The following is a 57671-nucleotide window of genomic DNA, read 5'->3' as shown; positions in this document are numbered from 1 at the left end:
TACCGATAAGCTTTCCCTCTTCATTAACAACGGGCAGATGCCTAACATTTAATTCTCTCATCTTCTCCATAGCTGTAGTAATGAGATCATTCTCCTTCACCGTGACAGGATTCTCAGTCATAATACTCCATGCTGGAGCATCTCTTCTTATGTTCTTTGCAAAAGCATATACTATATCTCTTTCAGTGATTATACCTGTAGGCTTTCCCTCGCTATCAACCACGACAACGCTTCCAACACCTTTCTCGTACATCATAGCTGCTATTGTTGAGATCTGGGTGTTTTCATTAGCTGTTACAACCTCACGGATCATTATATCTGATACTCTTAGAGGAACTTCTCTTCTTCTAACAAGAGGCATTTTAAAACACCTAATTATATTTGTCTAGAGAGCTTAATATATTGAGAGGAGTATCATATTGAAAGAAGAACTCCTCAGAGGATACGGTATTGATATTCTATGGACTCCATGGAGGATGAGCTATATATCATCAGCTGATAAGATCTCAGAATGTATATTTTGCAAAGCTTTTGAAGAACCCGAGAAATATCATGTGGTGCTGAGAAGTGAAAGCTCTATAGCATTACTCAACGCATACCCTTATAACACTGCACATGTAATGATAGCCCCACGAAGACATGTCCCCGACATCATTTTTCTAGAAGATGATGAGATTCTAGATCTCGTGAGAATTCTCAAGAAGATAATCAAAGCCATAAGAAGAGAGTACAATCCTCAGGGGTTTAACATAGGAGTGAATATAGGTAGAATAGCTGGAGCTGGCATAGAATCACATCTTCACATACATGTGGTTCCTAGATGGAGTGGAGATACGAACTTTCTACCAATAATCTCAGGAGCTAAGACTATTCCAGAGGATCTTGAAACTACAAGAAGAAGAATAATGAAAGCTCTAGAAGAAGATAGAGAATAGAACTGGTTTTCAAGCCTCGGCTCTGATGCGTGTTTGTATAGGTCGGCTTACTTATATTATTTCTGATAATATTTAGAGTAGGTGTATGAGGTTGAAAACCTACATAGTATTATTGATAGTACTAGCGCTCTTCATAGCATCCGCATACGTTGGAACTCTCACACCAGCTGATTTCAAGAATAATCGCTACACATCCTTCTACGAACAGGCTAAGCAGATCCTGGGAAACGAGAGTTTCTCTCCATCAGATCTCAGAGAAATGCTCATGCTACCTATGAAGATCTTTACTAATAATCTTCTAGTAGCTGTGATAATATATGTTCTCTCCCCAACGATTATAGGATCTATCTTATTCTACATATATCAGGGGTTTATTATCGGAGCTATAATGACAGCTCCTCTACTAGATGCAAACATGTTAGAAACTCTTCAAAGTCTGGCGTACTGTAGATTCTCGGAGCAAGACCTTGTAGTTGTGAAGATAGCTCTATTACTGCCTCATGGTGTATTTGAGATACCTGGTATTGCTTTCAGTTTGATCGCCTCTATAGTTATATCTAAAGCGCTAATAGATCTTATTAGAAGAAAACTTGGTAGAACAGATCTAGAGATCAGCATGAGAAGTGTTATTTTAAGAAGCTTAAGATACATGCTATACTCAGCACTTCTACTGGTAATAGCTGCATTCATAGAAGTCTTTATAACTCCTCTCGTAGGAGGATTCATAGTAGGGCTTCTATGTCTCTTCAAAGCTTGAGAATTTCAGACACTACTCAGATATATCTTGAATGCCTTCCTCGGTTATTGCAAATACAGCCTCACCCTCAGGTAGATGAGGCGCGTCTACTACTCTTGCGATTCTCTTATTACCTCTGCTCTTCCTAAGCTGAACTCTAACACCTGGTGCGTGACCCAGAACATGTCCTCCTACAGCTACTGTTGGGTCTCCATAGAATACATCTGGTCTCGCCATAACCTGATTAGTTATAACTACGGCTATGTTAAATACCTCTGCTAGTGAGAGAAGCTGATGAAGATGTTTATTAAGCTTCTGCTGTCTTAGAGCTAGATTCTCTCTACCAGGATACTCTGCTCTGAAATGTCCTGTCACAGAATCTACTACAACGAGCTTTATATTCTTCTCGGGTATAAGCTCTCTTAGTTCATCTACTACAGCCATCTGATGATCGCTACTGACCACTCTTATATAGTATATGTTATTCATAACCTCGTCAGGATCCATGTTCTTAGCTCTTGCCATGGATTCGATTCTCTCCCACCTGAAAGTTCCCTCGGTATCCATATACACGGCGCCACCTTTCAAACCTCCCTTCTCTGGAGGTAATTGCACATTCACAGAAAGCTGATGGCATATCTGAGTATTATGAAGCAGGACTGGTGCTAAACCTCCAATGAAATTATGATATTTTGGAACTACTAGATCATATACATAGTCGTTGTAATCAACTTCTGAAACCCTCTTAACTCTTATCCAGCGGAATTTCAAAGCTGTGTCAGCTACTTCTATCAGTTTCTCTAACTTGTCGTAAGATCTCTTGAGAATATCATATGATTCTATGCTACTCTCTTCTGAGAATTTCTTCATATAATCCTCTAAAGATCTTCTGAGTTCTATAGCTAGAGATTTAAACTCTCTAACTAAATCTGAGGATACATACCTCCTCTTTTTAGGAGCTTCACGTAGTAGAAGCTTGATCCTAGCTAGAAATGTTATTACCTCATCAGCCTCCTTCTCACTCCTATGAGCTTCTACTATGTCTCTAACATCTGATAGCTCTTCAAAAATCTTTCTCACATATAGAAGCAGTTTAGCCGGGATTCTCTCAAACTTATTATCTTTAATTCTAGACCAAACACTTCTCTCTGAAGTTCTTCCTATACTGCTAAGAGTTTCAGCGTTCACATCAGATCTTCTGATCCTGAGATTGTACGCATCCTCTCCTAAACCTATTGCAGGCTTTATCTTAAATGTGATCCCCAGTCTTGTTAGGATATAAGATATGAATTCCGCAAGCTCCTCACCTCTAATAACAAGTCTGTATGATTTAGGAGTTGTAACAGTCTCACCACCTTCTACAAGCCCTAAGATCAGTATATATAGCATCTCTTCAGGCATTAGATAGAATTTCTCAAATCGAGGAGCTCTAGCATCTAGATCTATGAACTCTGATAGAAAGCTTCTCACACTTCCTAGGAGTATTGTTGTATAGTTACTCTCGATATCTTCTGTGGTGATAGGCTTCTCACCGGTCTTCCTAGTAATATATCTTATGATCCATTCTGCAATCTCTTTCCTCTGAATCCTCACATATGAAAGATCCTTAGATCCTGCCGCCAGAACCACTCCTAGAAAGTATAGATCCTCCTTAGATATACCGAAATCTCGAGGAGTTAGATCCATCGAGATCTTCTTCGGGGCAGCTATATACCATCCTCTAGAGATCTCTCCAGCAGGAATCCATTCTACTCCTCTTTCAGAAAGTGTGAGAAGTTTATGTTTCTTCGTCACCCTGATCACGCCACTCTCAAGTTCTATTTCTATGATCTTTCTAACTCTCTCTCTATATATGTAAGAAACCTCTGCTATTCTAAGATCCTTTCCATCAAATGATACAGTCTTAAGACCGGAAGTTCTTACTGCAGTTCCTTCATCGTGTTTCTCCTCTCCATAGATGCTCTTATACTTCTCATAGATCCTCTCGATAGGCATCAGATGAGGTGTGTCAGGATTCAGAAATAGAACGGGAGTATCTCTTGAAACACACTTTCCAGTACCATACTCTCCGTAGAATTCTGTGATCGTCTTAGTCTCCACGCCACCCCCCAGAAGCTGGTCTAGAGACTTGCTACCAGTGGTTATCCTTCCAATACTAAGTCTCTCCATCTTAACCTCCTTCGCTGTTTTAAATCTTATATCTAGAGCTTCTCTAGCTGTGGCTATGATTTTCTGGGCTGTTGGAAGCGGAACCCCTATAATAGTGCTGAGATCCTGAGCACTTAACACTACCAGGGATTCTATGGTTGTGAAGCCTGATTCTTTAAGTTTTTGAATAACTGATGGCGAGAGATCTAGATCTTCTATACTTTTAATCTTCCTACTTCTATCCTTATCTTCTGGCATCTTAACCTCCATTCTATATATAACCCTTAATAAAGTATTTTTATTTACTTATCTCCAAGATGCTAACTCTAAGAATAGTCAGACTGGTCTAGGTTCATCATATACTCAGACCGGATACTCCTCATCAGTATTGTACCCCGCCCGACCGACCTGCTTCATCTTCATCTATCAAAATGATATCTCCACAGGTGTGAGGAGGCGGGGTCCGTGACTAAATCCTGGCTATGTGGAATATATCTATTTCCATAAGAAGATCAGGAGAATAACCTGCGGTAGTTAGTCTCAAGAATCCTAGTGATATCCTCATAATTTAATCCTCGGATCTCAGCTAGCAACTTTACCGTGCTTAAGATCATTCTAGGAGAGAGTTGCATACCCTTATAGTTGTAGGGGCCGTCACTTTCAACTAGAAAACCTTCTAGATCTACTCTCTTAGCTACTTCCATGTGTTTTCCCTGAATTCTTAATGCTGGATTTATAGAGATCATATATCCGCTAGATCTGATTTCTTTGAGAAGATCTAGAGGTCCTGTATACCAGTGAAATAATGCTTTCTTCACATCATATCTCTGGAGTAGATTGAGAACCCTGCCCCAAGCACCTGGTGAGTGTATATTAAGAGTAACATCACTTCCTCTAATACTCTCTAAGATCTGTGTGAATAGCTGAAGCTGTTTGTTGAAAGAATGAGGAGTGAAAACTAGGTCAAGCCCTACCTCTCCGATACATTTTATCTTAAGTCTTCTCATAACTTCTAGAATTCTCTCAAGATCTCTCTCTTCATATCTCTCAGAATTCCACGGATGTATACCTATGCAAGGCGTGATTCTATCGCTAAATTTCTCCCAGATCTTCAGCGTTCTTATAGAACTCTCCAGATCATCTGATACAGCTGTTATAATAATATCATTCTCTCTAAGAAGATCCTCTATCTCTCTATCAGAATACTCATGAAGATGACAATGAGCATCATATAAGATCTCTACCACCCCTAGATCTTTATAGGACCAGCATCTGGAGCTCCCTGTCTCACACCCATTCCAGCTCTTCCTCTTAGAGCTTCTCCCCCTCTCATTAACAGCATGACAAGATTTTCCGCATGTTTTCTAGCTCTATCTAGAGCTATTTCATATAGCTTCTTCTCATCATCAGCTTCATCTTCATGTACTGTGACATCGATGATATGCTTATTAGTCATAAGCTGTGCCATTATAATACCGATACTGGAAGCCAGATAGCTAAGTTTATCAGTCTCACTCTTACCAACCCAACCTAATGTTATAACGCCTTCACACCCTTCTTCTTCGATGAGTTTCTTCGCTGCGATTGGTATATCTTTTATACCTGGCACTGTGTATCTTATAATTCTAGCATTAGGAATATGATCCTTAATAGTTTTGATAGCAATCTCAGCCATATTAACTCTAGCAAATGTTGTGTCTACAACTCCTATCTTTATCATAAAACACCCTCTTCTCTTAGAAGATCTCTTCCTTCAAGAAATATGATACCTCTCGAAGAAGCATACTTGATCGCATTATCCTTACTCATAGAATCACCTTCATCAAGCATCTCGGCAATAACCATGCTAGGTCTAAGCCCTGCTCTCCTAGCTACAATGAGACTCAGTTCTGTATGACCTCTTCTAATACTAGCACTTCTACCTATTAGTATAGGCACATGTCCTGGAGATACGAAATCTCTGTAGAAGATCTCCCTAGCTAGATCGCTTCTTCCGTTTTCGATAAGATCTACTATTTTATCAAGCTCTCGTATTGTAAGAGCTCTATCCCTATCAGATATACCAGTTCTAACCTTCACATGATTCACGTAGAGGGTGTAGGGAGGCATATCCCCATATCTAAGTCTCTTGTTGGCAAGCTCTCTATATAAAGGATGCTTCATGAGAATATCCGAGAGAAATTCAAGACCAAGCTCTCTAGCAACATGATCTGATGTGACATAACATATAAGTCCTCCAGCTTCTCTTCTAAGCTCGTAAATAGACCTATGATCTATAGAACCTGCGAAGAAAACCATGTCAGTCTCTTCTTCTCTCCCCTCAAGATCATATATAAGGACAGGTCTGCCTCTAATAAGATCCTCTCTAACTTTTTTCCAGTCAATCAACAGGTTTCATCCTTCTGAGTAATACTATTTTCTTTCCCAGCTCTTAAGCGTCTCAGCATGAGACCTAGCAGGATTAGAAGAACACCTATTAAAAGAATTAAAATAATATCGAATTGAATGAAGATCGTCAGAATACCTGAACTTGTACTCGTGGCATTAGCGAAGATAGGAGTTCCAGGACCGATAGGAGTTGTTGTGAAGCTGATGAGGATTATAATAGAAGCTCTACCCATCATATTCTGATAGATCCTCCTCTTCTACTCTTCTCTTAACACCATAAAGCTCGTCTCTATAAGCTTCTAAAAACATGTTATCTCTTCCCATAAATTCAGCAGCCGTAAGGATCTCGACATCATGTTTCTGAGCTTCCTCGGAAACTTCTTTTATTCTCTCTCTATACAGCTTATCTCTTAGAAGATGATGCTCAAGAATCATCTTCCTAGGCCTGGCTTCTCTGATTATTCTAATCAAATTCCTCTTCGAGATCTCAAGATCCTCATCACTCATTTTATAGCCTAGAAGATATGTCAGAGGACCATCTAAGAGAACGATCTCAGGCTTTAAACTTAAAATCCAATTCACATGTTGCTCGAGAGGTGCTCCTTCAATATCTGATGTGTATAGGAATGAGCTTTCTCCATCGCTTATGAATACCTGAACTACGTAGCCGAGCCTAGGATCTTTCCCATGCGGCTGAGCCTCAGAGAATATTATCCTAGTTGAGCCTATGCTGATACTTCTCCCTTCACATGTGTTCAGTTCTTTAACTCTATCTCTTATAAGCTTTAGAAAGATAGATGATCTGATCTTCTGAGAATAATTTATATTCTCAAGAGGATTTTTTATAAAAACCTTCTTGCCATCATATATGTCTAGAGGGATCCTCCTACCTCTATCATGATGATCATAGTGGTAGTGTGTGATGATGAGAATCTCAGCATCTCTAGCCATCTCATAGATCTCTTTAGAACTCTCATCAAGTCTTTTCAACTCTATTTCATGAGGTGGTAGACCGTATCTTCTGGGTGCCAGAGAAACTCCTGGATCTATGTGTATGAGAGCATCTCTAGTCTCTATAAAAGTGCTCATAGATCTAACTCCTAGGCTTTCAAACGCTATAAAACTAATTCTCAGATCCTCCACCTCTTAGATATTCATATAGATCTTTTCTATCACTAGGTTTCAGATTCTTAGAATCTATATAGTAGAAGCCTTGGCTGAGAAGCTCTCTCAGAGCTTCATCAGATATTCCTCCAGCTATTAAAACCCCTGCTACAGAACCTTCTCTATAATGATTTCTCATATACTCCACATATCTTCTAAGCTGATCTACCGCGGCTACTCCAGCTCTCTCGTTTTTAACCTCCACCACATATAGGATGTTTCTAGAATAGTTCTTAAACAAAAGATCAATTCTCCCATGCGGTGTGTGATACTCTCGGCTTATAAGTCTAGCCTCAGGATCTATTGGTAGAGAGCTTGAAGCAATCATGTTAACGAGATCTTTTTCAACACCTTTAACCTCAAAATATCTAGAATATCCGATCCTTGCAACCCCTACGTGGTAGAGTTTATCAAATCTTATCAGAACCTCCTCACGATATTTACTTCTATAGCATCTTATTAGAAGCTCATGATCTTGTGTATGTATGGTACATAAAGATCCTGGAGGCTGCCAGTTGAGAGGATCTCTTCCTACAGCTTCGTGAACCAGTAGAGTTCCATCAGGTTTTATAATGATCATTCTAACATCATATCCTGTCTCAGAACTAGCTCTACCCTTGTATATAACGCTACATCTTCCGATTATTATTACTACACTATTCCTCATGCTTTTTGCAATGATCTCTCTTACAGATTCTAGTTTTCTATGATCTATTGTTCTGTAGATTCCTTCTTCCTCGTCATACTCCATAGAATCTCCCTCACAATATCGATAGTATCTTTAAGACTGTATCCTAGTATGGTTGCGGAAGCAGCTTCCTTATGACCTCCATATTTCCCAGAAGATGTTCTAGATACTATCTCTTTGCATATGCTGAGAGCCTTATCACTTAGAGATCTGACTGTCACAACAATCTTTGAATCCTCTTCTCTCAATATTACCACGTCTTTATTAAACTTCTTACTAGCCTCGGTACATGCTATTCCAAATAATCCAGCATAGATCCTTGATTCTGCGGGCTGGAGATAGAATAATATGAAATCTCCTATAACCTCACCTCTGCTAGCGATCTTATCTAGTAAGTTGTCTACAAGCATTCTTCCAGCTTTAGCCTTGGATCTAAGTTCTTCGAGTTCTTCTATTCTTCCACCTCTAAGCATTGTATTAAGAAGATTTGTTAGAAAACCTATGTCGCTGGGGTCTCTTGATATTGCTAGTTTCAATAGATCTGCAAGGTTCTTTATGTCACTACCTCTAGTTTCACTACCTTCACAAGCATCCGCTATTTCCACAAGGTTTTCTTCATAGGGGTTTAACGTGATCTTAAGAGATTCCTTGATTAGCCTGGGCGTTGATGTAGATCTACTCCATAGAATATTTGCACCAAGGTCTCTGAGCTTATTAACCCATTGACCTGTTGTTGTGTGATGATCTATTATATGGATCTCTGAACCTTTTCCAATACTATTAGCTATAGCTGAGAAAACTTCTTCATCTATAGCTATATCAAGCAATATTATTTTCTCGCAAAAATCTCTGCAGAATCTCTTGATCTCTTTAGAAGCTCTCCAAGGCTGTGTGAATCCTATCATAATATTACTAGGATATAGATCTATGAGAAAATGACGTATATAGAGTGCAGCTGCTATAACACCATCACAATCTCCATGGCTTAAAACCAATACTTTCATTGCGAGAACCTTATATATTGTTCTTCTAAATGTTATTAGGTTTTTAAATACTAATAAGTCGGGTAGTATGATGAATAAGAGGATCTATCTTTCGGAACACATGCTAGGTGTATTTGTCTTAAGCGAGAATGGAGATATATTGTATAAGGTTTTCAGACCTCTCGACATAGATCAGCTTGCGGAAATTATTATCAGAAGAAGATCCGGTGAAGCTGATGAAGCTCTTATAAAGCTTCTCGATATTCTAAAGGAGAAGGAGCCTGATTCGGTAATAGTCATCGAAGAACCTGAGCTTGCTAGAATAATCTCTGAGAGGAATTTAAAGGTTGAGATATCAACTGTTTCAAAGCCTTTGATCATGCTGAGATCCGAGGTTGAGAAGATATATCTATCAGAAGGCTTGTTTAAGAGCTTAGAAGAGTTACGTGGATTCATGCATAGAGTATCTATAGAGGCTACCAGAAGAGAGCTTAGAAGTGTTGTTGGTAGAAGAGATCTTCTCGCGATTCAGAGTATAAGAGCGGTGGATGATATAGATAAAACCCTGAATCTATTCTCAGCAAGACTTAGAGAGTGGTATAGCGTTCACTTCCCAGAGCTAGATGAGCTTGTAGAAGATCATATACAGTATGCGAGAATAGTATATGAAATAGGTAGTAGAGATAACATGACTGTTGAGAAGCTGAAGAGTATAGGGGTTGGTGAGAGTCTTGCTAGAAAAATCATTTCAGCATCTGAGAAGAGTATGGGAAGTGATATTTCAGAAGCCGATCTGGATTCAATGAGATCTCTTGCTAGAATCATGTTAGAACTAAATAGAATCAGATCTGATCTTACTAACTATCTTTCATCTGTAATGAGAGAAGTAGCCCCGAACGTCACAGCACTCGTAGGACCCACCCTAGGAGCTAGATTGCTAAGTCTAGCTGGAAGTCTTGAAGAACTTGCTAAATCGCCCGCGAGCACTATACAAGTTCTAGGAGCTGAGAAAGCATTGTTCAGAGCTCTGAGAACAGGTGGTAAGCCTCCTAAGCATGGTATTCTATTCCAGCATCCTGAGATTCATAGAGCTCCTAGATGGCAGAGAGGTAAAATAGCGAGAGCTCTTGCAACAAAGCTCGCTATCGCTGCTAGAGTAGATTATTACTCAGGAAGATATATAGGTGACAAGCTTAGAGAAGCTCTTGAGCAGAGAATAGAGGAGATTAAGAAAATCTATGCAAAACCACCTCCAAGAGAGGAGAGAACAAAACCTCCAAAACCACCTCCTAAGAAGAAGAGAGGAGAAGGTAAGGAAGGAAGATAGCAGAGATGGTAGTGTGTTTAATAAGTGTTTTGTTATAGAATTAACGTAGGGTTGAGGGTGTATGTCTGAGATACTAAGCTTAGAAGAGCATCCTACGTATAAGAATGTCTACGTGGTAGAGCTTGAAGGAGGTGAGGCGAGGCTTGCTACGAGAAACCTAGCTCCAGGTAGGAGGGTTTATGGTGAGAGATTGTTTAGCTGGGGAGGTGTTGAGTATAGGGAGTGGAATGCTTATAGAAGTAAGCTTGCTGCAGCACTGCTGAAGGGTATTAAAGAGCTTCCTATAAGAGCAGGTCATAAGATCCTGTATCTGGGAGCAGGATCTGGAACTACTCCTAGCCATGTTTCCGACATAGTAGGATCCTCTGGTGTTGTTTACTCTGTAGAGTTTGCACCAAGAGTTATGAGAGATCTAATACTAGTTGCTGAGAGCAGAAGTAATCTAATTCCTATACTGGCTGATGCGAGACAGCCTTTGAAATACAGGTTTATAGTAGATCTAGTTGATGGTATATATGCTGATGTGGCGCAGCCAGAGCAAGCTAAGATCGCGAGTGATAACGCCGAGATCTTTCTAAAAGATCAAGGTTATCTTCTCATGGCTGTTAAGGCTAGGAGTATAGATGTGACTTTAGAACCTACGGAAGTTTATAGAAGGGAGATTGAGGTTCTTAAGGAGAGAGGATTTGAGATAATAGATGTTGTTCATTTAGAACCTTTCGACAAGGATCACGCCATGGTCTATGCGATATATAGAAGGAAATAAGGATCAACTTTAGAACTCTGAAGAAGCAAATAATTCTTAGAATAGATTAGAACCACGCTCTGAATAAGTATAATAGATCATAGATCAGATATTCCATACTTCAAAGAATAAGAACATAAAAATAGTGTAAGTCTTATAAGTTAATTCGATAAAAACATGAAGGGATAGAAATGCCTGCAATAGATATTGGAAGGATCTGTGTTAAAACCAGAGGTAGGGAAGCTGGGAGGAAGTGTGTTATAGTAGATATAATAGACTCCAACTTTGTACTTGTGACAGGTCCTAAAAATCTCTCGGGTGTTAAGAGAAGGAGGATTAATATAAATCATATAGAGCCTACCGATAAGAAAATTAATATTCCTAAGGGAGCATCAGATGAGGCTGTTCTCGAAGCTTTAAAGATCGCTGGTTTAGAGGATTTCATGAAAGAGAGGATTAAGATAAAGACATCACCATTATTATTCGTAAAGAGAATATCTTAGCTTAACACAGCTTTTTCGGTTTTCATATAGATTTATATTGTCTGATGTTGTTCTTCTATGATTATTGTTTTTCTGTGGAGATTTTTTATCTTTCATCTTTTTTCAGCGGGTAGAGAGCTGTGTTCTTCTTCCTATACTTTATAATGTTATACTTTACGAAGTAGAATTCTTCTACTTTAGGGATGCATCATCAACATGCCTAAGATGTGGAGGTGGATTGAATGATGATAGCGGTAGAATACTACAATGCGCTAGATGTGGATTCGTAGGTGATAGAGATGTAATCTTGTGCATCAACATACTCTTAAGATATTTAAGATGTGAGATGCCTGGGATCGCTCTAAACACCCCTAAGGGTGGTGCAAGCTAAAGACTGATGCAAGGGAACAAATATGAGGCGATGAAATCAACTTATATAAACCTACATCAGAGCTGAACACCGTATTAGAGGTTTTTAATCTTCTAATGAGAGTGACTTCTAGGGATTTAAAATGAGTTTAGAAGTCACATGGTTTGGTCATGCGGCATTTCAGGTAGTCTTGGGAGGTAAAAGAATACTTATAGATCCTTGGATAAGGAATCCTTTGTCTCCTATCTCGCTTGAAAAGATTCAGGAGCCTGATTATATTATAGTAACACATGATCACGGAGATCATCTTGGAGAGACTTTAGAGATAATGAAGAGGTTTAAGAAGACTATTTTCATAGGATTATTTGAACTAGCAGAGTATGTTGGGGAGGAGATAGGTGACAGAGGTAGAGTTATAGGAGGTAATATAGGTGGTCCCATAAGACTAGATGAAGATCTGAGAGTTGTATTCACACCAGCGATTCATAGTTCTTCAAGAGCTTCGCCAGCTGGTGTTGTGATAAGATCTAGAGATGATTCGATATATCATGCGGGAGATACAGGTGTTTTCTATGATATGAGTTTAATCAGAGAACTTTACACGCCTAGAATAGCTATGATACCTATAGGCGGTCACTTTACTATGGGAATTGATGAAGCTGTAAAAGCTGTAGAGCTTCTAAAACCAAAGTATGTTATTCCAATGCATTATAACACCTTCCCGATAATATCTGCAGATCCAGAGATTTTTAGAAAGAAGGTTAGTGAGAAGTTGCATGATGTTAGAGTTGTTATTTTAAAACCTGGTGAGAGTGTTAGCCTGTGATCATCTTAAGATCGTTGGATGAGAGGAGGTGTTAGTATTTTTCTGCAGAGTATCTTAGCGATGGAGAGTTAAGAGTTCTACTGCTTCTAAGAGATGTAGGTAGAGAGATTTCTCTAAGAGAGCTAGCTCTCTACCACCAAGATCTCCTTGATAAATACAGGCTGAGTACTAGCAGCATAGCATCTCTCTCAGAGCTTCTAAGATCTAAAGGTTTTATCTCTGTTGAGAGGAAGAAGAGGAGAATTATTAGAACTACTAAGAGAGGTATGGAGAGCTTGAGAGCATTTCCAGAAGAGAGATTAGTAGAATATCTAGCTAGTAGAGGTGGTAGAGCTAGCATAGAAGATGTGAGAAGATCTCTTGGAGATGATACTACATCTATAGCAATAGGTTTTGCGAAGAAGAAAGGATGGATAGAAGTAAGAAATGAAGAGATCATTCTAATTGTAAGAGGTTCTATGGAGAGATCTAGAGAGCTTCTTGCTAGAGCTTCTGAAGGTATTGATCTAGATTCCCTGAATATTGACCGAGATCTTCTCAGCGAGCTTGTTAGAAGAGGTCTTATAGAGGTCATGGAATACGAAGACATAATGCTTAAATTAACAGAAAAAAGTCTTCAAGTTCTTCAGGGAATTTCTAGAAGACCTGCTATCTCTAGACTTACATCAGAGCTTATATCAACAGGTTCTTGGAGGAATTATATTCTGAAAGAGTATAATATTGAGGCAGAGCCTCCTAGAGTAGATCCCGGGATCAAACATTTTTATAGGGATTTTCTCGAAGAGATCAAAGATATAATGATAGCTCTAGGTTTCAGCGAGATAAGAGATGAGATAATAGTACCAGAACTCTGGAACTTCGATGCATTATTTCAAGCACAAGATCATCCTGCTAGAGAGATACATGATTCTCTAATACTAGATCTTAAGCCATCAGATCTCTCCCCATACAGAGAGATCTTAGAGATAATTAGAGGAGTTCATGAGACAGGATTGGACACAGGTTCTAAGGGTTGGAGATATGTTTTTGATATTGAGAAGAGCAGAAGACTTGTTCTCAGAAGTCAGACTACAGCAGCTACTATAAAATATCTATCGGAACATAGAGAGCCTCCTCAGAGGGTTTTCATTATTGGAAAGGTTTTTAGGAGAGATGTTATAGATGCTAAGCATCTTCCAGAGTTCTATCAGATGGATGGGATTATAATGGAGAAAGACATGAATCTGAGGAAACTCATGGGTGTTCTCACACAGATCTCAGAGAGTCTCGGTCTTGGAAAACCTTTGTTCAAGCCGGGGTATTTTCCATTCACGGAACCAAGCTTAGAGGGTTATGTGAGGATAAAAGGACTAGGGTATGTAGAGGTTTTCGGGGCAGGTCTCTTCAGACCTGAGGTTCTTAGAATAGCTGGGGTTAGGTATAATGTTGGTGCATGGGGGTTTGGTATAGATAGACTTGCCATGGCTTACTTTGAGATCAGTGATATAAGAGATCTATATTCATATTCTCTGGAGAGATTAAGAGGGTTTAAGATTGCCAGTGGTAAAGCTTTCTATTGAGAGAATAGAAAATTTACTTGGTAGAAGACTAGAGCTTAAAGATCTTGAGAAATATCTTCTGAGACTGAAGAGCGAAAGCAGTATAGAGGATGGTTATGTTAACGTCGAGATAAACAGTGATAGACCGGATCTGCTGATCTCTGAAGGAATCGTAAGAGCTTTAAAAGGCATTCTAGAGATGGAGCTGGGAATCCCGAGATACTCATATGAATCATATGAATCTGTAAGGCTCCGTGTGGAGAGAGTTGATTCAAGACCTTTCATATTAATGGCTGTGGTAAGAGATCTAGAACCTGGAGAGGAGTTCTTAAGAGAGCTTATACAATTCCAGGAGAAGCTCCATACAACACTTGGAAGAAATAGATGGAAGGCTGCAATAGGAATTCATGATCTCTCGAAACTCCCTTCAGGAGATTGTGTCTATAGGTATGTATCTCTAGAGACTCCTATGAAGCCTCTTCATATAGATAGGAGCATGAGCGTGGAGGAGGTTCTCAAAGAAACTGATCAGGGGAGAAGCTATGGTGGTATTGCTCTTAGAAATGGTATGCATCCCGCCATAATATGTGGAGATGAGATCATAAGTCTTCCACCTGTTATAAATTCCGATATAACAAGATTAGAGCCTGATACTAGAGATCTTCTGATCGATGTTACGGGAACAGATCTAGCAATTGTAGAGAAGATCCTAGAGATATTAACCACAACACTTGCTGAGAATAGTAGAAGAAGATATATTGGAAGGATCTACATCTCCTCAGAATGGGGTGGAGGATATTATCCTAGAGGAGTTCTTGAATCCATGAAGCTCGAGAGAGAATATATAGAACATGTCACAGGACTCAAACTAAGTAGTAGCGAGATTGTGAGAGAGCTTCTCAAGGCTAGATTTAATGTAGAGGTTCTATCAGATGATCTCTTCTTAGTTACAATACCATCTTATAGAGCCGACATACTGCATAAGATAGATCTTGTTGAAGAAATATTGTTATCCCACGGGCTTGAGAACATAGAGCCTGAGTATATTCATAGCTTTGGCAGAGGATCTCTGAGAAGGGAAAGTCTTCTGATTAGAAGAATTAGAGATATAATGACAGGTCTCGGTTTTACAGAGGTTATGGGGTACATACTAGGTTCTAAAGATCTCTATGATCTCATTGGGTTGAGTGATTATATTGAAGTATCTAATCCTGTGTCTAGAGAGTTTTCAGTAGTAAGATCTTCTATGATACCTTCTATGCTAACTATACTCTCGTATGTACAAAATGAAAGCAAGCCTATAAAGATCTATGAGATAAACGAATTTGTTGTAAGAGATCCTCAGAGTTATACAGGTGTGAGAACAAGACTGGGGATCTCGATAGCTGTAATGGATCATGAGATAAGCTTCGAGGATATACATTCGGTGGTAGTATCATTGCTGAGATATCTAGGTCTGAAGCCTAAGATCTCTAGAGAGAGTAGGAATCTTCTAATATCTAAAGACCTAGGTCTTCTGATAGAAGGCAGAAGAGGTGTTATATCTTTAGAGGGTTTTGAGATAGGAGTCTTAGGAGAAGTTGATCCGGAAATTCTCGAGAGATTAAAAATAAGATATCCTGCAGCTGTTTCATCAATAGATCTGGATATGCTTCTAGCTTTTCTCTACTCTAGAGAGAGTTAGCTCTCGAAAACCTAAACAATCTTAAGAATAAGGTGAAGAAGACCAAACATTCGACAAAAAGCTATCACCATGATGCAAGGGTTTAGAGGTGCTCTGGACGCCTCCAAGCCCGATGAAAATTTGAGAGGGTATGGGGGAGCAGGGGTGAGGCTATAAAATCAACTATAAATCTGCATCATAGCTGAACCTCTACTCTAGTAAAATCTTTCCTCTCACGCTTCTTCTCTCACCGCCAAGTTCTATTGATATGAATTCTAGTTCTCTAAGTTTTTTAATCTCATCCATAAGATCTGTAGGCTCTGGCAGTAGATTTCTAAGTAATTCTAAGATCTTAGGATCTACAGTCTTAAGGATCTCTAACACTCCCGCGTTATTCATAAGATTTAATATTCTCTCGTCTATCTGTTGAGAAAGTATAATCACTCCAAACCCGTATTTTCTTGATTCTCTGAATATTTGTTCTACAACTTCATAGGATCTTCCTTTAAGAATGTTGTGAGCTTCATCTATGATCATTATATATTTAACTCTGTCGCTGAAACCTTTCAACCTTACTAGGTTCCAGATATATCTTATGAGATAATAGGAGTATATCTCAAGCAGATAAGAATTGTTTCTAATACTCTCTAGATCGATCACAACAGATTGATTTATATCAAGTTCTCTCCTGGGAACATTTCGAGGTATACTTTCGAAGATTATCTTTAAGTATGGTAGAAGGCTTCTTATGATACGCTCTCTCTCTGTATCTCCTGCTTCGGAAAGTCTTTTCTCTATATATGGGATAAGATTTGTAGGATCGCTTTCTAACCGTATATATTCTTCAAGAACTTCAGATAAAACTGAAACTTGTATAGGTCCTAACCTGAAGATAGTTCTCATAAAATCTATAAAATCATCAATAGATTCTCTTCTACTGAATATATCTTTTAGAATTCCTTGTACTATCTCTTCGAGTTTAACTACTTTAAATCCTAGATCCTGATACTCTCCATGAAGATCTAATATAAATACTTTCAGATCATTTCTAAACGCGCTCAATCCTATTCTCTTACCTAGCAAAGTCTTTCCAGATCCCGTGGATCCTAGGATTATTATATGTGGAGATCTTAAAGTGCTCAGCTCTATATAATACTTAGAACCCTTAGCAGTCACAACCCCCTCAACACTTAGAACACTTATCCCAGTACTCGAAGGCGTGATAGGCAGTGCTTCTCTCTCTAGATAGAAACTCTTATACAGAAAGAGGTAGTATGATAAAGGCATGCCAATCCATGAGAGTAGAGAGAGTGGGAGTAGATATCTCCTTCTAATACTTGAGAGAAGTATTGATGATAATACTACACCAGGTAGATAGATGTGAAGACCGCTATAAACACGAAGTATTGTATCATAATAACCTTTAAAAATCATAGCAGATAATGCTATTATAATAAAGATCAAACCTAGATCTAGCAGAACCCTCTCATAGCAAGCTCTATAATATCTTGATATACCACGAAGAATATCAGATGAAGCTAGAAGAAGAGGAGGTTTAACTATCCTCCTAAGTCTATAGAGAAATGGTGTTATAATACCTATTAAAAGAATCATGCTTAACGGATCTACAAACATTAAAGATCTTGATAAAACTCTTAGGTTGAGAATCCATAGAGCTATGGCCATAGCTGGAGTACTTACAAGGATGATATCGATAGGAGCTAACACGATCAGAAGGAGTATCAGAAGGCTTAACAGTATTAATGCTATGTAAAGAGTGGGATAAAACCCTAGATCAGGTAAACCTGCTCTTCCTACCACGTAGAATAAGGTTGAAAATAATATGACTAGAAGGATAGATAGAATAAGTTCTAGAGATCTAATTCTTTCTATCATAAACGGAGAACCCATCAGGGATCTTATGTGTTTCTATATATCTCACTACATCTTTCACAAAACCTCCAGAGATCTTGCTTCTACTGATCTTCTCTAGATACTCATGCCATGTGTATCCATCCTCAGCCCAGCTAGAGTAGGATCTGATCAGATTCCTATAAGCTTTTTCATGGATCTTACAGAAACCTATCTCACTAGAAGGATCTCTTGGAATATTACATATAACACATCTACTTCCAGAATCCGAGGAGATAGAGGTATTGTTAATCTCATTCTTAAATCTTCCGATAAGCTTATCAATAGTTTTTACAGCTTCCTCAACTACTTCAGAACGTTTTCTTTTACCTAATATTATGCTATCAAGTTGTTTTTCAAACTCTCTCGTAAGTTCTACCGATAGCAGTTCTGGGAAGAATCTCTCTATAATCTCAACGACCTCAATACCTAGTTCAGATATCTTAAGCTCTCTGCCAAATACATATTTTCTTCTAAATAATGTCTCTATAATCTCTGCTCTAGTGGATTCTGTTCCTATATTCTCTTTCTCCATCCATCTAAGCAGAGAAGCTCTGTTATAAAGCTTTGGCGGTCTTGTATAGCTTTTCACTATCTTAACTTCTGAAAGAGGTATTGAAGATCCTCTCTCAATATATGGGATCCTTCTCTCCTCGATCTTATAGAAGTGATATATCTCGAGCCAGCCGACAAACTCCAAGCTTCTGCCACTAGCTCTGAAACATCTACCAGCTACACAACCCTTTAATATGATCTCTTTCACTAGAGCGTCATCACTTAGAGTAGCCATATATCTTCTCACTATCAGATCATATAACTTATAATGTTTATCCTTCAAAGATCTTCTGGGTATATCTCCGGTAGGATATATAGCTGGATGAGCCAGATCCTCTTTAACACCATTATTAGGCTTTAGACTGCCTCTTTTAATGAGTTTCTCAGCATATCTTCTATACTCAGAGATCCTTAGTAAACCTCTCAAGATCTCCTTATGATCCAGGTTTTCAGGAAGCTTCTGGCTATTAGTTCTAGGATAACTTATCAAACCCTCAAGATATAGATCTTCAAGTATTCTAAGAGTCTCCTGAGGAGTAATTCTATAGATCTCATACGCTTCAGCCTGAAGATCTCCTAGATTAAAGGGATGTGGAGGCTGGTATCTCAGCTCCTGCTCGCTACTCTCAACTATATCTATAAAACCCTTCTTAAGAGCTTCAGTTCTGAACTTTTCGGCATCAACTTTCACTCTGAAAGGTTCTTCAATATCTTGAAATTCTACGATACTCCCCCTATACAAGGCTTTAATATTTATCCTGTAGAGAGGTTCTGGCACGAATACCTCCCTCTCTATAAACCTATTTAAAACCTCGTTGAGCGTAGGTGTTTGAACTCTTCCAGCACTTAGAACTCTTTTCAATCCTCTTCTCTGATAGAGATCAGTAAGAGCTCTAGATATATTAATACCCCAGATCCAGTCTAGCTCATGCCTTGCGAGACCTGCTTCCACCATGTTTATATCAAGCTGGTCTAGATTTTGAAAACTTCTTAGTATATCTTCTCGAGTTAGTGTAGAGAATTTCATTCTTCTAGCTCTCGAAAGATCACCCCAATTCTTTATAATCATATAACCTATTACCGAACCTTCAACATCATAATCACATGCATTCACATAGAGAGAAGCATCTCTCAGTATTTTCGGTAAGACTCTATGATATCTCGCAATATGCTCATAACCTTTCTCCACAAGATGTCTCGGAACCCACTTGTAATCATAGACAGGATACCCTTTCGAGGAAGTTGTTAGGGTAAAGAGATGTCCTGCTGAAGGAACTACGATGATATTATTATGATCCTTAGGGATAACATATATAGGAACACCTTCAATTAAAATTCTTCTTGCAGGACCTAGAGCCTGAGCTATTTTATAAGCTGCTTTAGGTTTCTCGGCTATGATCACTATACGAGGCTTCCTATATATATTTTCTATACTAGACTCGTTAGAAGATCCTCTCTTCATCCTTGTTAAACCATTCCCTTATTAAAGGTTTTTCAGGAGAACTATTTGAATTTAACCCAAGAAGATCCGAAGAGATTTTAGAAGTAAGCTCTTACACTGATCTCTACGAGAACTAAAACTCATATCCTCCCCTACATCTCGCCAAGATTTAGTGGGGTTGTTTGTGGAAAAATCATTTGGTGATAACCGCGTTTACGTGCTAGAAAAGATCTTTTTCCACCATATATCTAAGAATAGATCTTTGATAATGTTTCTAGAACTCTCCAATTCTCATCAATCATTTCTTCAATTATCTTCAGATCCTCTTCTGATATGCCTTTGAATCTTCCTTGAAGCTCTAGATACTCTCGTAAAGGCTTTCTCTTAGATTTATCAGCGTAAATTCTGCTGGGAGGACTTATCGTAAGCTTTCCCTCGGCGTATTCAAACAGGATCCATGCACCAGTCTCTACAGCGAGTCTAGCTATCTCGACAGTTTTGCTATCATCAAACCTCCATCCAGGAGGGCATGGGGAGAAGAGGTGAATGAATCTAAATCCTTTGATCTTTGAAGCTTTCAAGAGTTTTTCATAGAAGTCTAGAGGATATGCTATACTTGCTGTAGCTACATAAGGTATTTTATGCATAAGCATTATCAGGTCGATCTCCTTTCTTCTATCTTTCTTACCCAGAATAGGTGTTGTAGTGGTTCTAGCTCCATACATTGTTGAACCGCTCGCCTGAACTCCTGTATTCATGTAGGCTTCGTTATCTGATACTATGTATATTATATCTTCATTCCTGACAGCAGAACCAGAAAGTGTTGCAAAGCCTATATCAAAAGTAGCTCCATCACCGGCCCACACGATCACAGGTCCTATATCTTCTCCTCTGATCTTTAGAGCTCTAGAGATCCCGGTAGCCACAGCAGGCGCCGAAGCAAAAGGCACATGAATAACCCTCATATCTAGAGATGTGTAAGGATGATAGCCGGGCACTATAGAGCTACATCCAGCAGGTATAACTAGCGTAGCCTCTCCTCTAAAAGCTTTGCCAACTATCTTGAGTCCTATCATATGAGGACATCCGGGGCATGCGGCATTTCCTGGTAGAGAGTACTTTTCTTTCGGAATCTGATCCAATCTAACTTTAACACTCATAACTCGAACACCTCTCCATTCATGTAGAACAATAGATCTCTTCTGGAGAATCCATTAGACTCATGCTCGGATATGAACATTTTTATAACATCGGCAAATTCTCTTGATGACACATCAACACCTCCTAAGCCTGCAACAACACCCCAGAACGAGGAGCTCTCACCTACATATGGTTGAGTCTCTGAAGCAATTATCCCACCTCTACCCAGTGATATATCTCGATCAAATACTATTACACCTCTAACTCCTGATATATTTTTAGAAATATCCATAGAAGGAAACGGTCTTATAAATCTTAGTCTTAGAAGCCCTACTGGATACCCTTCATCTCTTAATATATCTACCGCTTGTTTTATAGTTCCACTCCAGCTTCCGGTGGATATGACGAGATACTTAGCATCATCAACTTTATACCTCTCTACAAGACCTCCATACTCTCTACCGAATATCTTTCCAAAATCTCTGTCAACCTCGTTGATGACTTGTTCCGCGTTTATCATAGCTTTTTCAGCGGCGATCTTGAGCATCATATAGTTCTCATCACTGCCGAGACCTCCTACAGTGTATCTTTCCCCAGCTTTAAACCTATAAGGCTTGTCAGGATCTCTGGAGGGTAGGAACGAATCTACATCCCATTGATCTGGTAGCTCTATGTATTCTGCTGTGTGACTGAGTATAAAGCCTTCTAATCCTACGGCTACTGGCAGAAGTACTCTCTGATCCTCAGCTATTCTATATGATTGTATTATGAGATCGAATGTCTCCTGAACATTCTCAGCCATAGATATAATCCAGCCACTATCTCTCATTGTAAGTATATCATTATGATCAGTATGAATATTCCATGGAGGTCCTATGGCTCTATTGGCTACAGCCATAACAAATGGAACCCTAGCACCCGCAGCCCACCATATCATTTCATACATATAGAGAAGCCCATGAGAGGATGTAGCTGTAAAAGCTCTAGCACCAGCCATTGCAGCACCCATTGTAGCGCTCAAGGCTGCGAATTCTGACTCAACATTAACAAACTCTGCTTCGAGTTCTCCTTTTTCAACCATCTCAGCTAGCTTCTCAACTATTATAGTCTGCGGAGTTATAGGATATGCTGCGATAAACTTAACACGTGCCATCTTAACAGCATAAGCTACGGCGTGATTCCCTATAAGAGCTGTCTTGACCCTCCCCATAGAACCCATGTCACATCTCCTCCGGAACCATCTTAATAGCTTTCACGGGACATACCGATGAACAGATTCCACAGCCTTTGCAGTAGTCATAGTCTATCTTGATCTTCAAACCTTTCTCCCAATCTATAACCTCATCGGGGCAGTATAGGAAGCAAATTCCGCAATCAATACACTTACTAAGATCAACAACAGGTCTCAGAGTTCTCCAGAGACCTGTCTTACCTGCAGCACCTTTAGTAGGTCTTGCTATTAAATACTTCGAAGGATCTGAATCTAAATCGATCCTTTTTATAACACCTCTTATCATCTCACCCAACCTCCACGGTATTCTCGTAGGCGAGTTTCACAGCCTCAAGATTCTTATTCAAAAGATCTCCTCTGAAGTAGTTTTGAAGAACATCTACAAGAGTTTCAAGCCTGTAAAAACCTGTAATCCTAGCAATAGATCCTAAGATAGCGGTATTAACCAGAGGCCAACCAGCTATTACAAGCCCTAGCTTCAAGGCTATTCCAGTTGCATCAACTATGAAGGTTTTTCTCCCGATCTTCATAGGTTTTTCAGAATTCAAAAGCACCGCGGAAGCTCTATCTATATAATTCTTAGGATCTATATGCTGGAGAATTCCTTTAGAGAATATAACCACGAGATCAGGTTCTCTAACCATTTCATGAGTCTTTATAGGATCTGTTGAAATCCTCATATAAGTTCTAACAATAGCACCTCTTCTCTCAGCACCGAATTCAGGTATAGCCTGAGCGTAATATCCTTCCTTCACAACAGCTTCAGCAAGGATTCTTGAAGCTGTGACAGCACCCTGACCTCCACGGCTTAAGAAGAGAATTTCGAATTTCACTATTTTCACCTTCTAGCCATATATACTACTTCTCAAACCAGATAATAATGATTTCCGACAATATAAATTAGCGGTGTAGAGGTTTTGAGGGGTATTAAAATAGTCAGGATGTGACAGGATGCTAAAGAATACTATATGTTTATCATGCTGCAAGATCATAAGATCAAGATTAGTTTATCTAGATCAATGGTGTTAAAAGGGTTTAATTAGAACTTCAAAAGATGAAAGCAGATCAAAACGTAACATTTATAAACCTTCTAAGATCTGATTCTATATGGTGATCGTATGAGTAGCACTCAGAAAATCCTAGACGCTCTAAAAGGGAAAAACAGAATGACACCAAAAGAGATTAGCAAGGTTACAGGATTAAATTACAACACTGTTAGAGGAGCTCTTAATAGACTTCTTAAGAAGGGTCTTGTAAAAAGAGTTGAGAGAGGAGTATACGTAATAGCTTAGTATCGGAACACTATCTAAATCAATAGATCTTTTTATTAGATTTTATTAGAGAGGTTTCATAAGCATTTTCTCTTCATCTAATATGCGTGTTGTTAGAATTATTAGAGAAATTGAGAAGATAGCAAGTGAAAGCATAGCAACCAGTGTCATAATTACATCTCCTAGCGAGTACATCTGAATGGCTATGATACTGGCTGTGTAGGGTATTAGAAGTAGAAGATATTGAAGACCTTGATCTAAGGAGTAGTAATCTACAAAGAGTACAGAGAAATAAGCTATGGTAGATACTATGGTTATGATTGATGAAGCGACTTGAGCTGTTCTTACCGTGGAGGATCTCACTATAATAGGCAGAGCTAGTGATAAAGTAGCTAATACTGTTAGATATACCACCAACCCGCTTAAGATCAATATATCTATCCCAACCATCGGTATACCGCCTTGATATGCGAAGGATATTATCATGAAGAATATTAGTATTGATAACACGTCTACAAGGGCTGCTATTAAGCCTATAAGAGAACTTGCAAAAAGCTTCCCAAAGATCATATGTGTTCTCTTGATAGGTGTTGACAGAAGTATCTCTAATGTTTTTCTCTCCTTCTCACCTAGAATTGAATCTACAATATATGTGATAGCTGGGGTTGCTACGAATAAAAATGAGAATGCTATCATCCTAGCTACGAAAATCCTCCAAGCTTCAGAAGGACTTATACCAGCTCCTGAGGGTGCTATGAATCCTGCCAAATTTACTGAAACAGGATCTATTACAGCCAAAGGATCCACATTGCTAAGACCTGACAAGCTACTTAGATACTCTATCTTGAGAACAGAGAATTTTGAAGAGAGATCCCTAACTAGCGCGTACACCTCGTTAAGAGCTTTACCAGCATTACTAGAACCTGGAACCTGATATATCACGAGATAAGCTTGTGAAGTTAGTGAGGTTAGATTAGCTGTGAAATCTTGAGGTATTACTATCATTAGATCTATTGATGCTCCAGATGTTTCGTTAACAAGAACTTTTATACCTCTCTGTTCGAGAAAATTCTCTACATAGCTTAGAATCTGATCAGCTGTATACTTAGTGCCATTTAAGATCCCATAACTCTGATCCTGCATAATTATCTCTACAACGGGTACTCCAACCTGTTGTAGAGAAACCATCATGAAACCTATTAAAGGCATAGAGAGGAGAGGCATTAAAGTTAGAACTAGAAGAGTTCTATAATCTCTTACAAGCTCTAAAAACTCCTTCCAGAATATAGCCTTAAGAGGTTTGAACATCTCCTCCAACCTCAACAAGCTTGACAAAAGCTTCTTCGAGATTCCGTGAACCGGTTTTCCTGATAATCTCCTCAGGAGATCCGCTGAAAATCAGCCTTCCTTCATTTATAAGAGCTATCTCAGAACATAGATCCTCAGCCTCCAACATATTATGTGTAGATAATACTATAGATCTCCCTAGCTCCGCTGAGAATTCCTTGATAACTTTTCTCAAACCTACTGAAGAGAAAACATCAAGACCTGAGGTAGGCTCGTCGAGTATGGCGATCTGAGGTTTCACCATCAAAGCTCTTGCAAGCATGAGTCTTCTCCTCATCCCCTTGCTATACGTACCTGTCTTTCTCTTTAGAACATCTCTAGATAATCCCGTGAGATATATTCCAAAATCCAGATCCTCTTCTCCCAAGCTGTGAACTTCCGCGAAGAACCTTAGATACTCTAATCCTGTAAGTCTTGAGTAGGTATCAGAATCTTCGGGAAGGTATGTTATGAGTTTTCTAGCTTCTATAAGACTATTGAGATCCTCGTAATCGATCTTTCTACCTCTTATATATACAAACCCTTTACTAGGCTTCATCAGAGTAGCCATAATTCTCAGCATAGTAGTCTTGCCAGCTCCATTAGGTCCTACAATGCAAAATATAGAACCTTTAGGAATCTTCAGCGATATATTATTAAGCGCTGTTTTGCTACCGAAGATCTTATACACGCCTTCAAGAACCACATCGTACAAGAATCACACCATACATGTAACGATTTCAAAACACTAGAAAATATTTTTCCCTATAACCCCATATTCTAGCATGGTGAGAATTTTAAGAGGATCTACAGAGAAGAAACTTATTGAAGTAGTAAACTCTCTAGAAAGAATCGCAGGAGTATATGATATGATGAGTAGCGTGATAACTCTAGGACTTGAGAGAATCTTCAGATCCTATGTTAAGAACTTCGTGATAGGACTGAAGATTTTAGACATAGGAGCCGGGACAGGTGCTATGTATAATTATCTGAGAGATAGGATTGAGATGGTTGAGAGAAAGTATGATATGAAACCTATATACATATTCTTAGAACCTCTAGCACCTTATCTGAGAATCCTTAGAAAAAAATATTCTTCCGATCCCTACATAGAAATAGTTCAAGGTTATGCCGAGTATCTTCCCTTTAGAGTGAATTCAATAGATGTAGCAGTATCATCATTCATGCTGAGAGATGTAAAGAATCTTTCCAAGGCTCTTGTAAGTATCTTCCGAGTATCACGAAAATTTGTAGTACTGGATTTTCACAAGCCCGATAATGTTATAGCATATCTCATAGAATTATTTTATACAAGCCTTATACTACCTCTTCTGATACTAGTATACTCACCATGGCACGTGCTAGATTACATGAATATAAGAACAAGTATTATAATACAGAACAAATTAGGAGATCTCTTAAGAATTTTAAAGAAGATCTTTGGAGGCTCAGATAATGATATAAAGTGCTGGTTTCTATGCATAGTATACTCGGTAAAGTTCGAGAAGTCTTCCAATTAGATTCTTTCTAAAATAACACTCTAGTAGCTGAATAAGATATTATCTCTATGAGGAAATTATTAGTTGGGTGAATATCTTAAGCGTTGAAATGTATCGGATGTGGAGTGAGATAATATCTAAAGCTCTCTCAAAAGAAGTGTATAATAGAAGAGAGTTTAGAGGAAAAGAGATCGTATACATATCTGGAATGGGAGGATCTGGTATTGTAGGAGAGTATGCTTCTAAGATCATTGAGGAAAGCGGATTGAAAGATATTCTAGTTTTCTCTAGAAGAAGTTCTGAGATCTCTAGATCTTTACTTGAGAGATCTGATAAGACTTTCTTTATTCTAGTAAGCTATTCTGGAAACACTGGAGAGACTTTAAGAGTTTTTAGGAGAATTATCTCTGTGAATACCAGCGTAGGCGTAGTAACCAGTGGAGGCATATTAGGAGAGGAGGCTTTGAAAAGAGGTATTCCTATGATCTTGATCGACAAAGGATTACTACCTAGAGTTTCGTTTCCTATGCTTCTAATCTCTGTGTTTAAAATGATCGAGCTTTTAGGAGTGGATCTTAATAAGATCTATGAAGAGATCAGATCTGCGATGAAATTTATGGAATCCTATGAGCATGTAGCAGAAGAGATATCATTTAGAATCTTAGAAGCGTTGAAAAGTGGTATGAGAATAGCGATAGCATCAACAGATCGCTATCAGCCTCTTGTAGAGAGATTCGCTACAGAACTTGCTGAGAATAGCAAGATACTTGCTGAGAGAATAGTATTCCCGGAAGCTGGACATAATTTTGTTGAAACTCTGGAAGCTTCTAAGGTTTACATACTCTACATAGAAGATCCCTTAGATCTAGAGAGTCAACTCATAGGAGGTTTTATAGAGAAAATATCTAGAAGATCTGAAAGCCTGAAGTATGATAGATTAATACTGCCAGAAGGATTAGGCTACACAGGTAGAATAATTATAGGAACATATGTAGGAGGTTTGATCTCAGCTCATCTAGCCAGGGGATTAGGTGTGGATCCTGTTAACACACCTATTATAAAGCTTTATAGAGACCATGTCACAGAATTCTATCTAACACACTAGAGGCATGCGATCTATGAAGAAAGTTCATTTAGGAGATGAAGGTTTCACATCTATATTCTATGGAGTCAAAATCCCCAAAGAGGATCCTCTAATAGAGCTTTTGGGAGAACTAGATGAGCTGAACTCTCTCATAGGTTTTGCAAGGAGTGTTGAAAAAAATAGTATGATAAACGATCTTCTGAAACAGATCCAAAGTCTTATATTTAGAATGAGCAGAGATCTAGCAATACCTGTAGATAGACTTGATAATCCACTCATATCTAAAGAGGATATTGATATGATAGAGAGAAAAACCATAGAGTTATGGGAGAGTATTAGAGAGCCTAGATTTGTATTCGTATATCCTACAGGTTCCCAAGCTGCTTCAATAATTCACGTTGCTAGAAGTGTCTGTAGAAGAGCTGAGAGAACTGCTTCAAAACTCTATCATGATGGTAGAATTAAAAACATATATCTGGTTCTACTGAATAGACTTTCAGATCTTCTCTTTGTATTAGCTAGATACACTAATCAAATTAATGGTTTCAGTGAGGAGTTCTGGAGTCCATGAGAGTAAGAATATCTAGAGAAAGAGCTAATGAAATTGGAGAATTCTTCAGAAGACATGGAGAAGATATTATAACAGCATTCGAGATAAGAGATCCTCAGTATAGAGCTCTAGAAACACTTTATCAGACTCTCAACGATTGTAATTCTCTAGCACTTCTTACTCTTCTAAACGCTCTAATCTCATATAACCTATCTTCAACAGGAGAAGAGTATTGGTGGGAGTTCGCTAGATATGAAAACTTCAAACATTATACAAGAGATCCTGAGAAGCTCTGGGATTCTATGAGGAGATTCCTTCTAACATCTAGAGGAAATACTATGAATAGAGAACAAAAGCTTAGGAGACTATCAAGAGTTCGAGAAGAAGAATTCCATATAGAATTCTATGCAATGGCTGATGAGTATATGAGAGATCTGAGGAAGCTTGTTGATAGGCTCTCAGAAATTATGAGGCAGAGTTCAGATGATAAAACGATCGTTTTTACAGCAAAAATGTTGTATTATGTCTCCAAGATATGTGGTATTAGAAATCCTATTATGGAAGGCATTAGAATACCCGTAGATCGGAGGGTTGCATCTGTAAGCTACACCTCAGAACTTCTAGAGGTTCTAGCTCCCGGAAATCCTATAGAGATTATATTTAGAGAGAAGGAGAAAGCTTTAGAAGCATGGGATATAGTGTCTAGTATAAGTATGATCCCTCAGATAAGACTAGATTCAGTTATTTGGATCATGGGTAGATATGTCAGAGAAAAAGATCCTGTGCAGAGAGCTGTGAGAGAACTCGAAATAATACTCGGTAGAGAGATTAAGAGAGATATAATATTAGAGTTAGCACATCAAATGCTTAGAAGAAGAATAGAATGAGATGAAATGCCGGGGGAAGACCCAGCCAACACCCACTCGCCCGCGGTCACGCGCGGGGTTTGTCGTGCGGCTGAGATCCCTGTAACATATTTTATAAGCTTACTTAAAAATTTTCCTAGAACATCTTAGCAATACCTCTTACTGTTAGTTTGAATGGTTTGTTAAGACTTCCATCATACTCTATACGTGCTTCCGGTATTATCTTCTTCGAGATCTCTATAATGGTGTATGCGTGTAGTGTGAGCATGGAGCCTGTCACCATGCTCACACCTTTCGCGAGTATAAGATATGGAATTATCATATCAGACATATGTCTATCCAGAGCAGCTCCTGTTGAGAGGTCTTCGAAGAGAATTCTAGCGGCACGCTCACCTACCTCCTCAGCTCTTCTATCTCTAGCACCTAGATAATCTGATCCTAGTATGCTCTTCTCAGTAACAGCCCATAGAGCTATACCAGAACCCGGGCCTAAATGAGGATCTTTATCCGGGGGGTATGCTTCTATACTAATATTTATAGGAGCATCTATTCCAAGAGATCTTAGTTTATCAGATGCTGCTTGAGCCTGCCTCTCAGCAACATGCCTAGGAAGTCTTACAGCATGGCTTACTCCTCTGACCTCTATTATTCTTCCTCTTTCTATGAGCTGAATACTTTCAAAACCTCTAGGACAGTTTCTAATCTCAGCAATAACCTCACCACCACCTTTAGGATAGTGGCCTCTTCTAAAGATCTTTAGAGAAACGTCATACCCTAATCTTCTTATGAACTCTATGAAAACACTATTAAAATAATCATAAGTAGGACTCCAAGGAACATCGGTGCCTCCTCTAATTCTGATCTTGGAGGGCTTGTCTGCGAACGCTAGGACTGGTAGAATACTCTGAAGAACCAGCGTCGCAGATCCGGCGGTTCCTATATCGAAAGTATACTCTCCTCCGTATATTCCGGAAGGTTCGAAAACAATCTCTGTAGACCCTATCTCAACCCCCTCCGCATGTCCTCTTGTTATAGTCTTGAGAGCATTAACAACTGTAATATGCTGTCTCTGAAGACCTGGGTTATCTCTTCTAGCTCTTATATTCGTGATCCTGATCTTCTCACCTACTATAGCACTCAGTGCCAGAGAGTATCTGAGTATCTGGCCTCCTCCTTCTCCAAAGCTTCCATCTATCTCGATCATTTCTAATCAGCACCGGATACCTCTTTAATTCTCTCAACACCTTTGATCTCGTCTATGATTCTTGATACTGCAGGAGGAACTCTATCTCTCCACGATCTATCTCCTGCTATCATAAGCATTCTGATCTTTGTAGAAGAATAGAAATCTCTCTTATATGCTGGAGGAATTAAAACCTCGTATCCAGCCTCCTTGAATAATCTTATAACGAGAGGATTCCTGCTTATACCATAGTTGAATGGAGGTGTGAATATTCTCATGTATTGAACCCATGCTGAGTTCATTAGAACATCTGGTAGAGGTATGATATATATTCTACTCAGATCTATTTTCTCTTCTTTCAGAGATTCTCTGATCATAAGGATTCTCTCACCAGCTGTGAAAGGATTCACAATAGTATGACTCTCTTGAGCGGTTCCAATCACTATTATAAGCTCGTCAACTTTCTCTAGAGACCACTTAATAATCTCTAGATGCCCGTAGTGGAATGGCTGGAATCTTCCTGGAAAAACTCCTCTTACAGTCAAGAGAATCACCTGAGCTATATTCTTATCCAGATCTCATCTCCTTTTCTAGAATTAGTCTTTCTAGAGAATGATGACATGTACACCGCGATCTCTATATACCCCATGCTACCAGGATATATGACAACCTCACCAGGCTTAGCAAGACTGAAGCTTTTCTGATAAACAGCCTTATAACTCTCTACGCCTCTGACCCTGATCTGGTACTCTTGAGATTCCTTAAAACCTCCTATCATCTCCTCTACCTCACTTACTCTACATCCTGTTACTATGTTTCCAAATCTATCTATATACATCACGCTAGTCTTAATCCACTCGCCCTCTCTGGAGCAGTATCTTGTAAGTCTACTCTCATTAAGATCTTTAAGATCTATTATTCTACCAAATTCAAGAGGATCTATTCCAAGAGATAGATATGCAGCTACAGGTGCGAATATATCTCTACCATGGAATGTAGTTGAAACAGGTTTTCTATAGAACCTACTATTACTTAGTTCAATAACTCTCTCAACACCGTCATCTTCTGCCGCAGGCCTTAGAACACCGTTATCAGGTCCTATGAAATAGTATCTCTTACTCTCGATCATTATAGCTCTTCTACTCGAACCTACACCTGGATCTACTACAACAACAAAGATACTACCTTCAGGATATTCTCTATATGTTGTAAGCAGTATATATGAAGCCTCTGCAATATCATATGCTGCTACTTCATGAGTTATATCTATGATTCTCGCGTTAGGATTTATAGATAGAATAACACCTTTAATAGCACCCACATACGGATCCCTGTAGCCGAAGTCTGTTATCAGAGCTATGATATCTGAAACCTTTCTAGGCATAGCCTCTCTCCTCAAGCCATAGCTCTAAATAGGATTTAACTATGTAATCTCCTGTCACACCTACCATAGACCTGAATCTTTTGATATGCTCTATGAGTTCCTCGGGCTTGCTAATACCTTCTACCTCTATCTCTACGAAAGATCCTATATCTTCTACTCTGTCGAGAAAGATCTTATAATTACCTAATCTGTAGATTCTTCTGATTTTCCTTATAACATGATCTTTAAAACCAAGTCTTCTAAAGATCTCTATTATTATGTAAGGATCTGAAACAGCTGTGGTAAGTTCTTCTCTAATCTTCAGATCCTTTCTAACTCTAGGTCCTTTATAAGTCATCTCCCCCCGCATGCTTGTCTTATTACTTCTAGAGATTCTAACTCTAAGAGCTTCATCTCTCTCCCTAAGCTTGATACATGGATAGAGATCTATATAGTGATCCTCCTCGAAAACCTCCTCCTCAAAAATAGCTCCAAGTTCTTTTAGAGATCTTTCCACACGCTCTAGAGATTCTACTCTAAACTTAGCCTCAAACTCCATATACTCCTACCCATATTGAGATAAATTACCATAATATTTTTATACCACCAAGAGGTATATACTCCTACTAAAAGAAGATTCTCCTCTAACACTAGCATTTAGGAGAACGGCTCTAGTGTTGCTCTAGTACTCTTCTAATAAGATCTTCTAATCCTAACTTCTTCAGAGCACTGATCCTGAGTATAAAATCTTTGGAAAACCCTCTTTCCAAGATCTTCCTCTCAACTTCAGATATCTCATCCTCGCCAGCTATATCGATCTTGTTGATACATATTATAATATCCCTCTTCCCAGAGATCTCTCTAACAGTATCTAGAACTCTTAGCTGTTGTTCTAATGTGTAGTAGAAGTTCTTCCTAGGATCCAGTAGAAATACTATTTTATCAGCCAGATGTTTTAGAGAGTGTACAGCTCTAAGTTCTATCTGATTCATCTCCTCTACAGGTCTATCTAGAAGTCCTGGAGTGTCTATGAACATGATCCTAATCCCAGAGCTTTCATCTATATAATGTCCTGCTATTATGTTCTTGGTTGTAAAAGGATAGTTAGAGATCTCTGGTCTAGCTCTTGAGAGAGAGCTTAGAAGAGTTGACTTACCTGTTTGAGGCATTCCACTTAATATAACTTTAAGAACCTCCTCTTCTATGCAAGGCATTTTAGAGATCTCTATCAAGATCTTTTTCAGAAGATCTATGTCTCTAAGCTTCCTCCTAGCAGTAGAGAGAATCCTACCTATAAACTCTCTAGAAAGTCTTCTTATATCATTAGACGCAGAAGCTCTCCTGATAGAGTCTCTATAGATATTATAAAGTCTTCTAGATATACTAGCCACGCTCCTACACTTCTCTAGAATCTCATCATATTTACCTTCATAGAAGCTATTAATAAGATCTCTGTAGAAAGGATGTATATCATTACTTCTAGGAAGATCTGCACATCCTGAGATCATACTACTAAATTTGTTATAAGCAGATCTAATCTTAGCGAGATATCTAGCTTTAGCTCTTTCGAGAGAATCTCTAGAATACCGCGAAGAACTCCTACCTCTTAGAAAAGCCTCTAACACACTCTCTCTAATCTCATCAAAACTATACACTCTAACTCCTTTAATTCTTCTGCTAAAGCAGTAGCTCATGCTAACCATAAGCTACATTACATGATGAGGATTTAAGCAATGAAAAGCAAAAATACTCTCACAAGAATATTATTATATGGGCCGGGGTGGCCGAGCGGTCTAAGGCGGCGGGCTGCAGTGGTTGTGAAAAATACCGCCTGAAACCCGTTTAGTCGCGGGTTCGAATCCCGCCCCCGGCTCCTATCTCTATGATTTTTAGCAGAGATCCTTTATACATCATGAGATATTCATCAATATAGTTCGATTATAACTCTCTGTGGAATTAAAGTTTTTTGTAATCTGCTGGTTTTCGTAGGAGGTTTTTCAAGAGTTCATTTTCTATTTCTGAGTAGAACAATCCTTTAGAGGAAGTTCACCTAAGGTGAGTTTTAATTATATAGGTGGAGATAGTTAAAAATGAGGGGGATCTTTCGTGGGTGTAAGGATCCGTGCTAGAACTATTCCTATTATAACCCTCCTCTTATTAATCGTTCTAAGTATTCAGCCCTACTCTGCTACCACTATCTGTTCTATAGGTTCGAGAAGCATATACCTACTAGCGGTAGCCCAGGATCCTAGTAGTGGAAGATATTATGGTGTGGCTACCGAGGCTTACATATCGATGATCCCTGGAAATGGATCTATATATATATCAATAACTCCTGCATCTCAAATTGATATGCAATCATCTCTGAGCATAGGAGCTCTCATAGCATCATATCTCTCAGGAGTAAGTCTAGAGAAATATGATATCTTGGTTAGAATTGCTTCAGATACCCCGGTGGTAGGAGGGCCTTCAGCTAGTGCTTTCATGAGTATAGCAGTACTCTCACTACTTCTCAACCAGAGCATCCCGAGAGACGTGGTAATGACAGGGATGATAATGCCTGACGGGAGTATAGGACCTGTAGGAGGAATTCCAGAGAAGCTTCAGGCTGCTAAAAGTGTTAATGCGAGTATTATGTTAATACCATACGGCCAAGCTGTCTCAACAGATCTTAACACTGGTAGACAGGTTAATGTCATAAGTGAGGGTATGAACATAGGCATTAAGGTTGTTGAAGTGAGAGATATATATCAAGCTGCGCAGGTATTCGGCTTAAATATATCTATTCCATCACCAGCTCAACCATCTCTAGATCTTGGAATTAGAGATTTTATAAGAGAGTGGGCTTCTAATCTCAGCGTAAAAGTCAGAGATCTTCTTGCCGAGGCTAATGCTTCTATAAATAGCATGCCGAATCTTCTTAGAAGCGTTTTGTCAAGCTACTATTCATCTGCTCTCACCTCTATAAGTAGAGCTGAGCGTGAGTTTGCATTAGGAGACTACTACTCAGCAGCATCTGACTACTTCTCGGCAGGTATTATGCTAGACCTCATTGTATGGGCTGATCGAGTGAATAACAATCCTTCACTCTATGAAGATCTGTATAAGTATGTAATGGGTAACATGAGCGCTGCAGAGAATCTATATAAATCTCTGATAGATAGAGTAAAATCCAGAGGATTTGTGTATCTCTCAGAACTCACGCTGCTAAATGAAATAGCTTATAGGGTTTATGATGCAAACGTGACAGCGTCATCGCTACCTAAGCCCGGTTCAAGTATTCTAACAATAGACACACTTTATAGAGCTGTATACAGTCTTTGGAGAATAAATAGTATCTATGATTGGGTCTCTTTATATCAGAGTCTTCATCCTTCAGGAGATATGATAAGCCTCACATCATTAGAGAGATCTTCTCTCACTCTTGCTAACTTCCTTCAGACAACATTTACCTATCTCTCATCGCTAGGTGTTTTCAGCTCTTCTCTATCAAACATTCAGCAGATGATCTATGATATATATAGATTCATAGGTTCCGGAGATCTTATCATGGCAAACTCTATATCGATCCAGGCATCAGCTTTGAGTACAGCCATCATGCACCAGCTCTTTACAACTAATATAACAGATACATCAATCATAGTAAGAGACCTCGCATTAAGATACTTAGGAGATCTGCTTTCAAAAGGTGGTGATATATCTCTACCATCTCTCTATATAATGAGAGGAGATAGCATTCAAGGTTCAGATCCTAGCAGTTCAATATACTACTATGAACTAGCTATAATGAACACCTTCTGGTACATAATACTTGAAAGAGCATTAGGAATTCTAAGTCCTTCTACATCATATGAGATAACATCTACACAAACAATTAATACAACAATCACATCGCAGCCTACACAGATCACAACTCAGAGAATATCAGATCAAGAATCTCTCATAAGAACTCTGTTAATAGCTTCAGTCATTGTAGTAGTTATTCTATTCCTGTTATACAGGAGGATCTCAGCTCGAAGACATACATAATCTAACTGTTGTAGTTGTTATTTGATAATACCAGTTTTAACATGCTATTCCAATACTGTTTAGAGTGAAGATTCTCATACCAGATCCTTTTCCTAAGATTCATAGATTCCGCCTTGAAAAAGTAAATAAGAGTCTAATAGGATAAAAGATAGTAAGAGGCTTCTCCTATGAGATCGAGAAAAAATACTGTGGCTGTGATATCTCATGAAGAGGATATAGATGGTCTGGCTTCAGCTACTCTTCTACTGAGATTCTATAGAGAGTCTTCTATTATACTAACAAACTATCACAAGATGAAATGGGTTCATGCTGTTAGAAAAGTCCATGATCTCTGCAGATCTTATAAGAATCTAGAGTTGTTTATCTCGGATCTCAATCTAAAGCCTTGGATGCTGGAGAAGCTTGATAAAGGGTTGGAAGAATGTTCTGAGAAAAAAGTCTACTGGATAGATCATCATGTGTGGGATGAGGAGAGCTTAAGACTAGCAGAGAAACTAGGCTATGTAAAAACCTACGGAGATAGAGAGCATACATCTACAGAGCTTGTAGCAAGATTTCTCGGAGTACATGATGAGGTCGTGGAAATTCTATCGGAACTCTCAAGAGATTCTGACTATGGATTATTTAAGAATCCTCTTACAGAACCTCTCACAGATCTCATAAGATACATAGTTTATATAATGAAGAGAAAGAGTAAGCTTCTGAAGATAGTGAGAAAATTCTCGAGAGGTATTATCTGGGATTCTTCAATGGATTTCACATGGGAGAGTGCTATTAGATACAAGGCTAGAGCTTTGGAGAAAGCCAGAGAAAATCTTTTTCAGACGGAGATTAAAGGATGCAAGATCTTATTCATATTCTCAGATCCTATTCTCTCATCGAAGATACTCTTAGAAAGAATCGGAGTAGGGATAGAGTATGACATAGCTTTCACAATATATTCAAATGGTTCGATAACAATCTCGAGAAAAAACAACCTTATAGACTGCTCATCTATCGCTAGAAGACTTGGAGGAGGAGGGCATGTGTACATTGCTGGGGCTCAGATTAGTAGTAGGATTGTCAGAGATAGAGACAGAGTATTAAGAGAGATCCTATCAAAGATCCAGGAAGCTATACCAAGATGCAGGTAATATACGATTAACTATAAGTTGAGTTGCTATATTGTTATAGAAATATATCTTCTTCTAAATCCTTCATTACTTTCGTTATTACTCATATTCATGATCCTACTCTTATCACTATCTTTCTTTTCAAAACCATTATTCAGCATTATTTTCAGAGCACTTCTTATAACCTCTGATCTGTTCATCCCCATCTGGAGAGCATATCTATCCAGTTGATTCAAAAGATCTTCTTTCATTTTAACAGTCACAACCTTAACACCCATGTAAGCACCCATAATGATAGATTTCGAGGGAGAATACTTCTTCTAAGCCTATAATGATCTTTAGTAGAGGGATTGCCGAAAATAATCTCTATAGCACTATAAAACCTGGATCCTCTTCAGGTTTGGTGTATTTAATTTTTCGTAGACAGAGGTCTTCTGATATCTCTTTATATGGTAGCACCATTGTTTTTGGTGGCAGGCATGAGAGTTCTCTCACATATACAGAACTTCCCAGCACGCTTTCCTCATATATTCTAACCCATCTACCTATATAACTATCCTCACCTACTATAGATCCTCTAATAATACTATGCTCATCTATAATGCTTTTTCTCATTATCATGGACTCCTCTACATAGGCTCCTTCTCTTATCTCTGAGTCAGACATTACAATAGTGTTTCTCCCTACAACAGCGTTATCTTTTATAACGACGTTTCTACCTATATACACAGGATCCTGTACTATAGCTCTAGAGCTGATCCTGGCAGTAGGATCTATATAAGATCCTCCTCCGGATAGAATTTTTAGAGCCATTAGATTTGCCCTGTAATAATCTCTAGGAGTTCCTATATCACTCCAAATACCCTCATATATGTAAACATAGACGTCTCCCGCACTAATGATTCTAGGTAGAATGTCTTTAGCTATGCTAACCTTACCAAATCCCTCGCTACTTATTCTCTCAATAATAGCAGAAGCCTCTTCAGAGATCACATAAATACCCGCATTAACCAGGCCAGCCACGCCTGTAAGCTCTCTAGGCTTCTCAATAATCCTCTTCAGAACACCCTTCTCAGAAACCTCTAGAAAACCATATCTGCTCACATCAGAAACTCTAGTACCTGCTATAGTCATCAGACCTCCTCTTCTTAGGTGGAAATCGTATAACTCTTTATAAGAAGCTGTCGTGAAGAGATCTCCATAAGATATTATAACCGGATAGCTCAAGCTGTTTCCAAGATTTTTAATAGTGTATGCTAGAGCTCCTCCATCCCCTGAAGGTTTTTCCTCGATTACATATTCAACCTTAATATCATTCTTAACCCAGCTATTCCTCACATGACTCATTATAAGATCTGCCATATTGTATAGCGAGAGGATAATCCTTGATACATTATTATTAACCATATTATCATAAGCCCAGTCGAGAAGAGGTTTATCAAGAATAGGTAAGAGAGGTTTCGGCTTAGTAATTGTAAGAGGTCTAAGTCTTGTAGCGAAGCCGCCGGCAAGTATTATGACATTCATTAATTAGAATCCCGAGACATATTAAGAAAGAGGGTTATTTAATCCTAAAATGGCGTGTTAAAAAATCTCTGGATAAGAACTATGAGATCACTACTCGAGATATTTAGCGGGAACCTGAGCTACATTGTCTCTAATAGCTTTAACAGACTCCTCGAATAACCTCTTCTCCTCAGGATCTAGTTCTATCTCTATAATCTTCTCAACACCTCTTCTACCTAGAACCGCTGGCACGTTAACGCAGACATCTTTTAAACCGTACTCTCCTTCTAGACATACACTTGTAAGAAAGATCTTCTTCTCATCTTTTTTAATAGCTTTCGCCATCAGCATGAGACCTGCTCCCGGTGCATAAGATGAGCTATAGCCTCTTAACTCTATGATTCTAGCCCCTGCTTTTATGGTTTCACTTACAACCTGCTGAATCTCTGGAGCACTTAGAAACCTTCCAAGAGGAGCTCCAGATATAAAGCTATATCTAGGTAGTGGAAGCATTTTCTCTCCATGCTGACCTATCACCATAGCTTCAATACTTGATGGAGCTATACCAAGTCTTGTTGATATATAATACCTCATCCTACCAGAATCTAGTACACCGCTAAATCCCATGACCTGGTTTCTGGGAAGCTTGCTAGACTTATAGAATACATACACCATTGCATCAAGAGGATTGGTCGTTAGAATAACAGAAGCTTTAGGAGCATACTCAGCAACCTTCTTAGCAATATCTCTAACAACCTCAGCATTCTTCTCTACAAGCTGTTCTCGAGTCATTCCAGGACCTCTGGGGAAACCTGCCGTCACCAGCACTATATCCGAACCACTTATATCCTTAAAATCTGTGGATCCATAAACTCTCACACTCTTACCCAATATAGATAGAGCATGAGACAGATCTAAAGCCTCTCCTTGAGCTCTCCCAGGAACTACATCTATCATGACAACATCGTCCAGTTCTTCATAAGTTATATAGAGAGCGGCTGACGTACCAACCCTACCAGCTCCTATGATAGCTATCAATAAGGTTCACCAATAGATAAGTAACATTAAGAAAGTTATAAATAAGTTCTAACCCATTCCTCTTCTAAGAAAATTAAACTCTATATACCTATAGAAAAAGCTTTAGATTTAAATCTCCAGCAAACAGATTAAAACACCACCTTAAAGACTTATCCAAGACACCTCATACTACATCTATAACCTTAAAAACTCTACTGCACAATTAGATTATGGTGCCGCCGTAGCTCAGCTGGTAGAGCACCGGACTCATACGGCTAGACCTGAGAGATCCGGGGGTCGCGGGTTCGAATCCCGCCGGCGGCATACTACTTTGCAAGTTTAGTTTAACTGTTTTGGTTTATATTGCTTTATGTTATTCTTCTTGATTGTCATGTGTACCTTATTTTTAGTGGAGATATTCTATCTTCTTCTTATCTCTTTTCAGCGGGTATTTCAATAGAAAGCTATAACTATGATTCTATATAAAGATAAAGCTTATAATCAGCTGTGAAGCTCTTGAGAGAAGACTGATGGTTAGCTATATTAACTTCAATGAACATATCATCAGCTTGCCCGAGATGTGGAGGCAGATTAAAAGATAATAGCGGTAGAATACTACAATACACTAAACACGGTTTCACAGGTGATAGAGATTTTATCACGTGCATCAACTTATTCTTAAGATACCGATGAAAATTTGAGCGGGTACAGGGGAGCAGGGGTGAGGCTATAAAATCAACTATAAACCTGCGTCAGAGCTGAACCCTTATTAGAGTATAGAAGCATTAGAGAGTTCTTTTTATCTGGCTAAGCCATTATTTAGTTGCAGAGGGGTTTAGATGAGCTTTAGGATTAGAAAACTCCCGAAAGATGATAGGGATATGCAGGATATCGTGAGAGAGGTGCAAGAGAGAGAAGCTGAGGATCATGTTCATGAGCATTCTCACGAGCATGAAGTCGAAGAGCATCACGAACATGCTCATGCGGAGGTGAGAGGAGTATCTTCAGAAGATCTCATTAATGCTCTAGTACATGTTTTAGAGCATCAATTAGGAGAACTAGCTCAGATCAATGAGAGGAGTTCAAGGATCTCTAGATCTATAGAGGATCTGGTTCAATCTATGGAGGAGATAAAGAATCTTCTCAGAAGTCTTATAAAACTTCAGATAGCATCTCTGACCGACAATAGAGAGATCAAGAGAAAAATTATAGAGGACGTAGCAGAATTGTTATAGGGGTTGAGATGCCTGAGATCAAAAGGTTCGAAGTTATTCAAATACCTATACCCGAAAACACCAACGTTATCATAGGACATTCTCATTTCATAAAAACAGTAGAAGATATATACGAAGCTCTTGTAACATCCGTACCTGGAATAAAATTTGGAATCGCATTCAATGAAGCAAGTGGTAAGAGACTCGTGAGAATAGATGGAAACGATGAGGAACTTATAAAACTGGCTAGTGATACAGCTCTGAAAGTAGGAGCAGGACACTTCTTTGTGATATATATTAGAAATGCATGGCCTATAAATGTGTTGAATAGACTCAAAGATGTTCAGGAGATCGTGAGAATATATGCTGCTACAGCAAATCCTCTTCAAGTAATAGTAGCAGAAACAGATCAGGGTAGAGGCGTTATAGGAGTTGTAGATGGTTTCACACCTTTAGGTGTTGAGAAGGATGAGGATGTGAGTGAGAGGAGGAATTTCTTGAGAAAGATCGGATATAAAAAATAGTTGGAGGCTGGATATCTATATCTCAGAAATTCTCTAAGGCGGATCTGATACTTCTCAGGAGGATCTCTTATTCGCATGAGGTACTAGACATAGATCTTCTTCAGGTAGTAGAAGTAGTAAAAGATCTGGAGATAAAAACTTTAGATGAAACAGAGAATATTATTGATACCGGGAAAATCATCCAGGATCTAGTAAAGAATCTTAACAAGATCTATGATTATGCTCTGTTGATTCTTAGAAGAGGAGGTATAACCGTGAGATATATGTATAGAAATAATAGTAATACTACAAGGCTCCGATTCACAGAGATACCGCTTAGAGTATACGCGATCGGTTTCTTATGCGATAGCACTATTTCCAAGAATTTTCTGCATAGTATGAATGTGGCAGATGAGAATATCAAGTGGATCAAGCTCTCTGAGAAAGAAGAATATTACATATTTACAGGAGATCTGAAGATCAAAGATGAAAGATGTGAGAGAGGGCTGATTATATTAAATACAGAAGTGGGAACAAGAATTTTTATACCTGAGAAAGAGATAGAAGCAGAAGTTTCTAAGAGAAAATCCAGAGGCGAAAGATCCTCTACAAAAACTAGTAAAAGTAAGAGGTCTAAGAGAAAATCTAGAAGAAGAAAATCATCTTCAAATAAATAAAGAGATCTGATACTTAGATCTCTTGATTGTTTCACCTTATTACAAGAGCTAGTATGGCTTTCTGTGTGTGTAATCTGTTTTCAGCTTGATCCCATACAATACTCTGAGGTCCGTCTATAACTTCGTCAACTACCTCTTCTCCTCTATGTGCTGGCAGGCAGTGCATGAATACTGCAGTACTCTTGGCAAGACTCATAAGCTTCTGATCAACTCTATAAGGCTCTAGATCTCTTAGCCTCTTCTCTCTCTCACCTTCTTGACCCATTGAAACCCATACATCTGTATACACTACATCAGCATTACTCACAGCTTTTCTAGGATCCTCTGTAATATTTATACTCCCTCCAGATATCTCAGCAAATTCATACGCCTTATCCAGTATATACTTCGCAGGTTGATAACCTGGTGGGGTTGCAATCCAAAAATCTACTCCAAGCTTAGAGCCTATTGCTAGAAGACTGTTAAGAACATTATCACCTCCATCGCCTACGAATGCTATCTTAAGACCTTTGAATCTTTTGAATTTCTCGTAGATCGTGTAGAAATCTGACACTGCTTGCACAGGATGTTCTTCATCGCTTAATCCATTTATAATAGGGATTCCAGAGTATCTAGCCATTTCCTCCAGCACACTCTGCTTATAAACTCTGGCAACAATACCGTCAAGATATCTTCCAAGTACACGGGCTGTGTCAGCTACGCTCTCTCCTCTTCCCAACTGCAACTCGTTCCATGACATGTATATGGAATCGCCTCCTAGTTGTTTTATAGCTACTTCAAAGCTTACTCTAGTTCTCGTGCTGGGTTTCTGAAATATCATTCCAAGAACTCTTCCTGGTAGGATGTTTATGATTTTTTCACCTGAGTAGTAGCGGGATTTCATTATCGATGTGGTATCGAATATCATGTAGAGCTCCTCTAAATCCAGATCAAGTGCTGATATAATGCTCTTACCTTTCATACTCTTCATAAAATCACCACTATGAATTTACTCCAGAAAAGCTTATTTCTCTTATCTTCTCACAGGTTCTGTATAATGGCATTTACCGCAGTACCATCTCTCTCCGCCTGAATCCTTATAGTATCCCATAACAGATCCGCATCTCTTGCAGATCCTATTCTTCAGTTTTATGCCGCTCTCTGTAATTATATATAATGAGGATCTGAATCTTTTGCTCTTAGGCATGTTATCTCACCTACTTCTTTTCTTTTTCTTTGCTCTTCTTCTCCGGATTTTCTCTTATTAGCAGGTGTTCTGGCTCGTATTTCTTAAGAGTATCAGGATCTCTATATATCCTCGCTAATATTTTAGAGCTTCCTCTACCATATGATGTATCTATTCTTCTAATGACTATGAGATCCTTATTAACATTATAGATCTTCGATAGAATCTCTTTAACACTCTGTCTTGAGGGAGTTCCCTGGCCTACGTGTTCTATCCTAGCTTCTATCTCTAGCCTTTTTAGAAGCTCGTTATTCTTCTCAGAATGAATGAATACGATACTTCTCTCATCTATCTTAAAGCTTTTTAAAGATTCTCTTTGGCTCGTCATAAGCTTATCCATCTCAAGACTAGCTCTTTATCTCTATATGGATCTCTATTGTAGAGACTCTCACAATTCTTCCATCCTGGGTTTTAACTTGGTCGCTTCCTATTTCAATTTTCTTGATTTCTATTCTATCTCTTAGAAATCTCTGCCTGAGAATTTCTACCGCGTCAACGGCTTTTTTAATAGCTCTTCCTCTAGCTTTTATAATGATCGACGTAAGTCCTTGGCTGTTCATCTGTAGAATTGCAAGTACATAGTTCATCACAGGCTTCTTACCCACTAGCACTGTATTTACTGATGGAGGTTGCAATGACATTCTCAATCTCCTCAGATACCTCTGCATCAGGGTTTATAAGCTCGTTTTAATGTGAGGATCGAAACATATGTTTAATCTTAGAAAAGATAACTATAAGGGGTGAGAGTTTCTGAAAATAGCTATAGGATCCGATGATTTATATCCAGTAGCCTTATTCCTCAAGGACTATCTCTCTAAGAAAGGTTTTGAGGTAATTACAGTAGGATCTCTGAAAACAGGAAAACCAGAGCCATGGCCTCAAGTAGGGTTCGAGATAGGAGAGATGGTCTCAAGAGGAGAGGTAGATTTTGGCATCGTGATATGCTACACAGGCACGGGTGTTTCGATCGCCGCTAATAAGGTTAAAGGAGTTAGAGCTGCTCTAGTATTCGATTCACATAGTGCTAGAGGTGCGAGAATGTGGAATGATGCGAATGTTCTCGCTCTAAGCGGAAGGTTGACATCTCCTGAGGTGGGGAGAGAGATTATAGAAGCATGGCTTGAAACCAGAGAGATAGATCCCAGTGAGAAAGCTAATATAGATTATCTTAAGAGTTTCGATGAGAGAAGATGTTAGGTTGGAAGAGGGTGGGCATAAGGTTCTTCTTACTCAAGATGAGATCACCTTTTCTATTAGATCTTTCAAATCTTCATCAAGGTTCTCGTATTTAGCAGGTTTGAGTTTCTTAGATCTAACTCTTCTGATGTCTCCTTTTAACCATGAATCATAGATCTTCTCACAATTCCCGTGATTTCTACAAGAGTTCTCTATAAACTCATGAATTCTATTCAAGGCGTCTTCATCGCCTAGAGAGAGTACGTTGACTAGGTAAGGTGTTAAAACCTTAAGTATGAATCTCTTTCTCCCATCAGGGAGTCCTCTTAAAATGATCTTCTCGATCCATTCATATCTTTTCTTATCAGATCCTCTTCTTTTCTCTCTAATCTCTGAGCTTACTGTATCTAGAAACTCATCTATATATCCCAAGCACTCGCCTGAGGGTTCTTCAGAGCATTTTTCTTTTATTCTGATTAGAAGATCTTTTGAATTCATCTTCACCTATATCTATTTTAGGAGGCATAATATTATGTTTAATCTGAGAGATTATGAGTGAAGAAATCAGATCCTTTATAGCTGTTGAGATTGAGAATGGAGAAGTTTTAAAAAGGATCATCAAGTTTAAGAATATGATCTCAGAATTATCAGGTGCAAGCCTAAAACCCGTTGAAGATGAGAATATCCATATAACAATAAGATTCCTAGGATCTATAGATAGAACTACTTTAGATATGGTGAAGAAGATAATTGATAAGCTTGCTTCGTTGAAGAGATTTAATATTCATATCAAAGGCGTGGGTGGTTTTCCAAGTATTAGCAGGCCTAGAGTTTTATGGGTTGGGATTGAAGAGGGTTTTGAAAATCTGAGGGAGATCAGAGGGTATATTGATTTAAATCTGAGAGGACTCAGAGTTCACGAGGATCAGCACGAGTTTCTACCTCATATAACTATTGCAAGAGTTAAAGACTCGATCCCTCAAAAAGCAGTACAAACACTCATATCTTATGCTTCAGAAGATTTCGGATTCTCAGAAGTTTCAAAGATCTATCTTAAGAAGAGCACTCTAACACCTCGAGGCCCTATATATTCTAATATACACTTTGTAGAGCTTTCTTAGGTGGTGTCAAGCCTTTACCTCTATTGAGAGTATTCTCGAGAGTGTTTTGAGAAGGCTAAGACCTTCAGAGAGAGAGATAATGAGAGCTAGAGAAATTTTCGAGGAGTTGAAGAAAGAGTTAGAACCTTACTTTAGAGATGTTAATGCCTCTATTCAGCTTCATGGATCTGTTGAGAAAGGTACTGCAATATCAGGAGAACTGGATCTAGATATATTTGTTTTGATCCCTAGCGAGCTCGGCAAAGAGTGGATTAGGAAAGAGTTTATAAGAAGAGCTGGAAAAGCTCTTGAGAGATACAATCCAGAAGAGAGATACGCAGAACATCCTTATCTTAGAGTGAAATTTTCTGAAGGTTTTGAAGCTGATATAGTTCCAGGACTTAGAATTAGTGATCCCAGGATGAGTGTGACTGCAGTAGATCGTACTCCTTTTCATACAGAACTTATAAAAAAGATCTTTGATGAGAAGATGAGAGATGAGGTAAGACTTCTTAAGAGATTTATGAAAGGTGTAGGAGTTTACGGAGCTGAGGTTAGAGTAGGAGGTTTCTCAGGATATCTTGCGGAGCTTCTAATAGCTAGATTCAAGAGTTTTCTATCTGTTCTAGAGAATGCATCTAGATGGAGAGGTAGAGTTGTTCTCTCTCTAGAAGAATCCGAGGATCCAAGAATTCTTAAAAAGCTCTTCCCTGACGCAGCCCTTATATATCCAGATCCTGTGGATCCTAGGAGAAATGCAGCTGCAGCTGTTAGAAGAGATACATTGGCGAGATTTATTCTGGCTTCAAAACTCTTTCTAGAAGAACCTTCTGAGTATTTCTTCTATCCATCTAGCATACCCCCGGATATTATAAAGAGAGTTCTCAAGGAGAGATGTACAATAGTTGCAGAATTAAAACTTCTTCATAAAGATTCTCCTGATAATATATGGGGTCAGCTACTTAGGATAAAGAGAAGATGTTTCAATACACTCAATGGTGAGGGATACGAGCCTCATTATATTGATGTGCTCTGGAATGAGAGAGATAATCCTATTCTATTTGTTGAATTACCTCTGGAGTATTGTTTCAAGGATTATATACTAAGAGTTGTTGAGGGACCTTACGCTGATAATGAGGAGAGTTCTAATTTCATTAGAAAAAGGATTGCATTCGGTGAAGGTTTCTGGATTAGAGAAGGAAGGCTTTACGGCTATAGAAAGAGGAGTAGAAAAGATCTGATGGATAAGATCAGGGATCTTGTTAATACAGGAGGGGTGTCCCTTAACAGGTTTGTCGACAGCGAGGAACTTATAAAAGATCTTGGCGAGGACTATATCATACAGCTTGGAGAAGCTGTTCTGAAGATTCCTAGATTTCTTTTCCATAAATTGGTAGTCTGAATCTATGTATCCTCTTGAGGTAATATGTGGAAGACAATGATTCCTCCTCTTTCAATTCCTATGATTCCTCTCTCATAGAGATCTTTTAAAATTTTTTGAGCTTCGATCCTGTCTACACCTAGATTTCTCATAAGAATTCTTACAGCGTCGCTAAGTTTATAAGCTCCATATTCTCTGAAAGCCTCCGATAGAATGTTCAACGCCATGGAGATTTTCTGAGATAGATAAATATCTTGAATCAATCCTTTCTCTGTTATTCTGAATAGAATGATCTCATTTCTATATAGATCCTGTATTACATAGTGTTGACTTTTAAGACTACTTCTAATACTTAGAATAGGTTTAAAACCTAAGGCTCTAATAATAGAGGCTCCTCCATCGCTATATAAACTTATTACACTCTCGAGTTCTATTGATCCTCTTTTCATTAATTTCTCTCTAGTAGTGATCAGAATCATAGGGCTTCCGATTCCTAGGATCACTTTCTCAAGATCTTTATCTTCTACATATGGACTTTCAAAACCACTGCCGAGAACACCCCATAGATCTGATATGTAGATCTTGTCGTATCTTTTTCGAATAAGATATGAGATCTCTAGTGATAGAATGATTGTTAGAACTCTACGAATCTTGCATACTATAGCAGGTCTCTCATCAAAAGCTCTATATAAATATTCTAAGATCCTAGATCTTTCGGATTTCTCTATTCTCAAACACCTCTTAATATGATAGCTATATAGATTAGGAGGAATAAGATTATCAGAGCTGGAGATATTATAATATCTATCGAACCGGCTTTTATAGAAATATATATGAGAGGTTTTATATTCTCAGGAATGATCTCGAGAATTCTGCGAATCTCCGGAGAGAAGTATAGTAGAAGACCTATCAGAAGAATCAGAACCCCTAGCATGATTAATAAGAATCCTAGAACAGATTCTAGGGGTATCATCTCTTTATCCATCCTCATACAATCTATACTATGCTACTAGAAGAATAAAGTTATAGGTTATATAAGAGCAGTATACTTGGTGTGAAGTGTGGTCAGATACAAGACTGTAGAGCAGATCCTTAAGATAATGAGAAACATAGATCAGATTAGGAACATAGGTATAATAGCCCATGTGGATCATGGGAAGACAACATTGACAGACACACTACTAGCAGCAGCAGGTATAATATCTGAAAAACTTGCTGGAGAGATTCTAGCTCTAGATTATCTCAATGTAGAACAGCAGAGAGGTATAACAGTTAAGGCTGCTAACATAAGTCTTTACTATGAGTTTGAGGGAAAACCATATGTGATTAATCTAATAGATACTCCGGGTCATGTTGATTTTAGTGGTAAGGTTTCTAGAAGTTTAAGAGTTCTTGACGGAGCTATAGTAGTTGTAGATGCTGTAGAAGGTGTTATGACGCAAACTGAGACGGTTCTTAGGCAAGCTCTCGAGGAGAGGGTGAGACCGCTTCTATTCATAAACAAGATAGATAGATTGATCAGAGAGCTTAGAATGTCTCCTAAAGAGATTCAGGATAGATTCGTTCAGATTATTAAAGAGATAAATAATCTTATAGATGTCTATGGAGAGCCTGAGTATAAGGAGAAGTGGAAGATCGATCCTGTTAAAGGTCATGTAGCATTTGGATCCGCTAAAGATAAGATAGGCGTCACAATACCCTACTCCCAGAGGAAGGGGGTTAAGATAAGTGATATTATCTCAGCATATGAGAAGGGTAGGGAAGCTGTTGAGGATCTTCAGAAGAAAATACCATTGCATGAAGCACTTCTAGAGATGGTTATCAAACACATTCCAAATCCAAGAGAAGCTCAGAAGTATAGAATACCCAAGATCTGGAAAGGCTCTATCGATAGTGAGATTGGTAGAGCTATGATGAACGCGGATCCCGAAGGCCCTCTAGTTTATATTATAAACGATATGAGACATGACCCTCACGCAGGACTTGTAGCTACTGGAAGAATTCTATCAGGATACGTCGAAGAAGGTAGAGAGGTTTATCTTATTAATGCGAAAACTTCTCAGAGAATTCTCCAAACAAGTCTTTATATGGGCCCATTCAGAGAACCTGTCGATAGAATATATGCTGGAAATATAGCAGCTGTACTCGGTCTTGATAAGGCTAGGTCTGGTGAGACTGCTGTTGAAGTTTCTCTTAAAGATAGCATGGTTCCATTCGAGAAGATCTCTTATATTTCTGAGCCTGTCGTAACCATTGCTGTCGAGCCTAAAAGTCCTGGAGAACTGACTAAAATGGTTGAAGCTTTGAAGAAGCTGATCATAGAAGATCCTAATTTAGTGCTCAGGATTAATGAAGAATCCGGTGAGTATCTGCTCTCGGGAATGGGGCAGGTTCATCTAGAGGTTGCACTCACACTGCTAAAAGAGAATTTTGGTGTTGAAGTTAAAACTTCAACACCTCTGATCATATATAGAGAGACTGTGAGATCTTCTTCACAAGTTCTTGAAGGTAAGTCTCCTAACAAGCATAATAAGCTTTATATAAGTGTTGAGCCTTTAAATGAAGAAACTATAAGATTAATTGCTACAGGAGAGATCTCAGAAGATCAGGATCCTAGAGAGAGAGCTAAGATTCTCAGAGACAAAGCTGGATGGGATTATGATGAAGCGAGAAGAATTTGGGCTATAGATGAGAATATTAATGTGATGGTTGACAGAACTACGGGAATTCAATATCTCAGAGAAGTAAGAGACACTATAATTCAAGGCTTCAGACTTGCAATGAGAGAAGGTCCTCTAGCTATGGAGCCTGTGAGAGGTGTCAAGGTGATTTTACATGACGCAGTAATACACGAAGATCCAGCTCACAGAGGACCTGCGCAGCTTTATCCTGCTACTAGAAACCCCATATACGCTGGCATGCTTCTCTCAAAACCAACACTTCTAGAGCCTATACAAAAAGTAGATATAAAGATCCCTCTAGATTACATGGGAGAAGTCACAGCTATTATAAGTAGGAAGAGAGGTAGAATTCTCGAGGTGACAGAACTCTATGGAAACTGGATCAGAATAATAGCTGAGATACCAATAGCAGAGAGCATGGACCTTACACAACAGCTCAGAGGAGCTACAGCGGGTAGAGCTCTCTGGGGGACTGAGTTCAGCAGATGGTCGCCAGTACCAGACAACATGTTAGCCGAACTAGTCGCTAGCATAAGAACTAGGAAAGGATTGAAACCAGAACCTCCTAGACCTGAAGACTTCCTAGGACTATAGATCTAATATATGATTTCTGCATGATAATTTAAAATATGCTGATAGAATTAAGAGAGTATTTTCGCATACGAATAAATTTTACCACGTAGAATAAAATAGATCCTCGATATTCTAATATTACTGATAATAGATCAAAATTGTAATCCTAAGAAAGATCAGAGCTTGCGAGAAACACCTTTCAAAATCAGAGATCTGAAGATCACACCATTGATATATCTGGTTGATACACCTCTTCTCTTTAGTCTTCTGTCGAACTCCTCTTCAGAGAATTTCATCGGATCTATTGTGTCAGAAGCTATAATATAGCTAACGGCGTAGCCGAATGAGGGTATCCAAGACTCGTATTCTCCTACATATCTAAAGATTTTTCTAAGACTAGCTACTATGTCCTCATATTCTCTTGGGTAATAGAAAGCATTACCGGCTTGGGTGACTATCACACTATCTTCTCTCGATATTCTCTTAATATCTCGGTAGAATTCTTCACTGTAAAGCTTTCGTGCGAGACCTGATGGTTCGTAAGGATCTGTGAGATCTATTATTATAACATCGAATTGCTTATCAGGTGTCTTTCTCACATATTCTGATCCATCTTGGATAACTATCTCAGCTCTTGGATCGTAGAAAGCTCCTTGATGCATGAAGCCTAGAAATTTTTTAGCTAGCTCAACAAGCTCGCCATCTATATCTACCATCACAGCTTTTCTCACAGTATTATGTTTGAGAACTTCTCTAAGAGTGGCTCCCTCACCTCCTCCAATTATAAGAACATCCTCCGCTCTCGAGTTTAGGATCATTGCTGGGTGAACCAGGGATTCGTGATATATATGTTCATCAACTTGAGTTGATTGAACGAATCCGTCCAGGACAAGTCCGACGCCATAGTCCTCGAAGTCTATTATCTCAACCTCTTGATATCTAGTCTTCCCACTGTAGATCACAGATCTTATCTTCATACCTAGCACAGTGTTTCTCGAGACAGGCTGTATATAGTAGGCTTTCATCATCTTCGACTCCAATGAATAATATATTCACTAATTCTTAATAAGCGCGTGATGCAAGCTTATATTTGAAAAAGATCAGATCAAAAGATTAATATCTTCCACCAAGTTTAATAGCGTATCTTCCAGGCTTCTTGATACCTAACATTGATGCGACCCTGGATCTCTCAGGATCAAATATTATAATTATGCCAGACCACTCCTCAGTAAAATCGGTAGATCCGCATACAGGGCATTTATCTACGCTAAGCTCTACCAAAGCCTTACAACTTCTACAAGCCTTAAGACCTCTTGATGAAGAACTTTTCCTACTCAATTTACATCACTTCATTATCTTTCCTAAACCACTCTGTCTCATGGTCATCGCTACTCTGATCTCTCCCTCTCTCCCGGGAGGTATTGATACAGATGTGATCCTTCCTCTTACTAGATCTCCTACCTCAAAGAATCTCTTTCCATCCTCGCTGACAATTCTTCTAGTTGCTTCATCATATACAGCTTTATCATCCATCACCTGACTTATATGAATAAGAGCATCTATAGGTCCTATATTCACGAACAAGCCTATGTTTCTCACATCTTTTACAATTCCCTCGACTACTTCATTGACCAGAGGTATGTATACCAATATTTTAAATCTAACCTCATGATATGTAGATCCTTCTCCGGGTATTATAAGTCCGAGTTCATCTATCTCAACATCATAGATCATAAGTACAAGTCCTAGATCTCTAAAGAATCTATTTTCATACTCATTTCTCAAGATCTCTTCAGCAATCTTTTTAAGATCTTCTCCATACCTTTGTGGAGGTATTTTAACGAAGTCTTGCACCTCGTACACTCTAAACATACTCGATCACCTTAACCAGTAGTATAGCTCTTACTATGCTTCATGAAAACTTCCTCTACCAGGTATTTAAATGCTTTTATACGATAGTAAAATCACTCGTACTCTCTCCATACATGCCCACATCTAGTGCATTTATAGAATCTAGTGGGAGGTTCGTCACTTCTTCTAGTCTGCATAAACCAGAATTCAGCTTCGTTATGCCCACATTTAGGACATCTTACATCTCTAGTGACAGGATTACTACGGGTGCTTTCTTTCTCTATGACTATCATCTTCTCTTTAGGATTATGTCTTATTCTCGTAGTGATAACACTTCTGGTGCTAGATCCGCTGATAATCTTCTCATAACCGCATTTAGGGCATTTCGCAACGTTCTTTTCAATCTTCATCAGAGTCCCGCATCTAGGGCAGAACTCCAGCTTTGTCACCTCCTAATGTCATGGTCACATATTAGAAGATGCATAAGACTCCTTAAAAGCTGATATGAGGATCTCATGCTAGCTTCATCTAATGATAAGTTTAGCTATGAAGAATCCTTCTGATAGATCCTTGTGAGGAAAAGTTCTAGCAAATATTTCACGAGGATCGTAAGCTCTATATCCTGGTGAGAGATTTTTCAAAGGCTTTTCGAGCTGTATGCTATCCCCAGACCTATCTATGATCTCGGATACTACTAACTCTCCTTCTTCAGGCAGTATAGAACATGTAGCGTATACTATCTCTCTTCCTAATTTTAATGCTTCTCTCAGCAGGTCTTTCTGTATAGAGGAATAGTATCTAATCTTATCCTCTCTTAGAAGAGATAATCTTATTCCCGGATCTTTCCATAGAGCTCCCGAAGAAGTACAAGGCGCGTCTAGGAGTATTTTATCAAAGATCTTTTCTCTTGAAGGAGTGTACCTGCTATCACTCAGAATAATATCAACAGATCTTTTTACTCCAAACCTTCTCATCAGATCTTTCATTATATGAACTCTTTTTCTAGAGATATCTTGAGCCTGTATCAATGCCTGGTCATCGGTGAGCATTGCTATAAGAGATGTTTTGATACCTGGAGCTGCGGACATGTCTAGAATTCTATCATTTTTCTCGGGTTTCAAAGCTTCTACTACGAGACATGAAGCCTTATCCTGGGGTATTGCTAGGAACTCTTTCACAGCTCTTACGCTTCTCAAGGGTTTTCTACTTTTTACAATCCTATAGAGATACCATAGATCTTTATCTCTAACTATTTCAACACCGTCTTCTTCTAGAGATCTTATTATCTTCTCTTCAGGAGCTTTTAACGTATTTAGTCTTATCCAGAAAATCCTTTCATTCATGCTTGTAAAGATCTTCTCAGCTTCTTCAGATCCTACGAGATTTCTGATCTTCTCATAAAACCATTTAGGTAGCGAATGAAGACACCAAGACTCTAGATCTTGCTTCTCCTTCCAACCACCTCTAAGATAGAGCCTTGCGATCTCCTTCCTGCTCACCTTGGAGCCATAGATGCATCGAATTCTTATTATATTCTTTATAAAGTCTTTCGCTAGCTGATAAAGCCTTTCACGCTCTTCGGCATTTCTAGGGCATTCTAGCTCTCTACAACTTCTTACAAATGCTTTCTCTAGAGAAATACTATACCTCTCTACATCATAGAGTATGCGTGCTAAAAAGCTAGCGATAGTATCATGATGAGACAAGCTTCTTCTCCTAAGATACTACTGCTTCATTCTTTATACTATTCTGACAGCCTCACCCATGGAGAGATCTATTAACCCTTCTTGTTTCTCTAGAGTCAGATCAAAACTTACATCACTTATAACTTCAATATCGGTAGCGCTTCTTCTGAAGTTGTCGAAGAACTCTAGTATCTGGATATAATTATCACAATTCTTTAGTATATCATTATGTTTCTCTATAAACCTTGATACATAAGACTGTAGTTCTCTTGAGAGAAGATCTGCATTAAAAGCTCTTGCAATATTCGGTTCGAGAACTACTGAAAGTGCTCTTTCAACGCCTGTTATAAATAGGTCTACAAATTCTTTCATCTCATCACTGAGGCTTCTTAGAACTTTCTTGTCGCTAGCTGGTAGGTTGGCTAAAATTTTTGAGCTATTTACAATGCTTTCTCCAATGAGTGTAAGAGATCTAGTTATACTTCTGTATCTTGGGAGCATATACGACTTTATATTGAGAGTATTTGCGTATATTCTATCTATCTGACCTACGAATGTTTGTCTAACGGCGAGCAGGTTTATTCTATTAAGCTCTGCACCTAGTTCCTCGATCTCTGTTAGATAATGCGTTTTATCTTCAACAAGCATCAGATACATGTAGTTTATAATAGACCTTAAAATGCTACTCATTCTAGTCAGTATACCATTAATAGAGTACTTAGCCGGGTCTACAAAGATCTGTATAATAACTCTTGAAGGCATGTGCTCAACGATCTCAGCACCTATAAGCTCTTTGACGCTTCTTCTCAGGATCTTTAACTGCTCCTCATCTAGAAATCCATCTACAACCTCAACTTGAATCCTGTCATATCCTAATGTATATGCTGATGAGAGGATCTTGTATATGAGTTCTGCATTACTAGTTCTCGAAGTTCTGAGAAGAAGTCTTCTCTCTCTCCTCCCAGGCTTAGCAAATGTAGGGAATACTCTAAGTGTATTATCATCTTCTACGACTATTGTAACAGTATCTCCAGGTCTTAGATTCACTACCTTAACCCATTCAGCTGGTAGTGACACCATTAGAGTAGATTTTCCAAATCTTTGAACTCTTCTGGTTTCTATATTCACATTATTACCACTACTCATCCTACTCCCCCACAAATATAATTTTAATATAAGATATATAAATTCTAATCTATAGATGACTCTAATTAAAACAAATACAGACACTTGTGAATCTATATATACTCATCTCAAGAATTCAACACTCATTATTTGTCTTCGTTTACATGATTATAATATGATATGAGATAATTAAAATACTAACTCCCATAAAGAGATAGTATATGGATCTATATTATCACACTTAAACTTGGCATGCCATCTATTAATAAGTTTAGAAGATAATAACTATTTCTCACTCTTCCCAATTCTAGGTTAAGTATCTTAGTATATACAATGCTATAGCTTTAGCTAAAGGTGGTGGCACAGCTTCTCCTACTTGATTATACTGCTCTTCTCTACCTCCTACAAACACGTGATAATCTGGAAACCCCATTAATCTAGCTTGTTCTCTTACTGTTAAAAGTCTATCCTGGAAAGGATGTATATATCGGCTTGAACCCATGACAGTAGGTGCTAGATCATCTGGTTTTAGACGTATGAAATTTTGATAGAGTTTTTCCTCAGACCCTCTAAAGTGGTAGAGAGCATATCCTCTTCTAACTCTAGCTATTCTCCGCATCTTCCTATGTGAGAGCCATACTATCTCATGATTGGGGATCTCGTTACTCGTTTTATCCTCTAGATCTCCTATAGCACTCCACACGGTTATCCTAGAGCTGCTCTTAGGAGGATCTATTCTCACATTTGATATGAAAACTCTTCTTCTCCTACTCGGTGTTCCATAATCCTCGGCTTTTAGTATATTGAAATAGATCTTGTTATATCCCGCTCTCTCAAAATGATACTCTAGATTCTCTTTGATCTCTTTCTCAGTAATTGCAGGAACATTCTCCATGACGAAAATCTCAGGCTTGAGCTCGGAAACTATTCTGATAAAATGAAGTGTTAACTGACCCATAGGATCTTTATAGAGCCTGTCAAGAGGATTTCTCTCTCTATTAGGATTAGCCCCTGTAAAAGGCTCGCAGGGAGGGCTGCCGATAACTATTCTGGGATTTATACCTACTAGTTTGATTATATCACTACCTCTAACCTCTTTGATATCCTCGTTCAAGGCTATTGAATTAGGGAAATTAAGTTTAAAGCTCTTAATAGCAGATCTATCATTATCCACTCCTATAGCTATCTCAAAACCAGCTTCCTCAAAACCTCTTGCAAAACCTCCTGCTCCAGAAAATAGATCAGCTACTACTAGAGAGGATTTTTTTCTCCTCCTCCTTCACCTCTCTCTCTAGATTCTCTATAAGTCCTCTCAATCGTTTTAATTGATCGCTCTTATCTCTACTTAGAAGAATCTCAGAACAGCTAGGACATGTATACTCATATTCTAAAGCCTCCTCCGATGAAAACTCACGACCGCAACGTGGGCAGTAGAAGTTTCTTTTCTCTTCATAATCTAATCTTTTTCTCAGAATTTCAATAACTGCTTTCTTTCTATTTAAAAGAACTCTAGGAAGTTCTCGTACGTTAATCTTCCAGTAGTATATGTAGTAATTTGTCTCTCTATCTCTAACCCTTCTTACGGATACAAGTCTTTCTTCAGATAATTGATAGAGTATTTTTCTAACCTCAGCTTCATGAATCTTAACAAGCTCGGCTAGCTCATGGTCTGTTATCTCTTTGGCTAGCTCGTATAACTTGCTGAAAACTTTCTTAGCATTTTCTCCGTAGGTTTCTCCGATGAATTCTAAGATCTTAGATGAAACGCTATTCATGAGATACCTCCTATATAATATCATTTCATCATTCGCATATATTCTTTGGTCTTTATACTCATAGCTATTCTAATGATTAGAGACTTCTCTCCGAGGATTTGGAAAGACTATAACCTTCTTATCTCTCTCACTAGGCAGGATTCTTATCTTCGCATCTCTAAACTCTAAATATAGTTCAGCTCCTCTATATAGTCTGTCTAGAAATAATGCAAGTGCTGAAACTTCCGAGTGAGGTTGAGAACCTATTGATACATTATAATCGGCGAGCTCGTATACCTCTCTAGGAACCTTTTCAGCACCTACTATGATCAGAACTTCCTCACATTCATCTCTGATCCTGTTAATCACAGAATCTACAGGAAGCCCGTACATGGTTAGATGAACTATGCACCTCCTACCTGCTTTACTTCTCCAAATTCTCGTTTCTCTGACATAGTCTCTCCATTCTTCATACACGAAATAGTAAGAACCTCCCCATCTGGAAAGTATTTTCTCAATACTTCTTTTTATATTAGGATCTGATTCTCCTGCTAGAATAAAGCCTGAAGCACCAAAAGCTCTGGACACAAGAGCTACATGTGTTGTAATTCTCTTATCTCTTTCAGGTCTGTGTCCGATTCTTAGTACGAAACTTCTAGGTCTTAGATCTTCTATAAATACTCTTCTCTCACTACTCATATTGGTGATACCTCGAGTCTTTCAGCTGAGACAGGTTTCCTCATTCCAGTGTATCGGTTTAGAGCTTTTCATCATTCTTCTAATATCTATATAGTGATTCAACCTTAATAACTCCTAGGATAGAGTTAGATTCTTCTACTGGTGTAGAGATATGATGTTCATCTCTATAAGAAGATCCTATATTAACCCTCTCTTAATCCTTATTACTTCTTTTTCACTGTTGCAAGATCTCCTAATGTTAGATCTTCCCTAAGATCCTTTTTAGTGCTTTCAGGAATTTCTTTCTCTTCTACACGGGGTACCAGTATCTTAACTCCTAAGATATCTTCGATTCTTCTCGCAAGTTCTATTGTGGGTGTGAGCCGTCCGCTTTCGATTCTCTTTATAACATTCTCGCTCTCTCTAAGTTTCAATGCTAGATCCTTAGTGGTAAGACCTTTCTTTTCTCTAGCTCTTCTTATGATCTCAGGAAACATAGGATCTATCTCATATTTTTCGATAATCTTAGAAGAAGTAGAGGTCCTTCGAGGAGTAGAAGTTGTAGTCCTTCTAATATTACTAATATTACTAGACTGAAGACTACTGGTGCTAGCCCTCTGCTGAGAATTTCTAGATCTACCCATAATATGCTTAGAATAGCATTCTGGGCATACTGTAAATTCAGAACCTTCAACATATATCTTAAATACTGCGTGTTCTGATATCTCTCTCCCGCAGATCTCACAATAGACAGCCTTCTTTGAAGAACCCAAACTACCCAGCCTACAAGTATTATTCTTTCAGAAGAATATATTGAAGTATAGAAGATGATAGGCGTAAATATAGAGATCTACCTTATATAGCTATACAGCAGTAAAGATGAGATCTGTTTTGATAAGATATTGAGAGTGACTGCTAGCGCCTGAATGATATCCTCTCCGAGACACCCGAGATGTGAAGGTTCGCTTTGA

63 protein-coding genes, 2 tRNA genes and 3 pseudogenes (1 of these 68 only partly in view) are annotated in these 57671 nt (G+C 38.6%); 26 read left to right on the top strand and 42 right to left on the bottom strand.

The features are described 5' to 3' along the window. Positions 1–361: the 5' portion of a CBS domain-containing protein gene (locus QXS89_03605; protein ID MEM3831259.1), read on the bottom strand. The gene continues 59 nt to the left of window position 1, outside the view; 361 of the gene's 420 nt are visible here — the first part of the coding sequence; its start codon is at positions 359–361; the stop codon falls past the left edge of the window. Positions 362–449: 88 nt separating this feature from the next. On the opposite strand from QXS89_03605, the gene QXS89_03600 reads away from it, so the two are divergent. Together QXS89_03600 and QXS89_03595 are read left to right on the top strand one after the other, a co-directional pair. Continuing rightward, on the top strand, positions 450–935 hold the full coding sequence (locus QXS89_03600) for an HIT domain-containing protein (GenBank protein MEM3831258.1): 486 nt from the start codon (positions 450–452) through the stop codon (positions 933–935). A 91-nt stretch (positions 936–1026) separates the two neighbouring features. Further along, the gene (locus tag QXS89_03595) at positions 1027–1692 is read left to right on the top strand and encodes a stage II sporulation protein M (protein MEM3831257.1); all 666 of its coding nucleotides are present in this window, start codon (positions 1027–1029) and stop codon (positions 1690–1692) included. A gap of 12 nt (positions 1693–1704) precedes the next feature. Here QXS89_03595 and radA read toward each other — a convergent pair. The 5 genes and pseudogenes from radA to QXS89_03570 all read right to left on the bottom strand — a co-directional run bounded on the left by radA (position 1705) and on the right by QXS89_03570 (position 6204). Then, positions 1705–2316 (bottom strand): annotated as a pseudogene (gene radA / locus QXS89_03590) (DNA repair and recombination protein RadA). Between the two features lie 6 nt (positions 2317–2322). Next, positions 2323–4077, bottom strand: a pseudogene (locus QXS89_03585) (hypothetical protein). A gap of 254 nt (positions 4078–4331) precedes the next feature. Beyond that, positions 4332–5066 carry a TatD family hydrolase gene (locus QXS89_03580; GenBank protein ID MEM3831256.1) on the bottom strand — a complete coding sequence of 245 codons (735 nt, stop codon included), beginning with the start codon at positions 5064–5066 and terminating at the stop codon, positions 4332–4334. A gap of 2 nt (positions 5067–5068) precedes the next feature. Further along, complete coding sequence (gene ribC, locus QXS89_03575) at positions 5069–5539, bottom strand: riboflavin synthase (GenBank protein MEM3831255.1); 471 nt, start codon at positions 5537–5539, stop codon at positions 5069–5071. Further along, complete coding sequence (locus QXS89_03570) at positions 5536–6204, bottom strand: 3,4-dihydroxy-2-butanone-4-phosphate synthase (GenBank protein MEM3831254.1); 669 nt, start codon at positions 6202–6204, stop codon at positions 5536–5538. The genes ribC and QXS89_03570 overlap by 4 nt, the downstream gene beginning before the upstream one ends. A gap of 120 nt (positions 6205–6324) precedes the next feature. On the opposite strand from QXS89_03570, the gene QXS89_03565 reads away from it, so the two are divergent. Further along, entirely contained in the window at positions 6325–6450 is a 126-nt protein-coding gene (locus tag QXS89_03565; GenBank protein ID MEM3831253.1) for a hypothetical protein, read from the top strand. On the opposite strand, the gene QXS89_03560 is transcribed toward QXS89_03565, so the two are convergent. From QXS89_03560 to QXS89_03550, 3 genes are read right to left on the bottom strand one after another with little or no spacing between them, the layout of a single operon-like run. After that, entirely contained in the window at positions 6433–7296 is an 864-nt protein-coding gene (locus QXS89_03560; protein ID MEM3831252.1) for a hypothetical protein, read from the bottom strand. The two genes, QXS89_03565 and QXS89_03560, sit on opposite strands and share 18 nt — an antisense overlap. A gap of 34 nt (positions 7297–7330) precedes the next feature. Further along, positions 7331–8122 carry an endonuclease NucS gene (locus tag QXS89_03555; protein MEM3831251.1) on the bottom strand — a complete coding sequence of 264 codons (792 nt, stop codon included), beginning with the start codon at positions 8120–8122 and terminating at the stop codon, positions 7331–7333. Next, the gene (locus QXS89_03550) at positions 8083–9063 is read right to left on the bottom strand and encodes a hypothetical protein (GenBank protein MEM3831250.1); all 981 of its coding nucleotides are present in this window, start codon (positions 9061–9063) and stop codon (positions 8083–8085) included. The genes QXS89_03555 and QXS89_03550 overlap by 40 nt, the downstream gene beginning before the upstream one ends. 70 nt (positions 9064–9133) lie before the next feature. Here QXS89_03550 and QXS89_03545 point away from each other — a divergent pair, with 70 nt between their 5' ends. The 7 genes from QXS89_03545 (at position 9134) to pheT (ending at position 16014) form a co-directional block, all read left to right on the top strand. Continuing rightward, entirely contained in the window at positions 9134–10369 is a 1236-nt protein-coding gene (locus QXS89_03545) for a C/D box methylation guide ribonucleoprotein complex aNOP56 subunit (protein MEM3831249.1), read from the top strand. A gap of 61 nt (positions 10370–10430) precedes the next feature. After that, entirely contained in the window at positions 10431–11135 is a 705-nt protein-coding gene (locus QXS89_03540; GenBank protein MEM3831248.1) for a fibrillarin-like rRNA/tRNA 2'-O-methyltransferase, read from the top strand. A gap of 170 nt (positions 11136–11305) precedes the next feature. Then, positions 11306–11617, top strand: a complete 312-nt coding sequence (locus QXS89_03535) for a 50S ribosomal protein L14e (GenBank protein ID MEM3831247.1) — start codon at positions 11306–11308, stop codon at positions 11615–11617. Between the two features lie 64 nt (positions 11618–11681). After that, positions 11682–11987, top strand: coding sequence for a zinc ribbon domain-containing protein (locus QXS89_03530; GenBank protein ID MEM3831246.1), 306 nt, complete (start codon positions 11682–11684; stop codon positions 11985–11987). Between the two features lie 121 nt (positions 11988–12108). Further along, positions 12109–12792: a metal-dependent hydrolase gene (locus tag QXS89_03525; protein MEM3831245.1), complete on the top strand. Its 684-nt coding sequence runs from the start codon at positions 12109–12111 to the stop codon at positions 12790–12792. A gap of 80 nt (positions 12793–12872) precedes the next feature. Next, the gene (locus tag QXS89_03520; protein MEM3831244.1) at positions 12873–14351 is read left to right on the top strand and encodes a phenylalanine--tRNA ligase subunit alpha; all 1479 of its coding nucleotides are present in this window, start codon (positions 12873–12875) and stop codon (positions 14349–14351) included. Then, entirely contained in the window at positions 14332–16014 is a 1683-nt protein-coding gene (pheT, locus tag QXS89_03515) for a phenylalanine--tRNA ligase subunit beta (protein MEM3831243.1), read from the top strand. The genes QXS89_03520 and pheT overlap by 20 nt, the downstream gene beginning before the upstream one ends. 189 nt (positions 16015–16203) lie before the next feature. Here pheT and QXS89_03510 read toward each other — a convergent pair whose 3' ends face one another. From QXS89_03510 to QXS89_03485, 6 genes are all read right to left on the bottom strand, one after another. Further along, positions 16204–17889 (bottom strand): DUF87 domain-containing protein, encoded by a 1686-nt coding sequence (locus QXS89_03510; protein MEM3831242.1) that lies wholly within the window; start codon positions 17887–17889, stop codon positions 16204–16206. Then, positions 17873–19921, bottom strand: coding sequence for a DNA topoisomerase I (gene topA / locus QXS89_03505; GenBank protein MEM3831241.1), 2049 nt, complete (start codon positions 19919–19921; stop codon positions 17873–17875). The genes QXS89_03510 and topA overlap by 17 nt, the downstream gene beginning before the upstream one ends. 227 nt (positions 19922–20148) lie before the next feature. Beyond that, positions 20149–21060 carry a 3-methyl-2-oxobutanoate dehydrogenase subunit beta gene (locus QXS89_03500; protein ID MEM3831240.1) on the bottom strand — a complete coding sequence of 304 codons (912 nt, stop codon included), beginning with the start codon at positions 21058–21060 and terminating at the stop codon, positions 20149–20151. Continuing rightward, on the bottom strand, positions 21057–22259 hold the full coding sequence (locus QXS89_03495; GenBank protein MEM3831239.1) for a pyruvate ferredoxin oxidoreductase: 1203 nt from the start codon (positions 22257–22259) through the stop codon (positions 21057–21059). The genes QXS89_03500 and QXS89_03495 overlap by 4 nt, the downstream gene beginning before the upstream one ends. A 1-nt stretch (position 22260) precedes the next feature. Next, positions 22261–22557, bottom strand: coding sequence for a 4Fe-4S binding protein (locus tag QXS89_03490; protein MEM3831238.1), 297 nt, complete (start codon positions 22555–22557; stop codon positions 22261–22263). Between the two features lies 1 nt (position 22558). Next, entirely contained in the window at positions 22559–23104 is a 546-nt protein-coding gene (locus QXS89_03485; protein ID MEM3831237.1) for a 2-oxoacid:acceptor oxidoreductase family protein, read from the bottom strand. Positions 23105–23389: 285 nt separating this feature from the next. Between QXS89_03485 and QXS89_03480 the strand changes: the two genes are divergently transcribed. Beyond that, positions 23390–23563: a winged helix-turn-helix transcriptional regulator gene (locus QXS89_03480; protein MEM3831236.1), complete on the top strand. Its 174-nt coding sequence runs from the start codon at positions 23390–23392 to the stop codon at positions 23561–23563. Positions 23564–23608: 45 nt separating this feature from the next. Here the strand turns inward: QXS89_03480 and QXS89_03475 are convergent, their stop codons facing one another. Both QXS89_03475 and QXS89_03470 read right to left on the bottom strand, forming a co-directional pair. Beyond that, positions 23609–24850 (bottom strand): ABC transporter permease subunit, encoded by a 1242-nt coding sequence (locus QXS89_03475; GenBank protein ID MEM3831235.1) that lies wholly within the window; start codon positions 24848–24850, stop codon positions 23609–23611. Next, positions 24834–25574 (bottom strand): ABC transporter ATP-binding protein, encoded by a 741-nt coding sequence (locus QXS89_03470; protein ID MEM3831234.1) that lies wholly within the window; start codon positions 25572–25574, stop codon positions 24834–24836. The genes QXS89_03475 and QXS89_03470 overlap by 17 nt, the downstream gene beginning before the upstream one ends. 79 nt (positions 25575–25653) lie before the next feature. On the opposite strand from QXS89_03470, the gene QXS89_03465 reads away from it, so the two are divergent. The 4 genes from QXS89_03465 to QXS89_03450 all read left to right on the top strand — a co-directional run bounded on the left by QXS89_03465 (position 25654) and on the right by QXS89_03450 (position 28888). After that, a complete protein-coding gene (locus QXS89_03465) occupies positions 25654–26388 on the top strand; it encodes a class I SAM-dependent methyltransferase (GenBank protein ID MEM3831233.1) in 735 nt (244 codons plus the stop codon). A 97-nt stretch (positions 26389–26485) separates the two neighbouring features. Further along, entirely contained in the window at positions 26486–27472 is a 987-nt protein-coding gene (locus QXS89_03460) for an SIS domain-containing protein (protein MEM3831232.1), read from the top strand. Positions 27473–27485: 13 nt separating this feature from the next. Next, positions 27486–28022 (top strand): cob(I)yrinic acid a,c-diamide adenosyltransferase, encoded by a 537-nt coding sequence (locus QXS89_03455; GenBank protein ID MEM3831231.1) that lies wholly within the window; start codon positions 27486–27488, stop codon positions 28020–28022. Further along, on the top strand, positions 28019–28888 hold the full coding sequence (locus QXS89_03450; GenBank protein MEM3831230.1) for an N-glycosylase/DNA lyase: 870 nt from the start codon (positions 28019–28021) through the stop codon (positions 28886–28888). Before QXS89_03455 ends, QXS89_03450 begins: the two co-directional genes overlap by 4 nt. 115 nt (positions 28889–29003) lie before the next feature. Here the strand turns inward: QXS89_03450 and rtcA are convergent, their stop codons facing one another. The 5 genes from rtcA to QXS89_03425 form a co-directional block, all read right to left on the bottom strand. Continuing rightward, a complete protein-coding gene (rtcA, locus tag QXS89_03445) occupies positions 29004–30071 on the bottom strand; it encodes an RNA 3'-terminal phosphate cyclase (protein MEM3831229.1) in 1068 nt (355 codons plus the stop codon). 2 nt (positions 30072–30073) lie between these two features. Then, positions 30074–30595, bottom strand: coding sequence for a nicotinamide-nucleotide adenylyltransferase (locus tag QXS89_03440; GenBank protein MEM3831228.1), 522 nt, complete (start codon positions 30593–30595; stop codon positions 30074–30076). A gap of 14 nt (positions 30596–30609) precedes the next feature. Continuing rightward, positions 30610–31434, bottom strand: coding sequence for an SAM-dependent chlorinase/fluorinase (locus QXS89_03435; protein ID MEM3831227.1), 825 nt, complete (start codon positions 31432–31434; stop codon positions 30610–30612). After that, a complete protein-coding gene (gene cyaB / locus QXS89_03430; protein ID MEM3831226.1) occupies positions 31427–31972 on the bottom strand; it encodes a class IV adenylate cyclase in 546 nt (181 codons plus the stop codon). Before cyaB ends, QXS89_03435 begins: the two co-directional genes overlap by 8 nt. Before the next feature lie 112 nt (positions 31973–32084). Beyond that, the gene (locus tag QXS89_03425; GenBank protein MEM3831225.1) at positions 32085–33116 is read right to left on the bottom strand and encodes a GTPase; all 1032 of its coding nucleotides are present in this window, start codon (positions 33114–33116) and stop codon (positions 32085–32087) included. Positions 33117–33187: 71 nt separating this feature from the next. Here QXS89_03425 and QXS89_03420 point away from each other — a divergent pair. The 3 genes from QXS89_03420 to QXS89_03410 all read left to right on the top strand — a co-directional run bounded on the left by QXS89_03420 (position 33188) and on the right by QXS89_03410 (position 36575). Further along, positions 33188–33286 (top strand) — tRNA-Cys (locus tag QXS89_03420). Between the two features lie 233 nt (positions 33287–33519). Beyond that, the gene (locus tag QXS89_03415; protein ID MEM3831224.1) at positions 33520–35442 is read left to right on the top strand and encodes a S16 family serine protease; all 1923 of its coding nucleotides are present in this window, start codon (positions 33520–33522) and stop codon (positions 35440–35442) included. A gap of 167 nt (positions 35443–35609) precedes the next feature. Further along, on the top strand, positions 35610–36575 hold the full coding sequence (locus QXS89_03410) for a hypothetical protein (protein MEM3831223.1): 966 nt from the start codon (positions 35610–35612) through the stop codon (positions 36573–36575). Between the two features lie 26 nt (positions 36576–36601). On the opposite strand, the gene QXS89_03405 is transcribed toward QXS89_03410, so the two are convergent. From QXS89_03405 to QXS89_03395, 3 genes are all read right to left on the bottom strand, one after another. Next, entirely contained in the window at positions 36602–36832 is a 231-nt protein-coding gene (locus QXS89_03405; GenBank protein ID MEM3831222.1) for a ribbon-helix-helix protein, CopG family, read from the bottom strand. A gap of 88 nt (positions 36833–36920) precedes the next feature. Next, entirely contained in the window at positions 36921–38081 is a 1161-nt protein-coding gene (locus tag QXS89_03400) for an NDP-sugar synthase (GenBank protein MEM3831221.1), read from the bottom strand. Between the two features lie 90 nt (positions 38082–38171). After that, positions 38172–39098 carry a malate dehydrogenase gene (locus tag QXS89_03395; GenBank protein ID MEM3831220.1) on the bottom strand — a complete coding sequence of 309 codons (927 nt, stop codon included), beginning with the start codon at positions 39096–39098 and terminating at the stop codon, positions 38172–38174. Between the two features lie 214 nt (positions 39099–39312). Between QXS89_03395 and QXS89_03390 the strand changes: the two genes are divergently transcribed. The 4 genes from QXS89_03390 (at position 39313) to QXS89_03375 (ending at position 41471) form a co-directional block, all read left to right on the top strand. Then, positions 39313–39401: transfer RNA gene (locus QXS89_03390), tRNA-Met, on the top strand. A gap of 515 nt (positions 39402–39916) precedes the next feature. After that, positions 39917–40312, top strand: a complete 396-nt coding sequence (locus QXS89_03385; GenBank protein ID MEM3831219.1) for a hypothetical protein — start codon at positions 39917–39919, stop codon at positions 40310–40312. 8 nt (positions 40313–40320) lie between these two features. After that, positions 40321–40815: an adenosine-specific kinase gene (locus QXS89_03380; protein MEM3831218.1), complete on the top strand. Its 495-nt coding sequence runs from the start codon at positions 40321–40323 to the stop codon at positions 40813–40815. Positions 40816–41192: 377 nt separating this feature from the next. Continuing rightward, complete coding sequence (locus QXS89_03375) at positions 41193–41471, top strand: hypothetical protein (GenBank protein ID MEM3831217.1); 279 nt, start codon at positions 41193–41195, stop codon at positions 41469–41471. Between the two features lie 31 nt (positions 41472–41502). On the opposite strand, the gene argF is transcribed toward QXS89_03375, so the two are convergent. Genes argF through albA form a run of 4 tightly spaced genes read right to left on the bottom strand, consistent with a single transcriptional unit; the run spans position 41503 to position 43337 of the window. Next, positions 41503–42441, bottom strand: a complete 939-nt coding sequence (gene argF / locus QXS89_03370) for an ornithine carbamoyltransferase (GenBank protein ID MEM3831216.1) — start codon at positions 42439–42441, stop codon at positions 41503–41505. Between the two features lie 42 nt (positions 42442–42483). Continuing rightward, complete coding sequence (locus tag QXS89_03365; GenBank protein ID MEM3831215.1) at positions 42484–42657, bottom strand: 30S ribosomal protein S27ae; 174 nt, start codon at positions 42655–42657, stop codon at positions 42484–42486. A gap of 10 nt (positions 42658–42667) precedes the next feature. After that, a complete protein-coding gene (locus tag QXS89_03360; GenBank protein MEM3831214.1) occupies positions 42668–43024 on the bottom strand; it encodes a hypothetical protein in 357 nt (118 codons plus the stop codon). Between the two features lie 19 nt (positions 43025–43043). After that, a complete protein-coding gene (albA, locus tag QXS89_03355) occupies positions 43044–43337 on the bottom strand; it encodes a DNA-binding protein Alba (protein ID MEM3831213.1) in 294 nt (97 codons plus the stop codon). A 109-nt stretch (positions 43338–43446) separates the two neighbouring features. On the opposite strand from albA, the gene QXS89_03350 reads away from it, so the two are divergent. Further along, a complete protein-coding gene (locus QXS89_03350) occupies positions 43447–43893 on the top strand; it encodes an RpiB/LacA/LacB family sugar-phosphate isomerase (GenBank protein ID MEM3831212.1) in 447 nt (148 codons plus the stop codon). Between the two features lie 33 nt (positions 43894–43926). On the opposite strand, the gene priX is transcribed toward QXS89_03350, so the two are convergent. Then, positions 43927–44370: a DNA primase noncatalytic subunit PriX gene (priX, locus tag QXS89_03345; GenBank protein MEM3831211.1), complete on the bottom strand. Its 444-nt coding sequence runs from the start codon at positions 44368–44370 to the stop codon at positions 43927–43929. Between the two features lie 53 nt (positions 44371–44423). On the opposite strand from priX, the gene thpR reads away from it, so the two are divergent. Together thpR and cca are read left to right on the top strand one after the other, a co-directional pair. Continuing rightward, positions 44424–44993 carry an RNA 2',3'-cyclic phosphodiesterase gene (thpR, locus tag QXS89_03340; GenBank protein ID MEM3831210.1) on the top strand — a complete coding sequence of 190 codons (570 nt, stop codon included), beginning with the start codon at positions 44424–44426 and terminating at the stop codon, positions 44991–44993. A 22-nt stretch (positions 44994–45015) separates the two neighbouring features. Beyond that, the gene (cca, locus tag QXS89_03335) at positions 45016–46374 is read left to right on the top strand and encodes a CCA tRNA nucleotidyltransferase (protein MEM3831209.1); all 1359 of its coding nucleotides are present in this window, start codon (positions 45016–45018) and stop codon (positions 46372–46374) included. Between the two features lie 2 nt (positions 46375–46376). Here cca and QXS89_03330 read toward each other — a convergent pair whose 3' ends face one another. Continuing rightward, positions 46377–47087, bottom strand: coding sequence for a hypothetical protein (locus QXS89_03330; GenBank protein MEM3831208.1), 711 nt, complete (start codon positions 47085–47087; stop codon positions 46377–46379). Next, entirely contained in the window at positions 47084–47326 is a 243-nt protein-coding gene (locus tag QXS89_03325) for a hypothetical protein (GenBank protein MEM3831207.1), read from the bottom strand. The genes QXS89_03330 and QXS89_03325 overlap by 4 nt, the downstream gene beginning before the upstream one ends. An 88-nt stretch (positions 47327–47414) precedes the next feature. Between QXS89_03325 and QXS89_03320 the strand changes: the two genes are divergently transcribed. Further along, a complete protein-coding gene (locus QXS89_03320) occupies positions 47415–49628 on the top strand; it encodes an elongation factor EF-2 (protein MEM3831206.1) in 2214 nt (737 codons plus the stop codon). 155 nt (positions 49629–49783) lie between these two features. Here the strand turns inward: QXS89_03320 and QXS89_03315 are convergent, their stop codons facing one another. The 10 genes and pseudogenes from QXS89_03315 to QXS89_03270 form a co-directional block, all read right to left on the bottom strand. Further along, complete coding sequence (locus QXS89_03315; protein ID MEM3831205.1) at positions 49784–50635, bottom strand: spermidine synthase; 852 nt, start codon at positions 50633–50635, stop codon at positions 49784–49786. 85 nt (positions 50636–50720) lie between these two features. After that, positions 50721–50945, bottom strand: a complete 225-nt coding sequence (spt4, locus tag QXS89_03310) for a transcription elongation factor subunit Spt4 (protein ID MEM3831204.1) — start codon at positions 50943–50945, stop codon at positions 50721–50723. A 6-nt stretch (positions 50946–50951) separates the two neighbouring features. Next, positions 50952–51479 (bottom strand): DNA-directed RNA polymerase, encoded by a 528-nt coding sequence (locus QXS89_03305; protein MEM3831203.1) that lies wholly within the window; start codon positions 51477–51479, stop codon positions 50952–50954. A 92-nt stretch (positions 51480–51571) separates the two neighbouring features. Further along, positions 51572–51898: a transcription factor S gene (locus tag QXS89_03300; GenBank protein MEM3831202.1), complete on the bottom strand. Its 327-nt coding sequence runs from the start codon at positions 51896–51898 to the stop codon at positions 51572–51574. Between the two features lie 84 nt (positions 51899–51982). Continuing rightward, the gene (locus tag QXS89_03295) at positions 51983–53164 is read right to left on the bottom strand and encodes an RsmB/NOP family class I SAM-dependent RNA methyltransferase (protein MEM3831201.1); all 1182 of its coding nucleotides are present in this window, start codon (positions 53162–53164) and stop codon (positions 51983–51985) included. 33 nt (positions 53165–53197) lie between these two features. Continuing rightward, a complete protein-coding gene (locus QXS89_03290; protein MEM3831200.1) occupies positions 53198–54289 on the bottom strand; it encodes an AbrB/MazE/SpoVT family DNA-binding domain-containing protein in 1092 nt (363 codons plus the stop codon). A gap of 286 nt (positions 54290–54575) precedes the next feature. Continuing rightward, positions 54576–55523 (bottom strand): annotated as a pseudogene (locus QXS89_03285) (DNA cytosine methyltransferase). Further along, a complete protein-coding gene (locus QXS89_03280; protein MEM3831199.1) occupies positions 55510–56043 on the bottom strand; it encodes a transcription factor in 534 nt (177 codons plus the stop codon). Before QXS89_03280 ends, QXS89_03285 begins: the two are co-directional and overlap by 14 nt. 69 nt (positions 56044–56112) lie before the next feature. Next, entirely contained in the window at positions 56113–56631 is a 519-nt protein-coding gene (locus QXS89_03275; protein MEM3831198.1) for a tRNA methyltransferase, read from the bottom strand. Between the two features lie 293 nt (positions 56632–56924). Continuing rightward, entirely contained in the window at positions 56925–57473 is a 549-nt protein-coding gene (locus QXS89_03270; protein MEM3831197.1) for a multiprotein bridging factor aMBF1, read from the bottom strand. Positions 57474–57671 lie beyond the last annotated feature (198 nt).

Source organism: Sulfolobales archaeon, assembly GCA_038881635.1.
Classification (GTDB): domain Archaea; phylum Thermoproteota; class Thermoprotei_A; order Sulfolobales; family AG1; genus WYEN01.
This window is presented reverse-complemented; position numbering and strand designations above follow the sequence as displayed.

Bases quoted from the DNA above. Each gene is read 5' to 3' on its own strand.
- ribC (MEM3831255.1), bottom strand. From the start codon at position 5,539: ATGATAAAGATAGGAGTTGTAGACACAACATTTGCTAGAGTTAATATG.
- QXS89_03565 (MEM3831253.1), top strand. From the start codon at position 6,325: ATGAAGATCGTCAGAATACCTGAACTTGTACTCGTGGCATTAGCGAAG.
- QXS89_03560 (MEM3831252.1), bottom strand. From the start codon at position 7,296: ATGAGCACTTTTATAGAGACTAGAGATGCTCTCATACACATAGATCCA.
- QXS89_03555 (MEM3831251.1), bottom strand. From the start codon at position 8,122: ATGGAGTATGACGAGGAAGAAGGAATCTACAGAACAATAGATCATAGA.
- QXS89_03550 (MEM3831250.1), bottom strand. From the start codon at position 9,063: ATGAAAGTATTGGTTTTAAGCCATGGAGATTGTGATGGTGTTATAGCA.
- QXS89_03545 (MEM3831249.1), top strand. From the start codon at position 9,134: ATGAATAAGAGGATCTATCTTTCGGAACACATGCTAGGTGTATTTGTC.
- QXS89_03540 (MEM3831248.1), top strand. From the start codon at position 10,431: ATGTCTGAGATACTAAGCTTAGAAGAGCATCCTACGTATAAGAATGTC.
- QXS89_03535 (MEM3831247.1), top strand. From the start codon at position 11,306: ATGCCTGCAATAGATATTGGAAGGATCTGTGTTAAAACCAGAGGTAGG.
- QXS89_03525 (MEM3831245.1), top strand. From the start codon at position 12,109: ATGAGTTTAGAAGTCACATGGTTTGGTCATGCGGCATTTCAGGTAGTC.
- QXS89_03510 (MEM3831242.1), bottom strand. From the start codon at position 17,889: ATGATAGAAAGAATTAGATCTCTAGAACTTATTCTATCTATCCTTCTA.
- topA (MEM3831241.1), bottom strand. From the start codon at position 19,921: ATGAAGAGAGGATCTTCTAACGAGTCTAGTATAGAAAATATATATAGG.
- QXS89_03500 (MEM3831240.1), bottom strand. From the start codon at position 21,060: ATGAGTGTTAAAGTTAGATTGGATCAGATTCCGAAAGAAAAGTACTCT.
- QXS89_03495 (MEM3831239.1), bottom strand. From the start codon at position 22,259: ATGGGTTCTATGGGGAGGGTCAAGACAGCTCTTATAGGGAATCACGCC.
- QXS89_03490 (MEM3831238.1), bottom strand. From the start codon at position 22,557: ATGATAAGAGGTGTTATAAAAAGGATCGATTTAGATTCAGATCCTTCG.
- QXS89_03480 (MEM3831236.1), top strand. From the start codon at position 23,390: ATGAGTAGCACTCAGAAAATCCTAGACGCTCTAAAAGGGAAAAACAGA.
- QXS89_03475 (MEM3831235.1), bottom strand. From the start codon at position 24,850: ATGTTCAAACCTCTTAAGGCTATATTCTGGAAGGAGTTTTTAGAGCTT.
- QXS89_03465 (MEM3831233.1), top strand. From the start codon at position 25,654: ATGGTGAGAATTTTAAGAGGATCTACAGAGAAGAAACTTATTGAAGTA.
- QXS89_03460 (MEM3831232.1), top strand. From the start codon at position 26,486: ATGTGGAGTGAGATAATATCTAAAGCTCTCTCAAAAGAAGTGTATAAT.
- QXS89_03455 (MEM3831231.1), top strand. From the start codon at position 27,486: ATGAAGAAAGTTCATTTAGGAGATGAAGGTTTCACATCTATATTCTAT.
- QXS89_03450 (MEM3831230.1), top strand. From the start codon at position 28,019: ATGAGAGTAAGAATATCTAGAGAAAGAGCTAATGAAATTGGAGAATTC.
- rtcA (MEM3831229.1), bottom strand. From the start codon at position 30,071: ATGATCGAGATAGATGGAAGCTTTGGAGAAGGAGGAGGCCAGATACTC.
- QXS89_03435 (MEM3831227.1), bottom strand. From the start codon at position 31,434: ATGCCTAGAAAGGTTTCAGATATCATAGCTCTGATAACAGACTTCGGC.
- cyaB (MEM3831226.1), bottom strand. From the start codon at position 31,972: ATGGAGTTTGAGGCTAAGTTTAGAGTAGAATCTCTAGAGCGTGTGGAA.
- QXS89_03425 (MEM3831225.1), bottom strand. From the start codon at position 33,116: ATGGTTAGCATGAGCTACTGCTTTAGCAGAAGAATTAAAGGAGTTAGA.
- QXS89_03410 (MEM3831223.1), top strand. From the start codon at position 35,610: ATGAGATCGAGAAAAAATACTGTGGCTGTGATATCTCATGAAGAGGAT.
- QXS89_03405 (MEM3831222.1), bottom strand. From the start codon at position 36,832: ATGGGTGTTAAGGTTGTGACTGTTAAAATGAAAGAAGATCTTTTGAAT.
- QXS89_03400 (MEM3831221.1), bottom strand. From the start codon at position 38,081: ATGAATGTCATAATACTTGCCGGCGGCTTCGCTACAAGACTTAGACCT.
- QXS89_03385 (MEM3831219.1), top strand. From the start codon at position 39,917: ATGAGCTTTAGGATTAGAAAACTCCCGAAAGATGATAGGGATATGCAG.
- QXS89_03380 (MEM3831218.1), top strand. From the start codon at position 40,321: ATGCCTGAGATCAAAAGGTTCGAAGTTATTCAAATACCTATACCCGAA.
- QXS89_03375 (MEM3831217.1), top strand. From the start codon at position 41,193: ATGAATGTGGCAGATGAGAATATCAAGTGGATCAAGCTCTCTGAGAAA.
- argF (MEM3831216.1), bottom strand. From the start codon at position 42,441: ATGAAGAGTATGAAAGGTAAGAGCATTATATCAGCACTTGATCTGGAT.
- QXS89_03365 (MEM3831215.1), bottom strand. From the start codon at position 42,657: ATGCCTAAGAGCAAAAGATTCAGATCCTCATTATATATAATTACAGAG.
- QXS89_03360 (MEM3831214.1), bottom strand. From the start codon at position 43,024: ATGACGAGCCAAAGAGAATCTTTAAAAAGCTTTAAGATAGATGAGAGA.
- albA (MEM3831213.1), bottom strand. From the start codon at position 43,337: ATGTCATTGCAACCTCCATCAGTAAATACAGTGCTAGTGGGTAAGAAG.
- priX (MEM3831211.1), bottom strand. From the start codon at position 44,370: ATGAATTCAAAAGATCTTCTAATCAGAATAAAAGAAAAATGCTCTGAA.
- thpR (MEM3831210.1), top strand. From the start codon at position 44,424: ATGAGTGAAGAAATCAGATCCTTTATAGCTGTTGAGATTGAGAATGGA.
- QXS89_03325 (MEM3831207.1), bottom strand. From the start codon at position 47,326: ATGATACCCCTAGAATCTGTTCTAGGATTCTTATTAATCATGCTAGGG.
- QXS89_03315 (MEM3831205.1), bottom strand. From the start codon at position 50,635: ATGATGAAAGCCTACTATATACAGCCTGTCTCGAGAAACACTGTGCTA.
- QXS89_03305 (MEM3831203.1), bottom strand. From the start codon at position 51,479: ATGTTTAGAGTGTACGAGGTGCAAGACTTCGTTAAAATACCTCCACAA.
- QXS89_03290 (MEM3831200.1), bottom strand. From the start codon at position 54,289: ATGAGTAGTGGTAATAATGTGAATATAGAAACCAGAAGAGTTCAAAGA.
- QXS89_03280 (MEM3831199.1), bottom strand. From the start codon at position 56,043: ATGAATAGCGTTTCATCTAAGATCTTAGAATTCATCGGAGAAACCTAC.